General features: G+C 73.1%; 38 protein-coding genes. 27 read left to right on the top strand and 11 right to left on the bottom strand.

What is annotated here, in order from left to right:
• Window positions 1–64: 64 nt before the first annotated feature.
• Together aceB and ORI94_RS13040 are read right to left on the bottom strand one after the other, a co-directional pair.
• Entirely contained in the window at window positions 65–1,690 is a 1,626-nt protein-coding gene (aceB, locus tag ORI94_RS13045; protein ID WP_266074702.1) for a malate synthase A, read from the bottom strand.
• A 190-nt stretch (window positions 1,691–1,880) separates the two neighbouring features.
• Entirely contained in the window at window positions 1,881–2,531 is a 651-nt protein-coding gene (locus tag ORI94_RS13040; RefSeq protein WP_266074701.1) for a nucleotidyltransferase family protein, read from the bottom strand.
• Between the two features lie 374 nt (window positions 2,532–2,905).
• Here ORI94_RS13040 and ORI94_RS13035 point away from each other — a divergent pair, with 374 nt between their 5' ends.
• Window positions 2,906–3,166 carry a DUF5955 family protein gene (locus ORI94_RS13035; RefSeq protein ID WP_266074700.1) on the top strand — a complete coding sequence of 87 codons (261 nt, stop codon included), beginning with the start codon at window positions 2,906–2,908 and terminating at the stop codon, window positions 3,164–3,166.
• A gap of 84 nt (window positions 3,167–3,250) precedes the next feature.
• On the opposite strand, the gene ORI94_RS13030 is transcribed toward ORI94_RS13035, so the two are convergent.
• Window positions 3,251–4,057: an IclR family transcriptional regulator gene (locus tag ORI94_RS13030; protein ID WP_266074699.1), complete on the bottom strand. Its 807-nt coding sequence runs from the start codon at window positions 4,055–4,057 to the stop codon at window positions 3,251–3,253.
• A gap of 267 nt (window positions 4,058–4,324) precedes the next feature.
• Here ORI94_RS13030 and allB point away from each other — a divergent pair, with 267 nt between their 5' ends.
• Entirely contained in the window at window positions 4,325–5,665 is a 1,341-nt protein-coding gene (allB, locus tag ORI94_RS13025; RefSeq protein ID WP_266074698.1) for an allantoinase AllB, read from the top strand.
• 76 nt (window positions 5,666–5,741) lie between these two features.
• Window positions 5,742–6,899, top strand: coding sequence for an allantoicase (gene alc / locus ORI94_RS13020; RefSeq protein ID WP_266074697.1), 1,158 nt, complete (start codon window positions 5,742–5,744; stop codon window positions 6,897–6,899).
• Between the two features lie 236 nt (window positions 6,900–7,135).
• Here alc and ORI94_RS13010 read toward each other — a convergent pair whose 3' ends face one another.
• Window positions 7,136–7,336 (bottom strand): hypothetical protein, encoded by a 201-nt coding sequence (locus ORI94_RS13010; RefSeq protein ID WP_266074696.1) that lies wholly within the window; start codon window positions 7,334–7,336, stop codon window positions 7,136–7,138.
• A 182-nt stretch (window positions 7,337–7,518) separates the two neighbouring features.
• On the opposite strand from ORI94_RS13010, the gene ORI94_RS13005 reads away from it, so the two are divergent.
• On the top strand, window positions 7,519–8,823 hold the full coding sequence (locus ORI94_RS13005) for a sensor histidine kinase (RefSeq protein ID WP_266075049.1): 1,305 nt from the start codon (window positions 7,519–7,521) through the stop codon (window positions 8,821–8,823).
• Between the two features lie 82 nt (window positions 8,824–8,905).
• Window positions 8,906–9,580, top strand: a complete 675-nt coding sequence (locus ORI94_RS13000; protein WP_266074695.1) for a response regulator transcription factor — start codon at window positions 8,906–8,908, stop codon at window positions 9,578–9,580.
• A gap of 310 nt (window positions 9,581–9,890) precedes the next feature.
• On the opposite strand, the gene ORI94_RS12995 is transcribed toward ORI94_RS13000, so the two are convergent.
• Window positions 9,891–10,913 (bottom strand): Gfo/Idh/MocA family oxidoreductase, encoded by a 1,023-nt coding sequence (locus ORI94_RS12995; protein ID WP_266074694.1) that lies wholly within the window; start codon window positions 10,911–10,913, stop codon window positions 9,891–9,893.
• A 128-nt stretch (window positions 10,914–11,041) separates the two neighbouring features.
• Between ORI94_RS12995 and ORI94_RS12990 the strand changes: the two genes are divergently transcribed.
• The 16 genes from ORI94_RS12990 (at window position 11,042) to ORI94_RS12915 (ending at window position 31,980) form a co-directional block, all read left to right on the top strand.
• Window positions 11,042–11,779 carry a GntR family transcriptional regulator gene (locus ORI94_RS12990; RefSeq protein WP_266075047.1) on the top strand — a complete coding sequence of 246 codons (738 nt, stop codon included), beginning with the start codon at window positions 11,042–11,044 and terminating at the stop codon, window positions 11,777–11,779.
• 325 nt (window positions 11,780–12,104) lie between these two features.
• Entirely contained in the window at window positions 12,105–13,283 is a 1,179-nt protein-coding gene (locus ORI94_RS12985) for an ROK family glucokinase (RefSeq protein ID WP_266074692.1), read from the top strand.
• Window positions 13,280–13,876: a sugar kinase gene (locus tag ORI94_RS12980; protein ID WP_266074691.1), complete on the top strand. Its 597-nt coding sequence runs from the start codon at window positions 13,280–13,282 to the stop codon at window positions 13,874–13,876. The genes ORI94_RS12985 and ORI94_RS12980 overlap by 4 nt, the downstream gene beginning before the upstream one ends.
• A gap of 162 nt (window positions 13,877–14,038) precedes the next feature.
• Complete coding sequence (locus tag ORI94_RS12975) at window positions 14,039–17,071, top strand: DEAD/DEAH box helicase (protein ID WP_266074690.1); 3,033 nt, start codon at window positions 14,039–14,041, stop codon at window positions 17,069–17,071.
• Between the two features lie 317 nt (window positions 17,072–17,388).
• The gene (locus ORI94_RS12970) at window positions 17,389–19,443 is read left to right on the top strand and encodes an SWIM zinc finger family protein (RefSeq protein WP_323056049.1); all 2,055 of its coding nucleotides are present in this window, start codon (window positions 17,389–17,391) and stop codon (window positions 19,441–19,443) included.
• A 352-nt stretch (window positions 19,444–19,795) separates the two neighbouring features.
• A complete protein-coding gene (locus ORI94_RS12965) occupies window positions 19,796–20,320 on the top strand; it encodes a hypothetical protein (RefSeq protein WP_042164419.1) in 525 nt (174 codons plus the stop codon).
• Between the two features lie 424 nt (window positions 20,321–20,744).
• A complete protein-coding gene (locus ORI94_RS12960; protein ID WP_266074688.1) occupies window positions 20,745–22,895 on the top strand; it encodes a hypothetical protein in 2,151 nt (716 codons plus the stop codon).
• Window positions 22,896–23,014: 119 nt separating this feature from the next.
• The gene (gene pelF, locus ORI94_RS12955; RefSeq protein ID WP_266074686.1) at window positions 23,015–24,610 is read left to right on the top strand and encodes a GT4 family glycosyltransferase PelF; all 1,596 of its coding nucleotides are present in this window, start codon (window positions 23,015–23,017) and stop codon (window positions 24,608–24,610) included.
• A complete protein-coding gene (locus ORI94_RS12950; RefSeq protein ID WP_266074685.1) occupies window positions 24,607–26,019 on the top strand; it encodes a hypothetical protein in 1,413 nt (470 codons plus the stop codon). The genes pelF and ORI94_RS12950 overlap by 4 nt, the downstream gene beginning before the upstream one ends.
• Window positions 26,020–26,108: 89 nt before the next feature.
• Complete coding sequence (locus ORI94_RS12945; protein WP_266074684.1) at window positions 26,109–27,110, top strand: GDP-mannose 4,6-dehydratase; 1,002 nt, start codon at window positions 26,109–26,111, stop codon at window positions 27,108–27,110.
• 127 nt (window positions 27,111–27,237) lie between these two features.
• Window positions 27,238–27,951 carry a nucleotidyltransferase family protein gene (locus ORI94_RS12940; protein WP_266074683.1) on the top strand — a complete coding sequence of 238 codons (714 nt, stop codon included), beginning with the start codon at window positions 27,238–27,240 and terminating at the stop codon, window positions 27,949–27,951.
• Between the two features lie 6 nt (window positions 27,952–27,957).
• A complete protein-coding gene (locus tag ORI94_RS12935) occupies window positions 27,958–28,971 on the top strand; it encodes an NAD-dependent epimerase/dehydratase family protein (RefSeq protein ID WP_266074682.1) in 1,014 nt (337 codons plus the stop codon).
• On the top strand, window positions 28,968–29,642 hold the full coding sequence (locus tag ORI94_RS12930) for a spherulation-specific family 4 protein (protein ID WP_266074681.1): 675 nt from the start codon (window positions 28,968–28,970) through the stop codon (window positions 29,640–29,642). The genes ORI94_RS12935 and ORI94_RS12930 overlap by 4 nt, the downstream gene beginning before the upstream one ends.
• Complete coding sequence (locus ORI94_RS12925; RefSeq protein WP_266074680.1) at window positions 29,639–30,520, top strand: endo alpha-1,4 polygalactosaminidase; 882 nt, start codon at window positions 29,639–29,641, stop codon at window positions 30,518–30,520. The genes ORI94_RS12930 and ORI94_RS12925 overlap by 4 nt, the downstream gene beginning before the upstream one ends.
• A gap of 487 nt (window positions 30,521–31,007) precedes the next feature.
• Window positions 31,008–31,646, top strand: coding sequence for a hypothetical protein (locus tag ORI94_RS12920; RefSeq protein ID WP_266074679.1), 639 nt, complete (start codon window positions 31,008–31,010; stop codon window positions 31,644–31,646).
• Window positions 31,647–31,674: 28 nt separating this feature from the next.
• Complete coding sequence (locus ORI94_RS12915) at window positions 31,675–31,980, top strand: hypothetical protein (RefSeq protein ID WP_266074678.1); 306 nt, start codon at window positions 31,675–31,677, stop codon at window positions 31,978–31,980.
• Window positions 31,981–32,492: 512 nt separating this feature from the next.
• Here ORI94_RS12915 and ORI94_RS12910 read toward each other — a convergent pair.
• Window positions 32,493–33,458, bottom strand: coding sequence for a glycoside hydrolase family 6 protein (locus ORI94_RS12910; protein WP_266074677.1), 966 nt, complete (start codon window positions 33,456–33,458; stop codon window positions 32,493–32,495).
• Between the two features lie 372 nt (window positions 33,459–33,830).
• Here ORI94_RS12910 and ORI94_RS12905 point away from each other — a divergent pair, with 372 nt between their 5' ends.
• The 4 genes from ORI94_RS12905 to ORI94_RS12890 all read left to right on the top strand — a co-directional run bounded on the left by ORI94_RS12905 (window position 33,831) and on the right by ORI94_RS12890 (window position 35,747).
• Window positions 33,831–34,844 carry a LacI family DNA-binding transcriptional regulator gene (locus ORI94_RS12905; protein ID WP_266074676.1) on the top strand — a complete coding sequence of 338 codons (1,014 nt, stop codon included), beginning with the start codon at window positions 33,831–33,833 and terminating at the stop codon, window positions 34,842–34,844.
• Window positions 34,845–35,000: 156 nt separating this feature from the next.
• Window positions 35,001–35,237, top strand: coding sequence for an IS3 family transposase (locus ORI94_RS12900; RefSeq protein ID WP_266074675.1), 237 nt, complete (start codon window positions 35,001–35,003; stop codon window positions 35,235–35,237).
• A 37-nt stretch (window positions 35,238–35,274) separates the two neighbouring features.
• Window positions 35,275–35,589, top strand: coding sequence for a hypothetical protein (locus ORI94_RS12895; protein ID WP_266074674.1), 315 nt, complete (start codon window positions 35,275–35,277; stop codon window positions 35,587–35,589).
• Window positions 35,586–35,747 carry a hypothetical protein gene (locus ORI94_RS12890; protein ID WP_266074673.1) on the top strand — a complete coding sequence of 54 codons (162 nt, stop codon included), beginning with the start codon at window positions 35,586–35,588 and terminating at the stop codon, window positions 35,745–35,747. Before ORI94_RS12895 ends, ORI94_RS12890 begins: the two co-directional genes overlap by 4 nt.
• Window positions 35,748–35,894: 147 nt before the next feature.
• Here ORI94_RS12890 and ORI94_RS12885 read toward each other — a convergent pair whose 3' ends face one another.
• The 5 genes from ORI94_RS12885 to ORI94_RS12865 form a co-directional block, all read right to left on the bottom strand.
• The gene (locus ORI94_RS12885; protein ID WP_266074672.1) at window positions 35,895–37,178 is read right to left on the bottom strand and encodes a cation:proton antiporter; all 1,284 of its coding nucleotides are present in this window, start codon (window positions 37,176–37,178) and stop codon (window positions 35,895–35,897) included.
• A gap of 706 nt (window positions 37,179–37,884) precedes the next feature.
• Window positions 37,885–38,421: a hypothetical protein gene (locus tag ORI94_RS12880; protein ID WP_416237812.1), complete on the bottom strand. Its 537-nt coding sequence runs from the start codon at window positions 38,419–38,421 to the stop codon at window positions 37,885–37,887.
• A gap of 162 nt (window positions 38,422–38,583) precedes the next feature.
• The gene (locus ORI94_RS35505) at window positions 38,584–38,784 is read right to left on the bottom strand and encodes a hypothetical protein (RefSeq protein ID WP_416237811.1); all 201 of its coding nucleotides are present in this window, start codon (window positions 38,782–38,784) and stop codon (window positions 38,584–38,586) included.
• A 74-nt stretch (window positions 38,785–38,858) separates the two neighbouring features.
• Window positions 38,859–39,128: a hypothetical protein gene (locus tag ORI94_RS12870; RefSeq protein ID WP_266074671.1), complete on the bottom strand. Its 270-nt coding sequence runs from the start codon at window positions 39,126–39,128 to the stop codon at window positions 38,859–38,861.
• Window positions 39,129–39,832: 704 nt separating this feature from the next.
• Window positions 39,833–41,677 (bottom strand): thiamine pyrophosphate-requiring protein, encoded by a 1,845-nt coding sequence (locus ORI94_RS12865; protein ID WP_266074670.1) that lies wholly within the window; start codon window positions 41,675–41,677, stop codon window positions 39,833–39,835.
• A 574-nt stretch (window positions 41,678–42,251) separates the two neighbouring features.
• Here ORI94_RS12865 and ORI94_RS12860 point away from each other — a divergent pair.
• Together ORI94_RS12860 and ORI94_RS12855 are read left to right on the top strand one after the other, a co-directional pair.
• Window positions 42,252–42,815 (top strand): hemerythrin domain-containing protein, encoded by a 564-nt coding sequence (locus ORI94_RS12860; protein WP_266074669.1) that lies wholly within the window; start codon window positions 42,252–42,254, stop codon window positions 42,813–42,815.
• A 441-nt stretch (window positions 42,816–43,256) separates the two neighbouring features.
• Window positions 43,257–43,667 carry a four-helix bundle copper-binding protein gene (locus ORI94_RS12855; protein WP_266074668.1) on the top strand — a complete coding sequence of 137 codons (411 nt, stop codon included), beginning with the start codon at window positions 43,257–43,259 and terminating at the stop codon, window positions 43,665–43,667.
• Window positions 43,668–43,759: the final 92 nt, after the last annotated feature.

Below are 43,759 nucleotides of genomic sequence, written 5' to 3'. Positions count from 1 at the left end.
GCCCGCCCCCCCCGGCGGGGCCGCCCCCCCCGGGCCGCCGGACTCCGGGCGAGTGCCGTACGTGTCAGCCCTTGAGGTGCTCGTAGGCCGGCAGGGTGAGGAAGTCGGCGTAGTCCTCGTCCAGGGCGACCGTCAGCAGCAGGTCGTGGGCCTGCTGCCAGCGGCCCGCCGCGTAGGCCTCCTCGCCCAGCTCTCCGCGGATGTCCGACAGCTCCCCGGCCGCGACCCTGCGGACCAGCTCCGCGGTGACCGGCTCGCCGTTGTCGAGGACGACACCGGCGTTGATCCACTGCCAGATCTGCGAACGGGAGATCTCGGCGGTGGCCGCGTCCTCCATCAGATTGAAGATGGCCACCGCGCCGAGGCCGCGCAGCCATGCCTCGATGTAACGGACGCCCACCTGCACGGCGTTGACCAGACCCGCGTACGTCGGCGCCGCCTCCAGGGAATCGATCGCGATCAGGTCGGCGGCCCTGACGTCGACGTCCTCGCGCAGCCGGTCCTTCTGGTTCGGCCGGTCGCCGAGCACCCGGTCGAAGGACTCCAGGGCGATCGGGACCAGGTCCGGGTGGGCGACCCAGGAGCCGTCGAAGCCGTCGTTCGCCTCGCGGTCCTTGTCGGCGCGCACCTTCTCGAACGCGACCTTGTTGACCTCCGGGTTCCGGCGGGACGGGATGAAGGCCGCCATGCCGCCGATCGCGTGTGCGCCCCGCCTGTGGCAGGTGCGCACGAGGAGTTCGGTGTACGCCCGCATGAACGGGGCCGTCATGGTGACCGCGTTGCGGTCCGGCAGGACGAACCTCGCGCCGCCGTCCCGGAAGTTCTTGACGATGGAGAACAGGTAGTCCCAGCGCCCGGCGTTCAGCCCGGAGGCGTGGTCGCGCAGTTCGTAGAGGATCTCCTCCATCTCGTACGCGGCCGTGATCGTCTCGATGAGGACGGTGGCGCGCACGGTGCCCCGGGGGATGCCCGCACAGTCCTGTGCGAAGACGAACACGTCGTTCCACAGGCGGGCTTCGAGGTGGGACTCCGTCTTCGGGAGGTAGAAGTACGGGCCCTTGCCGAGGTCGATCAGACGCCGGGCGTTGTGGAAGAAGTACAGCCCGAAGTCGACCAGGGCACCGGGCACCCGGCCGCCGTCGATGTCGGTGAGGTGGCGCTCGTCCAGGTGCCAGCCGCGCGGGCGCATGACGACCGTCGCCAGTTCCCGGTCCGGGCGCAGGGCGTAGGACCTGCCGGACGACGCGTCGGTGAAGTCGATGGTCCGGGCGTAGGCGTCGATCAGGTTGAGCTGGCCGAGGACCACGTTCTCCCAAGTGGGAGCGGAGGCGTCCTCGAAGTCCGCGAGCCACACCTTCGCGCCCGAGTTGAGGGCGTTGACGGTCGTCCTGCGGTCGGTGGGGCCGGTGATCTCGACCCGGCGGTCGTTCAGGGCCTCGGGGGCCGGAGCCACCCTCCAGGAGTCGTCCGCGCGGACGGCGGCCGTCTCGGGGAGGAAGTCGAGCGTGCGCGTACGGGCGATCTCGGCACGGCGCTCCGCGCGGCGGGCGAGGAGTTCGTCCCGCCGGGGCGTGAACCGCCGGTGCAGCTCGGCCACGAAGGTGAGGGCCGCCTCGGTGAGGACCTCCTCCTGCCGGGGCAGGGGCTCGGCGTCGACGATGGCCAGCGGGGGCGGCGCTGGTGCGGACATCAGCTGTCACTTCCTTCGGCGGGCAGGCGCCGGGTGCCGGTCGGCCCGGGTACGGCGGGGGCGCCCGGGGGAGGGGCGGGGGGAGGGCGCTCCGGCGTGCGGACAGGTTTGTGGATAGTAGTTTCCTTATCGTGGAACTTCAATGGTTTGTTGATGTCGGGGCGTCTCGGACCGTGCGGGCGGCAGCCGCTCACTCGAGGTGACCCAGATCCTCCTCCGTGTCGATGTCGTAGGCCTCGGCCACGTCCCCGCACTCGACGAGGGAGATCGCGTCCGCGTGCTCCTTCAGGTAGGCGCGTGCCCCCCGGTCGCCGGTCGCGGCCGCGGCCACGCCGGTCCAGTGCGCGGCCCCGAACAGCACGGGGTGGCCGCGCACGCCGGCGTAGGCCGCCGAGAGCAGGGCGTCCTGGAGAGGGGCGTCCCGCGCCTCCCGTGCCGTGTGTGCGGCGAGTACCCGCGCGACCGCCTGCGGACCGATGCCGGGCTGGTCGACCAGCAGGACCACGGCGGCCCGCACCCGCGTACCGGCCAGCGAGGCGAGTCCGGCCCGCAGGGACGAGCCCATGCCCTGCTCCCAGTCCGGGTTGTCGACGAGCACGCAGTCCGCCAGCGCGGCGCGTGCGCGTACCTCGTCCGCCCGCGCGCCGAGCACCACGTGCACGCGCTCGCAGCCGCCCGCGCGCAACGCCCGTACCGCGTGTTCCACCAGCGGCCGTCCCCGGTGGGGCAGCAGCGCCTTGGGGCGGCCGCCCAGCCGCCGGCCGCCCCCCGCCGCGAGCAGCAGCCCCGCCACCTGTCCCGTGGCCCGTCCCGAGTCCGGGCTCGTCCGACCTGTCGTCATGGGTTCTGCATACCTCAACGCCCCGCGGACCGCCGCCGGATGCCGGGGGGACACGGCGGGTGGCGCGGGGTGGCGCGGCGAGTGCAGGGGAGAGGGCGGGGCGGGCGGCAGGGAGGAAGAGGGAGGAAGGGGGTGGAAACGGGACGGATGTGGGGAGCGGGGAGGGGCGCATCCGGCCGGCGGTGTCACGCTGTGGAGCAGGATGATGACGTAGCGGACTGGCGCGGAGGGGGTGGGGTGGCGTTTACTGGCGCGCACCGGGCGACGGGGCGGTGGGGCCGACGGGGGGCGCGCCACCGCGTGCGAGGGGGAGGACTGGAGTGCGGAGCGCAGAGCAGCGGCATGCGGCCGGCAGTCGAAAGGACGATCCGCGGGTGGCGGAGCTGCGCTCCGCCGTGGCCCGGCTGCGCCGTCAACTGGCAGCCCATCCCGCGGAGTTCCCCGACCGGACCATCGCGGAGGACGAACTCGCGGCACTGGACGCCCACGCGGCCGGCGGCCGTCCCGAGGTTCCCCGGTTACGCCGTTCCCTGCTGCTGATCGCCGGCGCGATCGGCTCGGTGAGCGCGCTGGGGCGGGGGCTCGGCGAAGTGCGGGACGCGGTGGATCTGTTCGGGCCGTCCCCCCGGGCTTGACGCACACCTGTGCGCACGCCTCCCGGAAGGGGGCGTGCGCGGGCGCTGTGGTCGCGGTGGGCGACCGGTTCGAGCCGGGCCGGGTCAGACCGCCGGGCCGCCGCCCGGGGCGGTGAGCACCTCGGAGAGTTCCGTCGCCACCTGCTGGAGCACCGGCACGATCCGTTCCGTCGCCGCCTTTGTGACCCGCCCCGCGGGACCGGAGATCGAGAGGGCGGCCGGGGTGGGGGAGCCGGGTACGGAGACGGCGAGGCAGCGCACGCCGATCTCCTGCTCGTTGTCGTCGACGGCGTAGCCCCGGCGGCGCACCTCCTCGAGCGCGGCCAGGAAACCCTCCGGTGTGGTGATGGTCCTGTCCGTCGCCGCGGGCATCCCGGTACGGGCGAGCAGTGCCCGTACCTCCTGGGGCGGAAAGCCGGCCAGCAGGGCCTTGCCCACGCCGGTGGAGTGCGGCAGGACGCGGCGGCCGACCTCGGTGAACATCCGCACGGAGTGCTTGGACGGCGCCTGCGCGACGTACACGACCTCGTCCCCGTCGAGCAGTGCCATGTTGGCCGTCTCGCCGGTCTCCTCCACCAGGCGGGCCAGGTGCGGGCGCGCCCAGGTGCCCAGCAGCCGGGAGGAGGACTCGCCGAGCCGGATCAGGCGCGGGCCGAGCGCGTACCGGCGGTTGGGCTGCTGGCGTACGTAACCGCACGTGACCAGGGTGCGCATCAGGCGGTGGATGGTCGGCAGGGGCAGCCCGCTGCTCGCCGACAGTTCGCTGAGGCCGACCTCGCCGCCCGCGTCCGCCATCCGCTCGAGAAGGTCGAAGGCGCGCTCGAGGGACTGCACGCCGCCGCCCGGGGCGGACCGGGCGGAGTCGTGGGTGCGGGCGCTGGACGTCGGCACGACGCGTTCCTTTCGGGCTGGCGGGAAGGGCAGAAGCCTACCCGGCGGTCGACCGACTGCCTGTCTGCGCGTTCACACATCCCTGCGTTCACGCATTCCGTTTGACGGAATGCTAATTCCGCTTCATGGAGCAGTCCAGAGGACGGCCGTCGGTACCCGTGCGCGCGGCGTGCCCTTGACGGCATCGAAGCGGGAGTGAACACTCCTTCAACAGAACGTTGAAACAATGGCCACGTGGCTCAGCCGCGGAGGCTCGGGAGGGTGCGGGTGTCCGACGTCGAACTGGTGCTGCGCTCGACGCGCGTCATCACTCCCGAGGGGACGCGCGCCGCGTCGGTCGCCGTGGCCGGCGGCACGATCACGGCCGTCCTGCCGTACGGGGCACCCGTCCCCGGGGCGGCCCGCCTGACGGACCTCGGCGACGACATCCTGCTGCCCGGCCTGGTCGACACCCACGTGCACGTCAACGACCCGGGCCGCAGCGAGTGGGAGGGATTCTGGACCGCCACCCGCGCGGCGGCGGCCGGGGGCGTGACCACGCTCGTCGACATGCCGCTCAACTCCCTCCCGCCGACGACGACAACCGGCCATCTGCGTACCAAGCGGCAGGCCGCCGCCGGCCGGACCCATGTCGACGTCGGCTTCTGGGGCGGCGCCCTGCCCGGCAACGTCGAGGACCTGCGCCCGCTGCACGAGGCCGGCGTCCTCGGCTTCAAGGCGTTCCTGTCGCCGTCCGGCGTCGACGAGTTCCCGCACCTCGGACAGGACCAGCTGGCCCGCACCCTGGCGGAGACCGCCGCCTTCGACGGGCTGCTGATCGTGCACGCCGAGGACCCCGGCCGCCTCGACGCGGCCCCCCGGCCCGGCGGCCCGAAGTACGCCGACTTCCTCGCCTCCCGCCCGCCCCAGGCCGAGAGCACCGCCATCGCCCGGCTCCTGGCGCAGGCGAAACGCCTCGACGCGCGCGTGCACATCCTGCACCTGTCCTCCGGCGACGCGCTGCCGCTGATCGCGCAGGCCAAGTCCGACGGGGTGCGCGTCACCGTCGAGACCTGCCCCCACTACCTGACCCTCACCGCCGAGGAGGTCCCGGACGGCGCCAGCGAGTTCAAGTGCTGCCCGCCCATCCGCGAAGCCGCCAACCGGGGCCCGCTCTGGCAGGCGCTGGCGGACGGCGTCATCGACTGCGTGGTCACCGACCACTCCCCGTCCACCGCCGACCTCAAGACGGCCGACTTCGCCACCGCCTGGGGCGGCATCTCCGGCCTCCAGCTCAGCCTGCCCGCCGTCTGGACCGAGGCCCGCGAACGGGGACACGGCCTGGAGGACGTCGTGCGCTGGATGTCGACGCGCACGGCGGGACTCGCCGGCCTCGACGACCGCAAGGGCGCCATCGCGCCCGGCCGCGACGCCGACTTCGCCGTCCTGGCCCCCGACGACACCTTCACCGTCGACCCGGCGGGGCTCCAGCACCGCAACCGCGTGACGGCGTACGCGGGCAGGACCCTGCACGGCGTCGTGAAGTCCACCTGGCTGCGCGGCCGGCGCATCATGGCCGACGGCGAGTTCACCGCACCGCAGGGCCGGCTGCTGACCCGCGCCTCCTGACCCGGGTATCCCCCGGTCTCCGGTCCCCGGCCCTCGACTACCGACCCCGCTCCCCGAAAGGAAGGACCGGATCATCGTGACCGCGCAGCACGCATCCCCCGCACCCCGCTTCACCGGCGACGCGCGTCCCTACGTCGGCGGTGACCCGTACGCGGACTACCGCACCGCCGACTTCCCCTTCACGCAGCTCACCGACCTCGCCGACCGCCGGCTCGGCGCCGGTGTCGTCGCCGCCAGCGACGAGTTCTTCGCCGAGCGCGAGAACCTGCTGCTGCCCGGTCGTGCCGTGTTCGACCCCGAACTCTTCGGACACAAGGGCAAGATCATGGACGGCTGGGAGACCCGGCGCCGCCGCGGCTCCCGTGCCGGGCACCCCTGGCCGGCGGCGGAGGACCACGACTGGGCGCTGATCCGCCTCGGCGTGCCCGGAGTCGTCCACGGCATCGTCGTCGACACCGCACACTTCCGCGGCAACCACCCCCGGGCCGTGTCGGTCGAGGGTGCCTCGGTGCCCGGCTCCCCGGCACCGGAAGAACTGCTGTCGGGCGAGGTGACGTGGACGACGCTGCTGCCGCGCACCCCGGTGGGCGGCCACGCGGCCAACGGCTTCGCCGTACCGGCCGGCCCGCGCTTCACCCACCTGCGCCTGTCCCAGCACCCCGACGGAGGCATCGCGCGCCTGCGCGTGTACGGCGAGGCCGCCCCGGACCCGGTGTGGCTGGAGGCCCTGGGCACCTTCGACGTCGTCGCCCTGGAGAACGGCGGCCGGGTCGAGGACGCGTCCGACCGCTTCTACTCACCGCCCGCGAACACCATCGGGCCCGGCCGCTCCCACCGGATGGACCACGGCTGGGAGACCCGGCGCCGCCGCGACCAGGGACACGACTGGATCCGCTACCGGCTCGCGGGCCAGGCGCAGATCCGCGCCCTCGGGATCGACACCGCGTACCTGAAGGGCAACAGCGCCGGCTGGGCGGCGGTCTCGGTACGGGACACGGAGCACGGCAGAGCCGAAGGGCAGGGCGGGGGCGGCGGCTGGCGGGAGATCCTGCCCCGGACCCGTTTGCAGCCCGACACCAACCACCGCTTCGTCCTCCCCGCCCCGGCGATCGGCACGCACGCGCGGGTGGACGTCTTCCCCGACGGGGGCATCTCCCGGCTGCGCCTGTTCGGATCACTGACCGAGCAGGGCTCGGCCGCCCTGGCCGCCCGCCACCGGGAACTGGGCGGCTGACCCGCCGGGGCCGCCCGGCAGCGGTCAGGCGGCGGGTCACGCCGGTCAGGCCACGTGGCCGCCGTCCACCGCGAACTCCGCGCCGGTGACGTACGCGGCACCGCCCAGGTGGACGATCGCGGCGGCCACCTCGCCGGCCGTGCCGAAGCGGCCGACGGCGGTCATCGCGGCCCGAGCGGGGGCGTGGGGACCGTCCGCCGGGTTCGTGCCGGTACCGGAACGTTCACGGGTCGTCCTCAGCCGGATTTCCCGCTCTCCGCCGCGGCGAGCAGGGCGATGCCCAGGACCAGGAGGGCGACGCCGGCGTAGAGCTCGAAACCCTCCAGGAAGTCCAGCCGCCTCACCACACCCAGGTTCCAGTCGGTGAACCCGTTCACCAGGCTCGCGGCGCCCTGCAGCAGGGCGATGAACCCAAGAATCCCCAGCAGTTTCTTCATGGGCCCGACGATCGCCGAGCACCGCACGCGTGTGCATCGGCCGCCGGGCGCGAGCCCGGCGGCGAAGGTCTGTGTTTTCGTACGCGGAACACGCCGAAGGTCTGCGGCCGTACGACTTCGGTAGCCGATCCGGACCGGAGCAGGACGGACCGGGCGGCCTCTGCATAGGTTTGACGACCGTGATCAGAGCTGACAAGACGGTGCGGACGGCCTCGGTGTTCACGGGAGCACGATGGCTCCATCCGTCAGCCCTCCTCCACGAACTCGACCGGGACCCCGGCGCAGACCGCGTCCCCGACCTCGACGCCGCTTCCGAGCCCGCCCGTTCCGCGCGGCGCCCCCGACGTCCCCGGCGCACCGCGCGGGACTGGGTGGTCGACTTCGCCTGCTTCCTGCTGGCCGTGCTCGTGGGCCTGGCGGGCCTCGAGTTCCTGGTGGCGAATCCCGACGTTCCGCGCGCGCTGGTTCGCGGGGACCAGGTGCTCGGCGCGCTGTCCTGCGCCGCGCTCTGGCTGCGCCGCCGCTGGCCGGTCGGCCTGGCCGCGGTGATGGTGCCGGTCAGCCAGATCTCGGAGACGTCCGGCGGCGTGGCCCTGATCGCCCTGTTCGGCCTCGCGGTGCATCGTCCCCTCAGGTACATGATCTGGGTCGCCTGCGCCCATCTCGTGGCGGCCCCGCTCTACTACTGGTGGCGCCCCGACCCCGAACTGCCCTATGTCGCGGCGGTTGCCCTCACCGTGCTGCTGACGGGCGTGTGCGTCGGCTGGGGCATGTTCGTCCGGTCCAAGCGGCAGTTGCTGCTGAGCCTGAGGGACCGGGCCCGCCGGGCCGAGACGGAGGCACGGCTGCGGGCCGAGCAGGCGCAGCGGCTCGCCCGCGAGGCCATCGCACGGGAGATGCACGACGTACTGGCGCACCGGCTGACGCTGCTCAGCGTGCACGCGGGCGCACTGGAGTTCCGCCCCGACGCGCCCCGCGAGGAGATCACGCGGGCAGCCGGGGTGATCAGGGAGAGCGCGCACGAGGCGCTGCAGGACCTGCGGGAGATCATCGGCGTGCTGCGGACCGGCGAGTCCGACGACGCGGGCCGGCCGCAGCCGACGCTCGCGGCGCTGGGCCGGCTGGTCGCCGAGTCGAGGGAGGCCGGGACGAAGGTCGCCCTCGACCACCGGGTCACCGACTCCGGCGCCGCCGTCCCCGCCTCCGTGGGCCGCGCCGCCTACCGGATCGTCCAGGAGGCGCTCACGAACGCCCGCAAACACGCCCCCGGAGCCGAGGCCGCCGTCGCCGTCACGGGCGGCCCGGGGGAGGGCCTCGCCGTGTCCGTACGCAACCCCGCTCCGGCCGGGGAGGCACGGTCCGTACCCGGTGCCGGACAAGGACTGATCGGCCTGACCGAACGGGCTACCCTGGCGGGCGGCACCCTGGAGTACGGCCCCACGTCCGACGGCGGGTTCGAGGTCCGGGCCCGGTTGCCATGGGGCTGAACGGAGACCGGCGAAGCCTCATCACGACCGCCGTCCCGTCGTCGTCATCACCGTCCCCGCCCGCCCCGACGCCCGAAGGCCCATGACTGCGATCAGACTGCTTCTCGTCGACGACGATCCGCTGGTGCGGGCCGGACTGTCCCTGATGCTGGGCGGCGCCGACGATATCGAGATCGTCGGCGAGGCCGCCGACGGCGACGAGGTCGAGGAACTCGTCGACCGCACGCGCCCGGACGTCGTCCTCATGGACATCCGGATGCCGTCGGTGGACGGCCTCGCCGCCACCGAACTGCTGCGCCGGCGCGACCACGCTCCGCACATCGTGCTGCTCACTACCTTCCACGCCGACGAGCAGGTGCTGCGGGCCCTGCGCGCGGGCGCCGCGGGCTTCGTCCTCAAGGACACCGCGCCCGCCGAGATCGTCGACGCGGTACGCCGGGTCGCGGCCGGCGACCCCGTCCTGTCGCCGACGGTCACCAGGCAGCTCATGACGCATGCGGTCGGCAGCACTGCCCGCACCCGGCACGCACGCGCGCGTGCACGGCTCGCCGCCCTCAACGACCGCGAGCGCGAGGTCGCCGTCGAGGTCGGCCGGGGGCACGCCAACGCAGCGATCGCCGCCGAGCTTTACATGAGCGTGGCCACCGTCAAGACCCATGTCTCCCGTGTCCTGGCCAAACTGGACCTCGACAACCGCGTGCAGATCGCCCTGCTCGTCCACGACGCAGGCCTCCTGGAGGACACCCAGGAGGCCTGACCCGCACAGGGCCGGCAGCGGGCATCCCGACGCGTCCCAACATCCCGGTGCCCCGGTACTGCGCCATCCCGATACCCCGAACATGGTGGCACCCACCCCACGACCACCACCTGGCGCTCACTCGCACGCGCCCCGACACGCTCGTGCTCGGCCCAGCCCGAGCAGTTGCCAACCCTCGACGACGGCACCGCGACCCTGTGCGCCGTCGCCCGGGGCGCGGTCCTGCCGGTCTTTGCGCCCTGAGTCACCGCCGCCCGTCGCCCGAGCGGCCTCGACGTCCGAGCGGTCCCCGTCCTCCGCAGGGCGCCGCTCAGGCGTAGGCCGAGGCCGCCCCGCCCGCGATCTCCATCAGCCGCACCGGTCTGCGCTCCCGCCGGGACAGCTCGCACGCCTCCGCGACGCGCAGTGCCTGGAGGGCCTCGCGTCCGTCGCAGGGATTGGGCCGCTTGCCCCGCACCACCTCGACGAACCCGTTCAGTTCCGCCTCGTACGCGGGCCCGAACCGCTCCAGGAAGCCCGTCCACGGCTTGTCCGCGGCCGGCGGCCCGGTCGGCTCGGTGGACGCGATCGGCGTACGGTCGTCCAGGCCGACCACGATCTGGTCCCGTTCCCCGGCGAGCTCCATACGCACGTCGTAGCCCGCGCCGTTCATCCGCGTCGCGGTGAGGACGGCGAGCGTGCCGCCCTCGAGGGTGAGGAGCGCCGCGCCGGTGTCCACGTCGTCCGCCTCCCGGAACATCGAGGGGCCCGCGTCGGACCCGGCGGCGTAGACGTCCACGATCTCCCGGCCGGTCACCCAGCGCACGATGTCGAAGTCGTGGATCAGCGTGTCCCGGTACAGCCCACCGGACTGCGGCAGGTACCCGGCCGGCGGCGGCTTCGGGTCACTGCTCATCGCCCGTACGGTGTGCAGCCGGCCGAGCCGGCCCGAACGCACCGCCTCACGCGCGCCCGTGTAGCCGGGGTCGAACCGGCGCTGGAAGCCCATCTGCAGGACCGTTCCGGCCGCCTCGACCTCCGCGACCGCCTGTAACGTGCCCGCGAGGTCGAGGGCGATGGGCTTCTCGCAGAACACCGGCAGCCCCGAGCGGGCTGCCCGGCCGATGAGTTCGGCGTGGGCGGACGTGGCCGTGGTGATCACCAGGGCGTCCACCCCCCAGGTGTAGATCTCGTCCACCCCGGGTGCCGCCGTCTCACCGAGCCGGTGTGCGAGAGCCTGTGCCCGAGCCGGGTCGGCGTCCGTGAGGATCAGGGATCCCACGTCGCGATGCCTGCTGAGTGTGTGGGCGTGAATGGTGCCGATACGGCCCGTACCGATGACCCCGATGCGCATGGGAACAACCTGCGGCCCGCGTCCCTCCCTGTCAATCCGTATGTCCGGACAATCGAACTACGCCACTTCCCGTCCACCACGCACGGGACTACGCTCGGGCCGTGCCCAAACCAGGAGTGGACCCGACCGTGCAGCTGGAACTGAGCGTGGACCGCGGCTCCCCCGTGCCGCTGTACTTCCAGCTGTCCCAGCAACTGGAGGCCGCCATCGAGCACGGCAGGCTGACCCCCGGGAGCCTGCTGGGCAATGAGATCGAGCTGGCCGGGCGCCTCGGCCTGTCCCGGCCGACCGTCCGCCAGGCCATCCAGTCCCTCGTCGACAAGGGCCTGCTCGTACGGCGGCGCGGAGTCGGCACCCAGGTGGTGCACAGCCAGGTCAAGCGGCCCCTGGAGCTCAGCAGCCTCTACGACGACCTCGAGGCGGCAGGCCATCGGCCCGCCACGAAAGTCCTGGTCAACACGGTCGTCCCGGCACCTCCCGAGGTCGCCGCGGCCCTCGGGGTGGCCGAGGCGGGCGAGGTGCACCGCATCGAGCGGCTGCGGCTCGCGCACGGGGAACCGATGGCGTACCTGTGCAACTACCTGCCCCCCGGGCTGCTCGACCTGGACACCCGGCAGATGGAGGCCACCGGTCTGTACCGGCTGATGCGGGCGGCCGGGATCACCCTGCACAGCGCCCGCCAGACCATCGGAGCCCGAGCCGCCGGGGCCACCGAGGCCGAGCGGCTCGGTGAGGAGCTGGGCGCCCCGCTCCTCACCATGCAGCGCGTGACCTTCGACGACACCGGCCGCGCCGTGGAGTTCGGCACCCACACCTACCGGCCCGACCGCTACTCGTTCGAGTTCCAGCTGCTCGTACGGTCGTGACGCTCCCGGGCCCGGAGCCCGTGCACGGGTCCTGAAGTCCCGGTGAAGTCCAGGTGGCGCGGGCGACTTGGGCCGATCTTCGTCGCATTGTCCGGACAATGTGACCGGATCGTGGAGTGAGGTGTCGAAATGCGAGGGCCGTCCCGGCGGGCGTGGTCGCCGGAACGCACCGGGAAGCCGCCGGGAAGCCGCCGGGAAGCTCTCGGGAGGCCGTTCGAGGTCCGCCGGAAAACCGCAGGGAGCGTCCCGCGGGCGGCGCGCGTCACGCGGTCCCTCTGCTCCCGGGTACGCCACCCGGGGGCACCGTGAGGCAGAATCGGCGACGATGAGCACCTACCGCGACCTCACACTCCCCAGGGCGCTGAGTTCCGCCCGGGCGGGCGCCGCCCCGATCGGCTCCCGCCGTGCTCCCGCCGTGCTCCGCACGGTCGGCACCCGGGAACGCCGCTCGCACCTGACGGCACCGCGCGTGCCGACCGTCGGCATCGACATCGGCGGCACGAAGGTGATGGCGGGCGTCGTCGACGCCGACGGCAACATCCTGGAGCGGCTCCGCACGGAGACCCCGGACAAGTCCAAGAGCCCGAAAGTCGTCGAGGACACCATCGTCGAACTGGTACTTGACCTGTCCGACCGGCACGACGTGCACGCGGTCGGCATCGGCGCGGCCGGCTGGGTCGACGCCGACCGCAACCGCGTGCTGTTCGCCCCCCACCTCTCGTGGCGCAACGAGCCGCTGCGCGACCGGCTCGCCGGCCGCCTCGCCGTCCCCGTCCTGGTCGACAACGACGCCAACTCCGCCGCCTGGGCCGAGTGGCGCTTCGGCGCCGGACGCGGCGAGGACCACCTCGTCATGATCACGCTGGGCACCGGCATCGGCGGCGCGATCCTCCAGGACGGCCAGGTCCAGCGCGGCAAGTACGGCGTCGCCGGCGAGTTCGGCCACATGCAGGTCGTCCCCGGCGGCCACCGCTGCCCCTGCGGCAACCGCGGCTGCTGGGAGCAGTACAGCTCCGGCAACGCACTGGTCCGCGAGGCGCGCGAGCTGGCCGCCGCCGACTCGCCGGTCGCCTACGGGATCATCGAGCACGTCAAGGGCAACATCGCCGAGATCAGCGGACCGATGATCACCGAGCTGGCCCGCGAGGGCGACGCCATGTGCGTCGAACTCCTCCAGGACATCGGCCAGTGGCTCGGCGTCGGCATCGCCAACCTCGCCGCCGCCCTCGACCCCTCCTGCTTCGTCATCGGCGGCGGGGTCTCGGCCGCAGACGACCTGCTGATCGGGCCCGCGCGGGACGCGTTCAAGCGGCAGCTCACCGGCCGCGGCTACCGCCCCGAGGCCCGCATCGTCCGCGCCCAGCTCGGCCCCGAGGCCGGCATGGTCGGCGCCGCCGACCTCGCCCGCCTGGTCGCCCGCCGCTTCCGCCGCGCCAAGCGCCGCAGGGTCGAGCGGTACGAGCGGTACGCGGAGGTCGGCCGAGCCGCCCAGGAGACGCCGTGACGAGCGAGGCTCCCCACCGGTCCGCCCAGTCCGCCCGGCCCGCCCGGTCCGGCGGGCCCCGCCCGCCCGAGGGCCGCGGGCACATGGTCCGGCGCAGGGCGCTCACCCTCCTGATCATCGTGCTGCTCATCGGCGTCCCCGCCGGATACCTGATGATCTCCGCGAACCAGAGCCGGGCCAGCGGCAAGGACAAGGAGGCCAGGTACTCGGCGAACGGCCTGACCCAGGGCTGGCCGTCGAAGGTGCAGCGCCGCCTCTACCAGGTGCCGGTCCCGCACCCCGCCTGGTGGGTGGCCACCTACGAGACGAACAACTGGAAGACCAGCCGTCTGTACGTCGAGTTCGAGACCACCGACGCCGGCCTGAGCGCCTTCCTCACCGGCATGGGCGTCCAGCGGGACGACCTGGAACCGGACAGCATCACCATCGGCGAACGCGACCGGGAGGTCACCGGCTGGAAGTTCGACCGCCCCGGCATCTGGTCCGGTCTCGTCAACGAGCAGAGGAATCCCGCGCCCACGCACGAGGTCGTCGTCAACGAGGGCAAGCCGGGCTTCCCCAGGGTGTACGTCGTCTCCCGGACGGTTCCCTGATCCGCGCCGCCGCTCCCGTCCCGTGACCGGGGGTGTCCGCTCCGGCCGGGCCCGGCCGCCGTCACCGATTGTCAGTGCCCGCCCGTAGAGTCGAGGACGAAGAGGCGGACGACACGGGTGGGCATGGACGGCGACGGGGACGGGCGGGCGGTGACAGGGCGCATGAGCGAGGCGACCGCGACGGCCGACCGGTACACGGCAGGAGCGCGCACGGGCGCGGGGGGCGCCGCGCCCGCGGCCGCCACCGCCGGAGAGACCTCCGGGATCTCCGGGATCCCCGAGTTCTCCGTCGGGCTCGCCGCCGTCTTCCTGCCGTCGGACCTGCCGCGCGACGGACGCGTCGCCTTCTACGACCCGGGGAGCGGCCCCGCCGAAGCCGCGCCCGAACCCGCGGGGCCGGAACCCGCCGGGCCGGTCGTGGACGGCGCCGGTGGCCCGCGGTCCGCCGACTCCGTACCCGCGCCGTCGGCGCATGCTCCGGGTACGCGGCTCACCGTCATCCGCCCGCACGGCGACGGGATCCGGCGGCGGACGGTCGGCGCGCTCTCCCTCCCTCTCGACGAGGCCCTGCCCCTGCTGGTCCGCGCCCGGCACGCCCCCGCGGCGCACCCCGCCACCGCCTGCTGGGGCGCCGCCGCCCTGCACGCCCTGCGGCTCACGGCGCGCGGCCGGCTGCTGCCCGGCCTGACGGCCACCGGCCACGACGCCTGGCGGGCCGGCCCTCTCGACCCGGACGACGTGGCACACCTGCGCGCGGTGGCCGCGGCCCTGCCCTTCGAGGGCCACGCCGTCGCGCTGCCCGGCCCCGGCCCGCTCCGGCTGCCGCAGCCGGAAGCCCTGGTCCGCGCCTTCCTGGACGCGGTCGCGGACACCCTTCCCCGCACCCCGGCCGCGCCGTACGCCTCGGGGCTGCCGTTCGCCGCCCGCAAGGCCCAGCGGCTGCCCGGCGCCCACGACTGGGCAGCCGAGGTTGCCGCCGGCATGGACGCCGGTGTGCGCGTCTCGCTCCGCCTCGACCTCTGTGCGTACGACCTGTTCGACGGCTCCGAAGAAGGCGCGGGGGGCACCGGCGCGCGCGGTGCGGGCGCGGCGGTCGTCCAGGTGCACAGCCTCGCCGACCCCACCCTCGTCGCCGACGCGGCAGCCCTGTGGGCGGGGACGGCGGACAGCGCGTTCGGCCCCCGCGCGCGCGTGGACGCCGCCCTCGCCGTCCGCCGGGCCGCCCGCGTCTGGCCCCCGCTGGACCGACTCTCCGTCCAGGACGTCCCCGACGTCCTGCCCCTGTCCGAGGACGAGCTGAACGACCTGCTCGGCGTCGCCGCCACCCGCCTCGCCGCGGCCGGCGTCGCCGTGCACTGGCCGCGGGACCTGGCCCAGGACCTGACCGCGACGGCGGTGGTCCGGCCGGCCCCCGGATCGGCGACCGACGGGAGCGGCTTCTTCGAGAGCGAGGACCTGCTGCGGTTCGGCTGGCAGATCGCGCTCGGCGGCGACCCGCTCACCGAGACCGAGATGGACGCCCTGGCCGAGGCCCACCGCCCCGTCGTCCGGCTGCGCGACCAGTGGGTGCTGGTCGACCCCGCCCTCGTCCGCAAGGCCCGCAAACGCGAGCTGGGCCTGCTCGATCCCGTCGACGCGCTGTCCGTCGCCCTCACCGGCACCGCGGAGGCCGACGGCGAGACCGTCGAGGCCGTCCCCGTCGGCGCCCTCGCCGTCCTCCGCGACCGCCTCACCACCGGCGTCCGGCCGGCCGACCCGCCTCCCGGACTCGACGCCACCCTGCGCGACTACCAACTGCGGGGCCTGGCCTGGCTCGACCTGATGACCTCCCTCGGCCTGGGCGGCTGCCTCGCCGACGACATGGGCCTCGGCAAGACGATCACCCTCATCGCGCTGCATCTGAAACGGGACCGCGCCGAACCGACCCTGGTCGTCTGCCCCGCCTCGCTGCTCGGCAACTGGCAGCGGGAGATCGCCCGGTTCGCCCCCGGCGTTCCCGTGCGCCGCTTCCACGGCCCGGACCGGACCCTGGACGGCCTGGCCGGCGGCTTCGTCCTCACCACCTACGGCACCATGCGCTCGGCCGCCCCGACACTGGCCGCCCAGCGGTGGGGCATGGTCGTCGCCGACGAGGCGCAGCACGTCAAGAACCCGCATTCGGCCACGGCGAAGGCTCTGCGCACCATCCCGACGCCCGCGCGCGTGGCCCTCACCGGCACCCCCGTCGAGAACAACCTCTCCGAGCTGTGGGCCCTCCTCGACTGGACGACCCCCGGACTCCTCGGCCCTCTCACGTCCTTCCGAGCCCGGCACGCCCGCGCGGTGGAGGCCGGCGAGGACGACGGGGCCGTCGAGCGCCTCTCCCGCCTGGTGCGGCCCTTCCTCCTGCGGCGCAAGAAGTCCGACCCCGGCATCGTCCCGGAGCTGCCGCCCAAGACGGAGACGGACCACCCCGTCCCGCTCACCCGCGAACAGGCCGCGCTCTACGAGGCGGTGGTGCGCGAGTCGATGCTCGCCATCGAGACCGCCCAGGGCATGGGCCGCCGGGGCCTGGTGCTGAAACTGCTGACCGCGCTCAAACAGATCTGTGACCACCCGGCGCTCTACCTCAAGGACGAGCCCGCCCGGTCCGGGCACGCACGGGCCGGCGGCGACCGCCTGGCGGCCCGCTCCGGCAAGCTCGCCCTGCTGGACGAACTCCTCGACACCGTGCTCGCCGAGGACGGATCGGCCCTGGTCTTCACGCAGTACGTCGGCATGGCCCGGCTGATCACCGCACACCTGACCGAGCGCGCGGTGCCGGTCGACCTCCTGCACGGCGGTACGCCGGTCCCGGAGCGGGAGCGCATGGTGGACCGCTTCCAGAGCGGCGCGACGCCCGTCCTGGTCCTGTCCCTCAAGGCGGCCGGCACCGGCCTGAACCTCACCCGCGCGGGGCATGTCGTCCACTTCGACCGCTGGTGGAACCCGGCGGTCGAGGAACAGGCCACCGACCGCGCCTACCGCATCGGCCAGACCCAGCCGGTCCAGGTCCACCGCCTGATCACCGAGGGCACGATCGAGGACCGCATCGCCGAGATGCTCGAGGCCAAGCGGGCCCTCGCCGACGCGATCCTCGGCTCCGGCGAGTCCGCCCTCACGGAACTGACCGACCGCGAGCTGTCCGACCTGGTCTCCCTGCGGAGGACGTCATGACACCCGGTCCGTCCGACGAGGCCCGGGAGGCTCTCAGGGAGGCCCGCAGGCGCGCGGACGCCGATCCGGCGCCGGGCGCGGGGGAGCCCGGGAATCCCGCGGACGCCCCGGGCCGACGTCCCGGTGACGTGGCCCGTGAGGCCCTCCGCAGGGCGGTACGGGCTCGCCGCGCGGCGGACGCGGGAAGCCCGGAGACGACGGCGGACGGAAACGGATACGGGGACGGGGACGGGGACGGATACAAGGCCGGCGATGCGAAGGGCGCCCCGGGCGCGGAAGCGGAAGCGGAGGCAGAGAAGGGAGACGGGGGGCCGGGGGTGAGCGGGGACGCCGCCACCGACACCGACGCGCAGGGGGAGGGGCGCGCAGGGGAGCCGGGTGCCGTTGCCCTGCCGTCCGTCGCCGACGGCGTCCGGAGCCGTCCGGACCGTCTGGATCATCCGGCGCCGCGGTCCGACCGGCGCCCCGGTGACATCGCGCGGGAGGCACTGCGTGCGGCCCGCGAGGAAGCACTGCGCGCGCGAACGGAGACCGGCGACCGGACCACCGGCGACCGTGCGACCGACGACCGGACCTCTGACGGCAGGTCCTCCAAGGACCGGTCCTCCGGCGACCGGTCTTCCGGCGGCAGGTCCTCCAAGGACCGGACCTCCAACGACCGGACCTCCAACGACCGTGCGACCGACGACCGGTCCTCCAACGACCGGACCTCCGGCGACCGTGCGACCGACGCCCTTGCGACCGGCGACCGGGGGAGCGACGGGCAGGCGACCGTCACCGGCCTCCACACCGGCCGAGCTCCGTCGGGCACCGCTCCCCGCGTTCCGCGCGTCCCCCGTACCACCCGAGGCGACCGCGCCGCCGGTGTCCGGGCGGCCGGGACGCCGGCCGAGGAGACGGGAGTACCCACGGTACGGGCCCTGCTCACCGACGCCGTCCCCTCGTTCCCGCTCCCGCCCCCCGGCGAGGCCGAGCCGCCCCCGGAACCCGACGGCCGGCCTCACAGGCCGCCGAGCGCGCACGAACCGCCGACCACGCGCGAACCGTCGGCACCCCCGGTAGACCCGACCCCCCATCCGTCCCCCGCCACCCCCCGAACGCCCCGCTCCATGGCCGCCCCCACCCGGGACGGCGAGTTGCGCCGCACCTTCCCCGCGTTCCCGTCCCGCACCCCGGACGGCACGGGGTTCGCCGACACCTGGTGGGGTGACGCATGGGTCACGGCGCTGGAGGAGGGCGCGCTCGATGCCGCGCGGCTGGTCCGTGGACGCCGGTACGCCGAGCGGGGGCGCGTCGACGCCATCACCGTCACCCCCGGACTCGTCCTCGCGTACGTCCAGGGAAGCCGTCCCCGCCCGTACCGCGTGCAGGTACGGCTGCGCACCTTCGAGGATGCCGAATGGGAGCGGTTCCTGGAGGCGGCCGCCGACCGGCCCGGCCACATCGCGGCCCTGCTGGACAAGGAGATGCCCCAGTCCCTCGCCGACTGCGGGGTCCCGCTGCTGCCCCGCCCCGGTGACCTCGACCCGCGGTGCAGCTGCCCCGATTCCGGTCACCCCTGCAAGCACGCCGCGGCCCTCTGCTACCAGACCGCCCGGCTGCTCGACGCCGACCCGTTCGTGCTGCTCCTGCTGCGCGGCCGGGGCGAGCGCGACGTGATCGACAACCTGTCCCGGCTCAGCGCCGCCCGCACGGCCCGCGCCACCCGGGACAGGGAGCCGGAACCCCTCCCCGGGGTGCGGGCACGTGAGGCCATCGCTCCGCGCGCCCTCCCGCCCCTTCCGGCACCGCTGCCACCACCCCCGCACCCGGAGCAGCCGCCCGTCTACCCGGCGGCTGCGGGCGGCCCGGACCCGTTCGCGCTCGACCAGCTCGCCACCGACGCCGCAGCCCGCGCCCACGCCCTGCTCACCACCGGCCGCGACCCCGTCGGCCGGCTCACACTGTGGCAGGACGCCGTGCGGCTCGCCGCCGCCCGCCCCGGCTCCGGACTCACCGCCGCCACCCGCGCGCTGTACTCCTCCCTCGCCCGCGCGGCCGGGCGCACCCCGGCCGAGCTGGCTCGCGCGGTCGCCGCCTGGCGCCAGGGAGGCCCGGCCGGGCTCGCGGTCCTGGAGGATCCCTGGGACCCGCCGGCCGGCCGCTTCGACCGCGCCCGCCCCCTCCTCCTCGCCGCCGACCTGCCCGCCTTCCGCCCCTGGCACAACCACCTCACCCACCCCCGGGGACACCTCCAGCTCCGCCTCGGCCGCGACCACCTCTGGTACGCGTACGAGTCCGAGCCCGGCCACGACGACTGGTGGCCCCGGGGCACCCCCGACCCGGACCCGGTAGGCGCCCTCACCGGCCTGGACGCCCCGGGCACTCGCTGACGCGAGGTGCCGGGGCGGTTCCCGGCCGGCGGCCGCCGGGCGCGCCCGACCCGGCGCAGCGGAACGAGGGCGCCCGCGCCGGCCACCACCGGTCGTCACCGTGGGCCACCGGTTTGTCACCCGAACGGTACGCGCCAATGCTCCCGGGCGCGGCAGTGCCGACGCTGCGTCCCGTCCGTCGCCCCGGCCGCTCCGTCGGGACCGCCCGTGGGGTGCGGCGATGCCGCCGACCACCCGGCGCCACGAAGCGCGCACAACGCCTTCACGGCAGGTGCACTTTCGGTCCAGGGGCGGGCGCAAGGCCGTTCGCGGGGGAGACGGTCGCCGGGGTGCGTGCCTAGCCTCCCGGCCCATGAGATCACCACTGAGACGCCTCGGACCCGCCGCCGTCCTCGCCTTCGTCCTCGCCCTGTTCGGTATGGCCCCCCAGGCCGCCGCGGCCGAACCCGGCCCCGCCGAGCTGACGTTCACCACCGACACCGCCACCACCACGCCCGGCGGCACGGTCCAGCTGTCGATGACCCTCACCAACAACAGGACGTACGACATCTGGTTCGTGTACCAGACGATCGACCCCACGTGGCTCACCACCCAGCGCCCCGACCTGAAGTACAGCTTCACCGGGTGCGCCCTGGCCACCGCGGCCGGCAGCACCCCCTGCGCGGGGACCGGGCCCGCCGATCTCGGCGCCAACTACGGCACCACCGTCCCGCCCGGGCAGAGCCGGACCGTCACGCTGACCCTGCAGGTCGCGCCCGACTCCGGCTGCAACGGCGACATCGGCTTCTACTCGTACTACTACGCCGAGTTCAGCGACACCCAGAACGCCGGCGGCGGTCCGGTGTACACGCCCGAGACGCGGGTGCTCTGCGCCTGACGGACTCCGCGGACCTGTCGGGTCCCCGACGGTCCGGCCGGTCCCCGGCGTCGTTGACCGAATCCGGTCCGGCGCCGCACCGGCCGAGAGGTCCGGACCTCCGGCAGTCCCACCGGCGGGCCGCTCCGGCCCGCCGGTGCTCCGTTCATCCTTTGACCTGCTCAGGTGCTTCACGCGCCCGCTGGCCTCCCGCGTGCCGGGGTGCCGCACCCGTCGCTTCGGGCCGCGGGTGCCCTGATGGCCACCCGCGCTTTTCCGTCAGGTTTCACGACCGGCCCACGGGAACCACACAAAGGCATCACCATGTGACAGGACGGATGCGTCGACGACTGGCCTCTGAGGGGGATGCCGGCGTCACGCAAGGGGGTGCGTCGGCTCCGGCGGAGCGGTGTCCACTCCTGCCCGTGGGAGGGGACTGCACCGCATGAAGCGGATCACACGCACCGCCGTGCTCACGGTGGGCGCACTCATCGCTGCCCTCGGCGTGCCGAGCGCGACCGCACACGCCGCCGACGACCCGCCCCGCGTCGACCTGCGCGTCCTGGTCGTCAGCGACGGAGGTCCGGCCGTGGACGCGATCGCGGCCGAACTGGAGACCGCCGGCACGCCGTACACCGAAGTGGACCTCACCCGGTCCGACCGCCCCGCCATCGACGCGGGCTTCCTCGCCGACACCGTGGACGGGCGACCGCGCGCCAAGTACCAGGCGGTGGTCCTGCCCGACGACAACCCGTTCCCCGCGAACTCGCCCGAAATGGCGGCACTCGCCGACTACGAGCGGACCTACGACATCCCGCAGGTCGACGCCTACACCTACGCGCGTCCGGAGGCGGGCCTGGAGTACCCGCTCGACGGCGGCTACGCCGGCAGCATCGACGGGGTGCGGGCCGAGGTGACCGCCGCGGGCCGGGCGGGCCCCTTCGGCTACCTGGACGGCCAGGTCCCCTTCGAGGACAACTCGCCCACTGTGGGCGAGAGCTACGCCTATCTGTCGGCACCCGTGGCCGGCGCGGACTTCACCCCGTACGTCGAGGCCGCGATCCCGGGCCGGGCCGGGCGGGGCTCGCTGGTGGGGGAGTACCGGCACGACGGGCGGCGGCAACTCGTCGTCACCTTCGTCTACAACCAGTACCAGCAGCAGTTCAGACTCCTGGCCCGCGGCATCGTGGACTGGATGACCGGCGGCGTGCACCTGGGCGCCTCCAGGAACTACTTCGCCGTGCACGTCGACGACGTCCTCGCCGCCGACGACCGCTGGGACACGGAGCTGAACTGCACCCCCGGCGACGTCGACTGCCCCGAGGGCGAAGGCACCCCCGACCCGATCCGCATGCTCCCCGCCGACGTGGACCACGCCACCTCCTGGCAGAGCGGGCAGGACTTCACCCTCGACTTCGCCTACAACGCCGCCGGCAGCGTCGATCACCGCGAGGACAACGGCGGAGCCGACGCGCTGGCGGACAGGCTGATCGCCGAGCGCGACCGGTTCCGCTGGATCAACCACACCTACACGCACGCCTTCCTCGGCTGCGAGCAGGACACCACGGCGGTTCCCTGGCGGTGCGCCACCCACGCCGACGGCAGCACCAGGTGGGTCGAACGCGACACCATCTCCGACGAGATCGCCACCAACCGCGTCTGGGGACGGACCGCCGGACTCCCCCTGCACGACGACGAGCTGGTGACCGGCGAGCACTCCGGACTCAAGGTGCTGCCGCAGCAGCCCGACGACAACCCGAACCTCGCCCCCGCCCTCGCCGACAACGACATCACCTGGCTCGCCTCGGACAACTCCCGTGACCCCGCGCAGCGCCGGGTCGGCCCGGCCACGACCGTGTCCCGTTACCCGATGAACGTCTTCTACAACGCAGGGCGGGCCGCCGAGCAGGTCGACGAGTACAACTGGATCTACACCAGCCGTGCCCAGGGCGGAAGCGGCATCTGCGAGGACAACCCGGCCACCACGACGTGCCTGCCGGCTCCGCTGGACACCGCGACGGGATACACCGGCCACATCGTCCCCCTGGAGACCCGGATCGCGCTCGGCCACGTCCTCGCCAACGATCCCAAGCCGCACTTCATCCACCAGTCCAACCTGGCCGAGGACCGCATCGCCTACCCGGTCCTGGACGGCGTACTCGACGGCTACGACGCCCTGTTCGCCGACAACACCCCCGTGGTGAACCTGCGGATGAAGGACATCGGCGCCGAACTCCGGCGCCGCGCCGCCTGGGCCGACGCCCTGCGGGACGGCCAGGTCACCGCCCACCGCACCGGCGGCACGGTGACCGTCGAGGCACCGGACGGCACGGCCGCCACCGTCACCGTGCCCACCGGAACCACCCTCGCGGGCGATGCGTTCGGCGAAGGCTACGCGGGCCGGGTGTCCGGCTGGACGCAGACGGCGGGCCAGAGCGCCCTCTCCTTCACCCTGCCGGCGTCCGCCACGGACGCTGCCGCCACCGACGGCAACGGGCCGGCCCCGGACGCGAAGGCCCCGGCCGCCGGGCCGGCCCCGGAGACCCGGATCCCCGCCGGCGTGCGGGACCACGTCCCGTACACCCCGCGGAGCTGAACGGCGCACCGACCGACCCGAGGTACCGGACCCGGTCACCGACGCGTGACCGGGTGCCGGGGCCCGGTCCCGCACGCCCCTCCCCGCACCCCACCCCGCACCCGGCCGGGAGCCCACCGATGTACGTTCACCACGGCGCGCGCCGCCCCCGCGCGACGCGCGTCACCCTGCTCACCGAAGGCACCTATCCGCACAGTCACGGCGGTGTGAGCGTCTGGTGCGACCAACTCGTCCGCGGCATGCCCGACATCGACTTCGACGTCCTCGCCGTCACCGGCACCGGCCGTGAACCCGTCGTGTGGGACCTGCCCGCGCACGTCTCGAACGTCCTGACCGTCCCGATGTGGGGGGCCCCTCCCGAGGGCCGCCCGCCCGGGCGGCGTCCGCGCGAAGTCCTGACCGGTGCCTACGAGCAGTTCCTGACCGCGCTGCTCGACCCGTGCGCGGAGAGCGGGTTCGCCCCGGCCCTGCACACCATGGCGCGGGCCGCCGCCGACGGAACACTCGGCCCGTTCCTGCGCGGCGACCGGGCGATCGCCGTACTGACCGCCGTGTGGAACCGCCGGGGCCTGGTGGTCCGTGAGGCCCGCCCCACCCTGCACGACGCGGTCACCGCCACCGGACTGCTCGAGCACGCCCTGCGCCCGCTGGCCGCGCCGCTGCCCAGGGACGGGGTCGCCCACGCGGTCAGCGGGGGTGTCGCCGTCCTGCCCGGACTGGCCGCCCTGGAGCAGCACGGTGTCCCCCTGCTCCTCACCGAGCACGGCGTCTACCTCCGCGAGCGCTACCTCGGCTACCGCACCGGCCCCTACCGCTGGCCGGTCAAGGCGCTCGTCCTGGGCTTCTTCCGGCTGCTGGCCGAGGAGAGCTACCGCAGGGCCGCCCTGATCACGCCGGGCAACCGCTACAACCGGCTGTGGGAGGAGGAGGGCGGGGCCGACCCGGCGTCGATCCGCACGGTCTACAACGGGGTGGACCCGGAAGCCTTCCCGCCGGCCGGACCCGAACCGGACACGCCGACGCTCAGCTGGGCCGGCCGCGTCGACCCGATCAAGGACCTGGAGACCCTCATCCGGGCCGCCGCCCTGGTCAGGGCGGAACGTCCCGACGTCCGGCTGCGGCTGTTCGGCGGGACACCCCGGGGCGGGGAGGCCTACCGGGAACGGTGCGAGGCCCTCGCCGCCGAACTCGGTCACGGCGACGCCGTCACCTTCGAGGGCCGCGTCGACGACATCAAGGACGCGTACGCCGCCGGCAACGTCGTGATGCTCTCCAGCATCAGCGAGGGCTTCCCCTTCACGCTGATCGAGGCCATGTCCTGCGGGCGGGCGACGGTGTCCACCGATGTCGGCGGAGTCCGCGAGGCCGTGGGGGACACGGGGCTCGTCGTACCGCCCCGGGACCCGGCAGCGATGGCCGCCGCCGCGCTGGAACTGCTCGGCGATCCCGCGCGGCGCGCGGCCATGGGGGAGGCGGCCCGGCTCCGGGTGATCGAACAGTTCACCCTGCGCCGGACCGTCGACACCTTCCGCGCCATCTACCTGGAGCTGTCCGGCACCCGGCGGCAGCCGGCCGAGGCGGGAACACGGGACGGCGCGCAGACAGGGGACGGCACGGGGACGTACGCACAGCGGCCGGCCGGCCCTGCCGCACCGCCCCCGGGCGCGCGCACACAGGTCCCCTCACCCATGGCGACAAGGAGCGTGGCCGTATGAGCGGCCCCATGGCACTGGAGCCGGGCGGAGGCGAACAGGAGACCCTCGCCCTTTGGCCGGTCACAGCCGCCTCACGGCTGCCGCGGCCCCTCCCGGCCGACGAGCCCACCCTCGTCGTGCGATTACCGCGGCCCGTTCCGGACCAGGAGGAGGTGGACCGGCTGGCCGCCGGCCTGGCCGACCGCATCGGCCCCGCCGTCCACCCCTACGAGGTGGCCGCGCTGCTGGAGGCGGAAGGCCTGTCCGTGGACGCCGTCCGGCAGCAGTACGGCCATCCGAACCTGTTCTCCCTGGCTTCCGCGCTGTACGAGCGCGTCCCCAGAACGTTCCCCGACCTCCCGCCCGCCCCCGACCCCTGGCGTCCCGACACCGCGCGCTGCCTGCTGCGCGGCGTGCTGTTCGCCCTGCCGGGCCTCGCCTACCTGCTGGCCGCACCGCTGGGGCAGTCCGCGCGGTACGCCCCCGCCCTCATCGCGGCCGGTGTCGTCTCCTGGGCCTGGGGCCAGGCACTGGGGCACCGCGCCCACCTGCGCCTGGCGACGGGGCGCCACGAGGCGGGCCGCACCCTGCTGACCGGGGCCGCCCTCGGCGCGGCCCTGGCCACGGCCACCGCGGCCGCGGCGGCCGGCGGCGGACCGGTCACCCTGGCCGCCGCCGCACAGTCGCTGTACCTGGCCGCCGCCTCGACGCTGCTGGTCCTCGCCCGGGAACGGCTGCTGCTGGCAGCCCTGACCCCCCTGGCCGCCGGCGCCGTACTGCTGCCGTGGTGGGAGCCCGGCCCCGTCCTCAGGCTCGGCCTGCCCCTGCTGGCGCTGGCGGCCACGCTCGCCGCCGCCGGCTGGACGCTGCGCGGCGTGCTCGGCACCCCACCCGTCCCCGGCGCGTGCCGGCCACCGCTGCCGGTCTCCCTGCCCTACGGACTCTTCGGCCTCGCCGCGGCGTCACTGGTCCTGCTGGAGGGCCGACAGCATCCGTACGCCATGATCGTGCTGACCGTGAGCATGGGACCGGCCGAGTGGCTGCTGTACCGCTACCGCGGCTGGTCGGTCGCGGCGCTGCGGGCGACCGCCACGCCCACCGCCTTCCTCCTGAGGTCGGCCGGCCTCCTCGGCCTCTGCCTGCTGGCCTATCTCCTCCCGCTGACGCCCGCGGCACTCCTGACCGGAGCCGACCCGGCCGCCCTGCTGCTCCTCGCCGCGACGCTGTGGACGGCCCTGCTGCTCCAGGCGTTCGGCGTCGCCTGGCCCTCCGCCCTGATCTGCCTGACCGCCGCGGGCTGCGCCGCCGCGGTCACCCTGCTGCGCCTGCCACCGGGGCCGGCCGTCCTGCCGCTGTGCTGCGGCGCCGCGGCCCTGTGCCTGTCGGCGTGCGTGCTGCGGCTGCTCGGCCGGCCGGCGGTGCACGCCTGACCCCCGTGCGCGCACGTCACCACCACCCGCGCCCCCTACGGCGCCACCGCCGCACCTCGCCCGTTCACACCACTGGAAGGACAACCGAGTTGACCTCCGCACCGCTCGCCGCCGTCACCGGGGCCGAAGGCTTCATCGGCTCGCACCTCACCGAAGCGCTCGTCGCTGCCGGCCATCGCGTCCGGGCCATGGCCCAGTACAACTCCTTCTCCTCCTACGGATGGCTGGAGACCCTGTCCCCGGACGTCCTGGACCAGGTGGAGATCGTCCTCGGCGACGTCCGGGACCCCGGATCGGTACGCGGCCTGCTCGAAGGGGCCGACCGCGCCTACCACCTGGCCGCGCTCATCGCGATCCCGTACTCGTACCGGGCACCGCACAGCTACGTGGACACCAACGTCACCGGTACCCTCAACGTGCTCGAAGCCGTGCGCCAGTTGGGTACGCCGAGACTGGTGCACACCTCCACGAGCGAGACCTACGGCACCGCGCGGACCGTGCCGATCACCGAGGACCACCCCATCAACACCCAGTCTCCGTACGCCGCTTCGAAGGCGGGCGGGGACCGGCTGGCCGACAGCTACCACGCGAGTTTCGACACGCCGGTGGTGACCCTGCGGCCGTTCAACACCTTCGGACCGCGCCAGTCGATGCGCGCGGTGATCCCCACCGTCATCGGCCAGGTCGCGGCGGGGGAACGCACCATCACCCTCGGCGACCTGCGGCCCACGCGGGACTTCACCTACGTCGAGGACACGGCGCAGGCCTTCCTCGCCGTCGGCACCGCACCCGCCGAGCAGGTCGTGGGCCGCACCTTCAACGCCGGCACCGGCGGCGAGATCTCGGTCGGCGACCTCGTCGCGCTGATCGGCAAGGTCATGGACAGCGCCCTCGACGTACGGGAGGACACGGCACGGCTGCGGCCCGCCAACTCGGAGGTGATGCGGCTGGTCGCCGACGCCACCCGGCTCGCCGACGCCACCGGCTGGAAGCCCGCCCACACGCTGGAGGAAGGACTCGCCCGGACCGTGGAGTTCTTCCGCGACCCGGCCAACCTGGCCCGCTACAAGACCGGCATCTACAACGTCTGACCCGCCCCGCCTCGTCCAACCCGCCCCGTCCGGCCCGCACCACCCGACTCGCACCATCCGATCCGCACCACCCGATCTGCGTCCGGCACGTCCCCGGGGAACACGAAGAATCCGAAGGAGAAGCCCCATGCACGCAGTGATACTGGCAGGAGGCAAGGGCGTCCGGCTGCGGCCCTACACCACAGCCCTCCCCAAGCCGCTCGTTCCCATCGGCGACCAGCACGCCATCCTGGAGATCGTGCTGCGCCAGCTCGCCACGTCCGGCTTCACCCACTGCACCATCGCCATCGGCCACCTCGGCGGGATCATCCGCGCCTACGTCGGCGACGGCTCCCAGTGGGGCATGGACATCGACTACGCCACCGAGGAGAGCCCGCTGGGCACCATGGGCCCCCTGCTCACGCTGCGCGAGCGGCTGCCCGAGACCTTCCTGGTGATGAACGGCGACGTCCTGACCGACCTCGACTACGCCGACGTCCTGAACCGGCACCGGGAGTCCGGTGCCCCGCTGACCATCGCGACCTACGCCCGCAAGGTCCACATCGACTTCGGCGTGCTGACCACACAGGCGAGCCGGGTCGTCGCCTTCACCGAGAAACCCAGCATGGACTACCGCGTCTCCATGGGTGTCTACGGGCTGTCCCGCTCGACGCTCGAGGACTACACGCCCGGCCTCCCGCTGGGCTTCGACGAACTCGTCCTGGACCTCCTCGCCGCCCAGCGCCCGCCGCACGCCTACGAGTTCGACGGATACTGGCTGGACATCGGACGCCCGGACGACTACGACCGGGCCAACGCGGAGTTCACCACCCGCAAGTCCCTGCTGCTCAAGGGAGCCTGAGCACCCATGCGCGTTCTCGTCCTGGGCCGCACCGGCTACCTGGGCCGTCATGTCGTCGCCCACCTGCGCGGTCTGCCGGACACCCAGCTGTCCGAGGCCGGCCGCTCGTCCGCGGGGGCCGGCGCAGGCCTGCGCGTCGACCTGGCCGCCGACTCCCCGGACCGGCTCGCCAAGACCCTGGCGGAGGCGGCACCCGACGCCGTGATCAACTGCGCGGGCGCGACCGGCGGCGACCCGGTCACCCTGGCCGAGGTCAACGCCCGCGGCCCCGCCGCCCTGTGCGCCGCGCTGGGGCAGGCCGCCCCCCGGGCACGCCTGGTCCACCTGGGGTCGGCCGCCGAATACGGCCCGGGGGAACCCGGCACCAAGGTGGCGGAGACGGCGGCGACCCGCCCGCTCGGACCGTACGGCGCGACCAAACTCGCGGGCACGGCGGCGGTGACGGCCTCCGGCCTGGACGCGGTGGTGCTGCGGGTGGGCAATCCGGTGGGACCGGGTGCCCCGCCCACCGGACTGCCCGGCAGGGTCGCCGCCCTTCTGCGCGAGGCCGGCGGGCCGACGGGAACGGAGGCGGGGACAGGGGCCGGGGCGGAGGCAGGGGCCGGGGCGGTGCTGCGGCTCGGTGACCTGTCCGCGTACCGCGACTTCGTCGACGTACGCGACGTCGCGCGCGCGGCGGTGCTCGCCGTCACGGCGGCCGGGCCGCTCCCGCCCGTCCTCAACATCGGCGGCGGCGAGGCGGTCCGGGTGCGCGACCTGGTGCACCTGCTGGCCCGCCGGGCCGGTTTCGGGGGACGGATCGAGGAGGACACGAGGGCCGCGGGAGGCTCGGCCCGCTCGGCGGCGGTGTCGTGGCAGTGCTCCGACATCACGGCGGCGGGCGGGGCACTCGGCTGGCGTCCCTCGTACACCCTCGAGGAGTCACTGGCCGCGCTGTGGGCGGACGGCGGCACGGACTCCGACGACGCGGGCGCCGACGACACGGGGGCCACCGGTACGGAAGGCGGCCGCGCGCCGTGAGCCTGCTGATCCCCCTGTACGTCCACCCGGCCGAGGACCCGGGCGCCTGGCACCGGCTGATCACGGCCGCCGACCGTACCTACGCCGTCGTGCTCAACCCCGCGAACGGCCCCGGGGCCGGACCGGACCAGGCGTTCACGGCGGTCGCGGACGCGCTGCGGGCGGCCGGTGCCCGGCTGCTCGGCTACGTCGACACCGACTACGGCGCACGGGACCCGTCCGCGGTCACCGCCGACGCGCGCCGGCACCGGGAGTGGTACGCGGTCGACGGCTGCTTCCTGGACCGGGTGACCGCAGGGCCGGACGGCCTGCCGGGCTGCCGCAGGCTGGTCCGGTCCCTGCGCCGGACCGGCGCGCGGACCGTCGTGCTCAACCCCGGCGCGGACCCGGCGCCCGGTTACGTCCGCCTCGCCGACCTGACCGTCACCTTCGAGGGGCACTGGTCCACCTACGTCGCCGCGTTCAGCCGCTCCGCCCGGGCGAAGCCGTACCCGCCGGAACGGCTCTGCCACCTCGTCTACGGTGTGCCCGAAGCGCTCGTGCCCCTGGCCGTACGCACCGCGCAGGACCGCGGCGCCGGGGTCTGCGGCCCTGTGACGGGTGAACTGCCGAACCCCTGGGCCACGTTGACCCCTGCCCTGACCGTGACCGAAACCGAGGGGCGGACATGAGCAGGAAGCCTCCGTTCTTCGCGCCCGCGCTGACGGTGCCGGCCGTGCTGGCCCTGCTGGCCGCCGCGGCCCTGACCGGGTGCTCCGGCCCGGACGGCGCCGGGGACGCGGACACCCGGTCCGCACCGCCGTCCCGCACCTCACCGGCCCCGCCCGGCCCCTCCCGCGCCCCCGACCGGGCACCCTGGCGCCCACGCCCCGGGCTCGCCTGGCAGTGGCAGCTCGACGGCAGGGCCGACCCGTCGGCCGAGGTGCCCGTCTACGACATCGACGGCTTCGAGAACACCGCCGCGGACGTGGCCCGCCTCCACCGCGACGGCCGCAAGGTGATCTGCTACGTCAACGTCGGCGCCTGGGAGGACTTCCGGCCCGACCGGGACGCCTTCCCGCGCTCCGTCCTCGGCAGCACCAACGGCTGGCGGGGCGAACGCTGGCTGGACATCCGCCGGATCACCGTACTGGAGCCGATCATGGAGCGGCGGTTCGACATGTGCCGGGACAAGGGCTTCGACGCGGTGGAACCGGACCTGGTGGAGGGCTACGACCACGACACCGGGTTCCCGCTCACCGCCGCCGACCAGCTCCGCTACAACCGCATGATCGCGGACATCGCACACGAACGCGGCCTGTCGGTGGGCCTCAAGAACGACCTGCCGCAGGTCCCGCAGCTCGTGGACGACTTCGACTTCGCCGTCAACGAGGAGTGCGCGCAGTACGGCGAATGCGCCGAGCTCACTCCGTTCATCGAGGCGGGCAAGGCGGTCTTCCACGTGGAGTACGCAGAGCCGACCGGTGAGTTCTGCGCCGAGTCCCGCGAGCTGAAGCTGTCGTCCATGCGCAAGAAGCCGGACCTGGGGGTGTGGCGGGACCCGTGCTGACCCGCGGGACGACCTGTACGGGGGGTGGTGACCCGGGGACGCGAACAAGCGTGAGACGCGCGGTGCGCCGCCACGACGATCGGGTCGGCTTCCTGCACGCCGAGCTGCTCCTCGGACCGGCCGGTACGGCCGCCCGTCTCCGGCCTCTTCCCGTCGCACTCCGCCCGAGCGGGCTTCGTGCCCTGGCCGGGGCCGGCGAACGGCCCTCCCGCCTTGACCTTCTCGGGGGCCTTCGGCGGGTCGGGCCCGGTGTCGCCGGTCAGCACCTCGACCTCGACACCGGACAGATCACGCACGGGCCGCCCGCCCCGGGCACGCTGCGCGCCCAGCCGGATCTCGACCACCAAAGGTCGGCTCCGGTGCCGGATCGATCGAGATCGACAACCCCATCGTCTCCGGACGCGACTACGGCCAGAGCGACTTCAACGCCGGCGCCGACCTCGGTGGACTGGACACGCGACGGGACGAGACCGCGTACCGGAGCCTGATGCTCCAGGACGTGAAGACCTACCTGGAGTCGATCGGCGTCCCCGAGACCGGCGGTGACGGCTGGACCGACAAGGACTGGGCCAGCCTCGGGGGCATCTCCAGCACGGAGGCGTTCGACGCGGTGGTGGACGCGGACTGGCTCTTCACCTCACTGGCCCGAACGCTGCGGATGCGCAAGGCTCTCATCCAGGCACCGGTCCTGTGGGAGCTGCGTAAGCTCAACCCTTTCGACTTCGCCTCCGACGCAGCGGTCAAGGCGGGTCAGATGGACGACTGCGGCACCGGGTGGGGACAGATCTTCGCCGAGACCGCCCTCAAGGCCCGCAACTACCGCATCGGCGAAGGGATCATCAACGGCGAGCCACTGGACTACGATTCCACGACCGACCTCCGGGACGTCTGGGACCAGTTCCACCACGACGAGGAGTACAACGTCCGCACCGTCGCGTACGTGCTGCTCTGGAACTCGGAGCCGCTCGGTGTCGACCGGCCGGACCTGAGCGGCGACGTCCATGTCACGGAGGCGGTCCTCGGCCGGTACAACGGCACCGACTCGGACGCCGAGCAGTACGGACGAGAGCTGATGGGCCTGTACAGCGTCCTGGAGCAGTACAACGCGTTGTCGCGCGCCCAGTGACACCTGCGAACGAAGGAAGACGGGACCAATGACCGGACGGTGGCAGACGGCCCCGGGGGCGAACGTGCTTCTCGGTGTCCCGGGCGTGACACCGATCTGGATCCTGTGGTTCCTCGCAGCGAGCTGGACCAGCGGCCCCGAGCCGACGGACAACGACCCCATGGTGCTCTGGCTGCCGATCGCGGCCATTGTCGTCGTCCCCTACGTCATGCTCTGGCTGTCCGTGAACCGCTCCCTCGCGCGCCGGAGTTCGCTCACCCCGCGCACCTACTGGTGGCTCAGCGCCCTGGCCACCTTCCTGCCGACCACGGCGCTGATCATCCACTCACCCTAAGAAGGGAACCAAGACGTGCACACCGACAGGCGCGGCAGCGTGACCGGGATATCGAGACGAACCCCGGTGAGGGCGCCGGCGTGACGGTGGACGTCCTGGCCCCGTCCCGTCGCGACCGCGCGAAGCGGCTGGTGAAGGAGCAGCGCGCGAGCTGAGGCCCGTAGAACACACGCCCGGGGGCGGATCGTTCGGTCCGCCCCCGAAGGACGGCGTCTCCCGGTGGAGCGCTGTCCGGCCTCCCCGGCCACCACGTCGCGGACCGGACCCCCGACGAGGACGCGCTCCGCGCTCCCGGCCGCCCTGCTGACCGCCGAGCTGCGGCCCGGCACCACCGCACGCGCTCCGCGCCCGCCGCCGCCCTGCCGCCGGAGTGCATGCGGCCCGCCGTTCTCGTGCACCGGGCCGAACTGCCGCTGACCCGCAGCCGAAAGCTCGACGCCGAGGCACTGCCCGCCACCGCCCGCCACCCCGGCGGACCGCCGATCGCAGGGGCAGGCGGCGGGAGCCCTCGATCAGTAGCCGTAGATCATCTTGTAGGCGACCTCGGGGAGGAACTGTCCGGCCGCGGAGCCGGCTCCGACGCCGCAGTTGCCGTCCGACTCGCCCGGGGTTTTGATCCACAGGAGCATCTCGGCTCCCCCGCCCGTCCGGGTGGGCGTGCCGATGCGGCGGCCCGAGGGGTTGCACCACTGTCCGTCGGAGCCGTTGCCGTTGCGGCTGGTGTCCACGACGAACGGCTTGGTGTAGCCGAAGCGGGCACTGAGTTCGCTGTTGACGGCGTTGCCGTAGGCGGTGTTCTCCGCGGTGGTGATGTAGTTGGAGACGTTGAGCGAGAAGCCGTGGGCCTGGCGGAGGCCGGCTTCGTGGAGGCGCCGGGCCATGGTCGCCGCGTCGGCCCAGCGCGGATTGCCGGCGTCCATGTAGACCCAGGTGTTGGGGGCCTGGCGGTTGAACTGGGCGAGGGCGCCTGTGAGCATGCCCTCGCGTTCGTCGATCTGAGCCTGGGACATGCAGCCGTAGTCCCCGAGGGAATCCGGTTCGAGGACGACGAGGGCCGGGCGGTTGCCGATCCCGCCGGCGAACTGGGCGATCCAGTCGGCGTAGGCGGACGGCGAAGCGGCTCCGCCGGCGGAGTGCCCGCCGCAGTAGTCGCGGTTGTAGATGTTGTACGCGACGAGGACGGGCAGCTTGTCCTGGTGGTCCGCCGCTCCGACGTAGGCACCCGTGACGGTGCCGATGGCGCCGCTCCAGGGGCCGAACCAACGGGCCATCGGCGTGTTGGCGATGGACGCGTTGATCGCGGCGGCCCGGCCGTCGCCGGGGTGGGCGGCCGCCCACCTCTTCGCACTGGAGTCGGGGTCCACGTAGAACCCACTGGTCATGGTGGTCGGGTCGGCCGCGTGGGCGGACGGTGCGGCGGTGAACGCCAGCGGCAGAGCGAAGAGCGCTGCGGCCAAGGCGCGGAGTCTACGGCGCATGACTGAACCTCGTTCTCCTGGCAGGGATGCGTCGCACGCTCTCGTCCCGAGCCTGCGACGCGCTGAGGAAGTGCGGTGGCACGATCATTTCTGGGAGCGCTCCCACTGGAAGCGCTCCCAATGGCGCGGCGAAACCGTTGGGGTGTGGTCGGTATGGTGGGACGGGGCAGTTGAGCTGTCAAGGGTCAACGCGCAAGCATCTTCACCGGCTTGCACGCCCGAAGGTCTGACGGGGCCGAAACTGGAAGCGCTTCCAGTTGGCCGGCCGCTGAGGACCCTCGCCGGCCCCCTGTCGCCCACCGGGCGGGTGGCAGCGGCATGGACCGAGGTGAGACGCTGCCCGTCCGGTCGAGGGGGAAGGGCTCATGCTTCATGGCAGAGGATGCGCCGCGTCGGCAGCCGACGCTCGACGAGGTGGCCGAACGCGCCGGTGTCTCCCGCTCCGCGGCCTCCCGCGCCCTCAACAACGCTCCGCACGTCAGCCGCGCCAAGCGCGAGGCGGTGGAACGGGCCGCCCGGCAACTCGGGTACGTCCCCAATCCGACCGCCCGTGCTCTGGCCACGCGCCGGACCGGAGCGGCCGCCCTGGTCGTCTCGGGAGAGGATCCGTCGATCTTCGCCGATCCGTTCTTCGCCCAGGTGATCGTGGGGGCGTCGGCCGCCCTGGAGGAGGCCGACCTGCATCTGATGCTCTGTCTGGCCGCCTCCGACCGGGGCCGCAAACGGGTCGAGGAGCTCCTTCGGTCCAGGGGCGCGGACGGGGTCATGCTGATGGCGCTGCGCGAGGACGATCCGCTGGCCCGTATGGCCGACGAGGCGCAGTTGCCCGTCGTGTTCGGTGGTTGCCCGGTCGGTTCGACTCCCCGGTGGTACGTGGACGTCGACAACGTCGGCGGAGCGCGCGAGGCGACCGAGCACCTGGTCTCGCGCGGCCGCAGGCGCGTGGCCGCGATCTGCGGGCGTCTGGACACCGAGGCCGGGCGCGCCCGGTACCGCGGCTACCGGGACGCCATGCTGGGCGCCGGCCTCGATCCGTTCCCTCCGCGGGAGGGCGACTTCACCGAACCCAGCGGAGCCGCCGCCATGGCCGCACTGCTGGCGAGCCGTCCCGAGGTGGACGGGGTGTTCGCCGCCAACGACAACATGGCGGCGGGAGCGCTGCGCACGTTGCGGGAGGCCGGCCGACGGGTCCCCGCCGACGTCGCCGTGGTCGGCTTCGACGACCTGACGGTCGCCCGGATCGCCGATCCGCCGCTCACCACCGTCCACCAGCCCATAGAGGCCTTCGGACGGGAGATGGCGCGCATGCTCGTCGCGCTCGTCAACGGGCGGGACCCCACCCCGCTGATCCTTCCGACCCGCCTGGTCGTCCGCTCCAGCGCCTGACGGCCGTGACCCGGACTCGGCTGCCGACGCGGGGGCCGGCGTGCCGTCCGGGAGGGACAGGACCGGGCCACGCCGACGGTGGTCTTCCCGTGCGCCACGTACTGCACATCCGAAGAACTACGGGGAGAGATAAGCAGGTTGGGGCCGCGGCAGAACATGGGAAGAACAGGGCCCTGTTTCGACAACGCCGCCGCCGAGTCCTTCTTCACGGTCCTGAAGGAGGAGATCGGCACCCGCCGCCGGCCCGACCGGGCCGCCGCCCGCGCCGAGATTTTCGCCTTCATCGAGACCTTCCGCAACCGCAGACGGCTGCGGAAACACCCGCACCGGGGCTGCCTGACCCCGCCGGAGATCAGGCGGCGACACGAGCAAGGACACGCCCTCGCGGCGTAAGTGCGGAGTGCCCAGCATCACGGGGAGAGTTCGGTTCATGAAGAACCTCACGCTCAAGGTGGGCAACTGCAACCACCGCCGCTACGTGCCCGACCTGGTGTCCATGGTCGCCGCAGGCCGTCTCGACCCCGTGCCGCTGATCACCCGCTGGGCCGGAACCGAGGGCGCGCTCGATGCCTACCGGGCTTTCGATCGGCGCGAGTCCGGCTGGACAAAGGTGGCCCTCGGCGTCGCGGGCGACGGTTCCGTCGCACCCGGCCTCGGTGAAGCGGCGGGAACGGGAGCGGCAACCACAGCGGGCACGCAGGGCCGGGCGGCGACGGACCACGAGGGCGGAGGTGACCGGTCATGACGGCAGAAGCGGACGAGAAGGCACAGAAGACGGACGACTTCTGCTGCGCCAGTTGCAGCGAGAAGGTCCATGTCGAGGAAGAGGACAAGACCCCCTCCTGCCCGAACGGGCACAAGGAGTTCGAGACCCGCCGCAACGGACCGGGCAACAAGTCCTGACCGGGCGGGGCGCTGCCGGCGGCCGAGCCACGTCAAGGGCTCCCGTCCGACGAGGAGCCCCGGCCCGCCGAGCGCCCCGGAGTGCTACGCCACCGGCGCCGCCATGACCTGGGCGCTTGACCGGTCGGATCCTCGCGGGCAGGCCGCTCAGTGCGCACGGGGCCGGTCGTCGTGGCTGCCGGTTCCCGTGTCGCTGTGCCCCTGCGGCATGCCGGGGTCCGACCGATGCTGTGGTGTCCCGTCGTCGTCGGGGAGGCCGATCAGTTTCTCGACGTCGAAGATCCGTGCAATGGGTACGTCCGTGCTGCTGTGGGCGACGATCGAGAAGGCGATGGTGACGGCGATCAGGGTGAACGCGTCCTCGCCCTGAGGGATGCCTGCCTGGAGCACCAGCAGTCCGTAGACCACCGAGGCGAAGCCCTTGGGGCCGAACCACGCCGCGGTGAGCTTCTCCTTGCGGTTGAAGTCGGTGCCCACCAGGGACAGCAGCAGTGAGGCCGGGCGGATGAGGAAGATGCACAAGACCGCCACCGCGTAGCCGCCGATCGAGAGCTCGCCGAAGAGGTGCGGGGTGAGCAGGGCGCCGAAGACGAGCAGCGCTGCGAACTTGGCCAGCTCCGCCAGAGCTCCCCCCAGCGGCTCGAAGGCGCCCTTGGCCTGCGGCGCGAGCGCGGCGATCACCGCGCCCGCGGAGAAGGCGGCCAGGTAGGGGTTGGCGTGGGTGAGGTGGCAGGCCGCGTACAGGATGACTCCGACCGCCAGCGGCAGCAGGGGCTGAAGCGAGGGTTCGGCGCCCAGCATCCGGAACCGTACCAGCCAGTGCACCAACAGCGGCAGGGTCACGCCGAAGAGGAGCCCGAGGAGGAGTTCACCGGCGATCGAGGCGACACCGACGTTCTCGGCGTGGCCGGCGGGTGCGGCGGCCGCGATGAAGACGAGGACGAACGGCAGCGCGAGGCCGTCGTTGACGCCGCTTTCGATGTTGAGCAGTTGCCGCAGTCGGGCGGGCACCTCCTCGCGGCCCACGATGGCCGAGGCGAACACCGGGTCGGTGGGTGCCAGTACGGCGCCGATTAGGAAGGACGTCGTCCAGTCCAGGCCGACGAGGAAGTGAGTGAGCAGGGCGACCCCGAGGAAGGCCAGCGGCATGCCCAGGACGAGCGCGCGGGCCGGGTTGCGCCAGGACCGGCGCAGGGCCGGGAAGGAAACGTGCATCCCGTCGGTGAACAGCACCGCGAAGAGCGCCAGGTCCGCGGTGACCCGGACGATGTCGCTGTCCGGAGTGATGTGGATCAGGCCGAGGAAGCCGTCACTGACGATCGCGCCGCCCACCAGGAACAGCAGCGAGGTGGACAGCACCGAGCGGGCGGCCAGCCCGGACAGCAGCACGGCCACCAACAGCGCCGCCCCGAAGACGATGACGAGTACCACCTGAAACGCTCCCCGCTGTCGGCCAGGCCCGGCGGCGCCGACCCGGAACGGCAGGCGCCTCTGCCCTGTCCTCTGCCACAGCCCGGGCCTGGTATGCGTACCTGCCGAGGATCTGTTCATCGCGCACTGCCGTCCGGAACCGCTGCGCCCGGAACCCCGAGAACACACGAGTGCCGTCGCTCCGGCCCATGGAGGTCCGTGCCATGATCCGTCGGCCGGGACTCTGACCGGACCGGACGCGGCTGCGAATTCCGGCCGCGCAAGAGGTTCCGGAAGAACCGGATGCCTCTGAAGCAGAGGAGGAGCACTGCGAACTGGACGACAGAGCCGGCCCGGCACCCGCCTGAAGGAGGAGAGGCTGACGAGCCCTCGCTTCCTCGGCGGTCCGCGCACAGCGCTCCCTGTCGACATGCTCAACCGCACATCCTGCCGACTGGATGCGTCCTTGCCTCCGCGGACTCCGTCCAGTACGGCGGGCGCTTCAGCGCGCGCAGGACCGGCAGCGGCGTGAAACCAATGCCTCCACCGCACCCCGCGCCGTGGTGGACGCGTTCACCACGACCCTCTCGGACTGATCGGCTGAGGTGACGAGGGGAGGGGGGCGGCCCTCAGCAGTAGGACGCTCAGGAGAGGAACGCCGAGGCCGGCTCGGTTCTGATCGGCTGCACGCGCGCTGTTCGTGTACCGACGTGCGGCTGCCCTGCGGTCAACTGACGAGGACCTGGGCGGAGGACTCCTGCGGCTTCGCGTTCGCCCACCGCATCCGGCGCAGGGCGTCGGGGTGGCAGGACTGGACGGTTGTGAGCAGTTCGGTGTCCTTCAGCCCTTGTGCGGCCTGGGCGAGCATCTCCCCGTCCACCGGGAGTCCGGCTGCTTTGACGTAGATTTCCCGGAGGTCCCTCAGCAGGAGCAGGGCCACCTGGGGTTTCCGGCCGACGAGCTCACTGGCCTCGTCCCGCAGGCGTTCGGCTGTCTTCGGTTCGTCCACGGGGTCGGGACCGAGCCGGGTACCGAACCGTTCGCCGATGTCCGCGATGGTGCGGACGTGCCGCTGCGACCAGCGGGCCAGACCCCGGGCGACGTGGTGGATCTCATGGCCGACCTTGTGACGTTCGGAGACGCGCAGCAGCTCATGTGCGAGGTCGTTCTCGTTCTGGTGCAGTTCGGGCAGCAGCAGGCCGTTCAGCAGGGCCACGTCCGTCCCCGGCCGGGGCGCCAGGCGCACGGTGGCCGCCCGTGCCACCGGTGCCGTCCGGGGTCGACACAGACCAGGGCGGACGGGTTGGGCCCGGCCGGCCGGCCCGGCACCCGCGTCCACCGCACGCTCTGCGTCCCGGCCATGCTGCGGCCGAACAGGGCGATGACGTCCGCGTGGTCGATGCCGGCGTAGGAGGCGGGCTGCCCGTCACAGCCGAACGGACTTCTTCAACGCCGCCGCCGCGGTCGCCGTGCACAGCCGGGTGTTGCCCTCCACGTGGTTGGTGCCCAGCCCGCCGCGGGCGATCACCCCCAGCGTGCAGGACCCCTCGGCGAAGAGCTGCCCGGTGGTGCAGAAGCCGATCGCGCCCGGGCCCTGCTCCTCGAGGAGTTCCCGGGTCCGTGCCACGACACGGTCCATCCTTCTTGGCCATTGATGTGCTGACTGGTCCGTGAGTGTCCTGGAGTGGGTCCGAGCCCGTCTCACCGGCCGGGGCCATCAGGGGGAGTCGCGTACGTGCGGTGACGCCCCCGGCGGCGATGGGCCGCTGTGCTCACCACCGCGCTCAGGGCCGCGCAGAAGATGAGTGCGAGGGCCAGACCGGAGCAAAAGACGGCCAGCGTGTTCATGGTGGCGATGTCCTGGCCGAGTACGGACACGGTGTACTCGGGGCCACCGGAGAGGTTGTCGGCGATCACCAGGCCGGTGAAGGTTCCCACGGCCGCGAGGAGGAGCAGTCCGAGTATGAGCATGCGGGTCATCCCCTCGAACAGAGTGTTCCACTGGTACGGGATGCAGTCCCACCTGAGTACCCGTGGTGCTGCGCGGGACACGCGGCAGGCGCGTGGGAAGGCACGGAGCGTCGTGCCTTCCGTGCCGACTCCGAGCCTGCGGGCCTGCGGATATGTACGTGTTGCTCGGTGTTCGAGTGGTCGACCGTCCGGCGGAACGGGAGCCGGGGACAGCTTCAGGACCGGCGCGGCACCACAGGCGCCGGTGGCAGGCCGCCCGGGCGCACGGTACCCGTAAGGCCCTTGTCGCCGCGGTAGCGGTTCACCGCCGCAGCCGACGGGAAGTCTCCGCCCCGCCGGAGACGGGGGCGTGTGAGGCCCCCGCGGAAGGGAACGCGGTGGCCGTCCCCGTCCCCGTCCCCGTGTCCGCCACGGCCCTGAGGAAGGACCCGCTCATGCAGTGGTCCGGCTCCTCCCACCGCACCCCCCGCTTACGCCCAGGCCCCCGGCGGCGCCGTCGGCCTCGTCACGCTCGCCGCTCTGACGGCCTGCGGCGACAAAGGCGTCACTCCTTCGGCGTCCTCTCCGCCGGACACATCCACCGGCACGGCGACCACGGTGACTTCCTCCGCTCCCGCCGACGCCACTCCGGGACCGGCCGGACCCTCCTCCACCCGCAACGCGTCGCAGGTGTCGCCGGCCCCACCCCGTAACAGCCGGGTGGGTCACTTGTTCCCTTCGGTGCTGTCGTGCGGTCCGGCGCCGGGGCGTTCGTCGCGGTGGCGGCTGCCCGGCAGCATCTCCTGGACCTTGGCCTTGAGGCCCTGCTTCACCATGGAGCCGCGGTCGCTGTCGCCCTTGAGGATCGCGGTGGCCGCGGCTTCGATCTGGTCCAGCTCCGCGTGCGGCGGGACGGGCGGGACGGCCGGGTCGGTGCGGAAGTCGATGACGAAGGGCCGGTCGGCGGCGAGGGCCCGGTCCCAGGCGGACTCGACGTGCTTGGGCTTCTCCACCCGGACGCCGTCCAGGCCGATGCGCTGCGCGATGTCCGCGTACGGCAGGTCGGGGATGTGCTGGGATTCCTCGAACTGCGGGGCGCCGGACATGGCCCGCATCTCCCAGGTGACCTGGTTGAGGTCGCCGTTGTTCAGCACGGCCACGATCAGCCGAGGGTCGGACCACTCGCGGTAGTACTTCGCGGCGGTGACCAGCTCCATCATGCCGTTCATCTGCATGGCGCCGTCGCCGACCAGGGCGATGGCGGGCCGGTCGGGGTGGGCGAACTTCGCCCCGATGGCGTACGGCACGCCGGGGCCCATGGTGGCCAGGGTGCCGGACAGGGAGCCGCGCATCCGTCCGCGCAGCCGCAGGTGGCGGGCGTACCAGTTGGCGGCCGAGCCGGAGTCGGCGGCGAGGATCGCGTCGTCGGGCAGCTTGCCGTCCAGGGCGTGGACGACGTACTCGGGGTTGACGGGATCGGCGTCCACTGCGGCGCGGCGCTGCATGACCTCCCACCAGCGGGCGACGTCCTTCTCGATCTTCTCCTGCCAGGTCCGGTCCGTCTTGCGGTGCAGGCGCGGCAGGAGCCGTCGCAACGTCTCACGGGCGTCGCCGACGAGGTTGACCTCGTTGGGGTAGCGCAGGCCGATCATGTGCGGGTCGATGTCGATCTGCACGGCCCGCGCCTGGTCCAGCTCCGGCATGAACTGCGTGTACGGGAAGCTGGAGCCGATCATCAGCAGGGTGTCGCAGTCCCGCATGAGCTCGTAGGAGGGGCGGGTGCCCAGCAGCCCGATGGAGCCGGTGACGTAGGGCAGGTCGTCGGGCAGGGCGTCCTTGCCGAGCAGGGCCTTGGCCACGCCGGCGCCGAGCACGTCCGCCAGCCGTTCGACCTCCTCGCGTGCGCCGCGGGCCCCCTGTCCGATCAGTACGGCGACCTTCTCGCCGGCGTTCAGCACGTCGGCGGCCCGCTGGAGGTCCTCGTCGGCCGGGACCGGCGCGTACCGGCCCAATCCCAGACTGGAGGGCACCATCTTGAAGGCGTGCGTGGGCGGGCTGTAGTCCAGTTCCTGCACGTCGCCGGGGAGGATGATCGCGGTGACGGTGCGCTTGGCGTACGCGGTGCGGAAGGCCCGGTCGATCAGGTTCGGCAGCTGCTCGGGAACCGTCGCCGTCTCGCAGAAGTCCGAGGCCACGTCCTTGTACAGGCCGGCCAGGTCCACTTCCTGCTGGTAGGAGCCGCCCATGGCGCTGCGGTTGGTCTGTCCGACCAGCGCCACCACGGGCACGTGGTCCAGTTTGGCGTCGTACAGCCCGTTCAGCAGGTGGATCGCGCCGGGACCCGAGGTGGCGGCACAGACACCCACCTTGCCGGAGAACTTGGCGTACCCGACGGCCTGGAAGGCCGCCATCTCCTCGTGCCGGGCCTGCACGAACTTCGGCTTGTTGTCCGCCCGCCCCCAGGCAGCCAGCAGACCGTTGATGCCGTCACCCGCGTAGGCGAAGACATGATCGACGTCCCACTCGCGCAGCCGCTGGAGGATGTAGTCGGACACCTTCGTGCTGGCCATGGATGGACACTCCGTTTCCGATCCCGTCAGTGAGTGACTGTCCCGGTGCCCCCGGTCCGGGGTGCGCACAGGGGCGCGCGGGGCACGTCCTTCGATGGATAACCGTGCGGACACGAGGGAAACGTCGCCCTCGCGAAGCCGACCCGGTGACGCGGACGTCAGCCGAGGAGGCCGGTCCGGCACGTCGCAGTGGGACCGCGCGCTGCCTCACGGACTTCGACTCCTCTGCCGGCATGGTCCGCGCGCTGGAGACCTCCTCCAACAGATCACGCGCCGTTACGGACCCGAGTGGTCGCGACCACGCACATCTTCGGCTCCGGCCATGGACCGTGGCTTTGGTATCGGCCGCCGGAGTGAAATGGCGGGTTGTGCGACGTCACCGGCGTGTCGCGTGGCACCCATCCCCTGCCGGGCGCCGAAGAAGCACCTTCCCGCCTGTTCTGCCCGGTGGCGGTGTGCGGAGGGCGGTGACGCCGCGGTGGCCGGACGTCGCACGAGACGCGGACGGCTTCGCCACAAGGCGACGGAGCCAGGAATCCACGCCGCGCCGGGGACCGAGAAGGAGAAGCCGATCATGGGACATGGCGGAAACATCATTCAGGAACTGACCACGGACCACCGCGAGGTGGACTCGCTCTTCGAACAGATCGAGGCGCTCCCCGCAGGTGAGCAGCGACGGCGCGAACTGGCGGACGAATTGACGAGGGAGCTGGTGCGCCACTCGGTGGCGGAAGAGGAACACCTGTACCCGACGGTGCGCCGTTACGTCGACGGGGGCGACGACCTGGCCGACGAGGAGATCGCCGACCACAGCGAAGTCGAGCGCATGCTCAAGGAACTCGAAGGCTGTGAGCCCGGTGACGGCCGGTTCGACACCTTGATCACGCAGCTGAAGACGTCCGTCACCGAACACGTCGCCGACGAGGAGAACCGGCTGTTCCCCCTGCTGGCCGACGCCTGTTCCGCCGACGCCCTGCAGGAACTGGGCGAGAAGGTGCGGATGGCCAAGGAGACCGCGCCCACCCGCCCGCACCCTGCCGCGCCCGACACGCCGCCCGCCAACAAACTCCTCGCCCCGGGCACCGGCATGGTCGACCGGCTGCGCGACGCGCTCACCGGCCGCGGCCGACAGGGCTGAAGGCTCACCGGACCGTGTCCGCCGTACCTGTCGCATGAGGGGAATGCGGCATGCCGGGAACGCGCTCGGCCCCTGGCCAGCAACACGGAGCAGCACACGGGGTGCCTGGGCGTCGGCTTGCGCAGGTGGGACGTCCTTGGCCTGCGGCCCCTTCGTGCTCGCCCGGCGCGGACGGTCTCGTCGGAGTCGCCGAGCCGCTGCCCCTCTCGGCGAACAGATTCAGCTCCGCGTCGGCTCCACGGCCGCCTCGCCGCCGTCCAGCCCCGCCCCTCATCTGCGGCCGCCGCCATTGCCTCCACTCGCGCCAGGTCCGACGCACCGCGACCGCGATCAGGGCCGGGCGGTGCTGACGGAGCACTCGGCGGTTTGCGGCGTCGGGCGTGGTGTTACCCGTAAGCGAACGGCATCAGCCGTCGCTGAGCACCATTGGAGGTTTCCGTCGTGACCACTGCAGTCAAGGACATGCTCGCTACGTATCCTGCCGATCTGGGCGGGGTGGACCGGGAGAAGCTCGCCCGGTGTATCGAGGAATGCATCGCCTGTGCACAGGCGTGTACCGCGTGCGCGGACGCGTGCCTGTCGGAGGAGATGGTCAGTGAACTGACCAAGTGTATCCGTACGAACACCGACTGTGCCGACATCTGCAACACCACCGCCGCGGTGCTGTCCCGCCACACCGGCTACGACGCCAACATCACCCGCGCGATTCTCCAGGCGTGCGCGACCGTCTGCAAAGCCTGTGCCGACGAGTGCGAGCGCCACGCCGATCAGCACGAGCACTGCCGCGTGTGCGCCGAGGCGTGCCGCCGCTGCGAGCAGGCGTGCAACGACCTCGTCGGTTCCCTGGGCTGACATACTCCCCGTCCACTCCGCTGCACCGGGTGGACGGGGCCCGACTTCGGAGGGCGGCAGCCTGCTGGTCCCCAGCACCGCCCGGTCGCGGG

This window comes from Streptomyces sp. NEAU-W12, assembly GCF_026242095.1.
In the GTDB taxonomy this organism is placed as follows: domain Bacteria; phylum Actinomycetota; class Actinomycetes; order Streptomycetales; family Streptomycetaceae; genus Streptomyces.
Note: the sequence above shows the minus strand (reverse complement) of the source record. Positions and strands in the feature narration are given on the sequence as shown.

What these genes read in the sequence shown, in the direction of transcription:
- aceB (WP_266074702.1), bottom strand. Translation starts at nt 1,690, where the DNA reads ATGTCCGCACCAGCGCCGCCCCCGCTGGCCATCGTCGACGCCGAGCCC.
- ORI94_RS13040 (WP_266074701.1), bottom strand. Translation starts at nt 2,531, where the DNA reads ATGACGACAGGTCGGACGAGCCCGGACTCGGGACGGGCCACGGGACAG.
- ORI94_RS13010 (WP_266074696.1), bottom strand. Translation starts at nt 7,336, where the DNA reads ATGAAGAAACTGCTGGGGATTCTTGGGTTCATCGCCCTGCTGCAGGGC.
- ORI94_RS13000 (WP_266074695.1), top strand. Translation starts at nt 8,906, where the DNA reads ATGACTGCGATCAGACTGCTTCTCGTCGACGACGATCCGCTGGTGCGG.
- ORI94_RS12995 (WP_266074694.1), bottom strand. Translation starts at nt 10,913, where the DNA reads ATGCGCATCGGGGTCATCGGTACGGGCCGTATCGGCACCATTCACGCC.
- ORI94_RS12985 (WP_266074692.1), top strand. Translation starts at nt 12,105, where the DNA reads ATGAGCACCTACCGCGACCTCACACTCCCCAGGGCGCTGAGTTCCGCC.
- ORI94_RS12975 (WP_266074690.1), top strand. Translation starts at nt 14,039, where the DNA reads ATGAGCGAGGCGACCGCGACGGCCGACCGGTACACGGCAGGAGCGCGC.
- ORI94_RS12965 (WP_042164419.1), top strand. Translation starts at nt 19,796, where the DNA reads ATGAGATCACCACTGAGACGCCTCGGACCCGCCGCCGTCCTCGCCTTC.
- ORI94_RS12960 (WP_266074688.1), top strand. Translation starts at nt 20,745, where the DNA reads ATGAAGCGGATCACACGCACCGCCGTGCTCACGGTGGGCGCACTCATC.
- pelF (WP_266074686.1), top strand. Translation starts at nt 23,015, where the DNA reads ATGTACGTTCACCACGGCGCGCGCCGCCCCCGCGCGACGCGCGTCACC.
- ORI94_RS12950 (WP_266074685.1), top strand. Translation starts at nt 24,607, where the DNA reads ATGAGCGGCCCCATGGCACTGGAGCCGGGCGGAGGCGAACAGGAGACC.
- ORI94_RS12940 (WP_266074683.1), top strand. Translation starts at nt 27,238, where the DNA reads ATGCACGCAGTGATACTGGCAGGAGGCAAGGGCGTCCGGCTGCGGCCC.
- ORI94_RS12935 (WP_266074682.1), top strand. Translation starts at nt 27,958, where the DNA reads ATGCGCGTTCTCGTCCTGGGCCGCACCGGCTACCTGGGCCGTCATGTC.
- ORI94_RS12925 (WP_266074680.1), top strand. Translation starts at nt 29,639, where the DNA reads ATGAGCAGGAAGCCTCCGTTCTTCGCGCCCGCGCTGACGGTGCCGGCC.
- ORI94_RS12920 (WP_266074679.1), top strand. Translation starts at nt 31,008, where the DNA reads ATGCTCCAGGACGTGAAGACCTACCTGGAGTCGATCGGCGTCCCCGAG.
- ORI94_RS12915 (WP_266074678.1), top strand. Translation starts at nt 31,675, where the DNA reads ATGACCGGACGGTGGCAGACGGCCCCGGGGGCGAACGTGCTTCTCGGT.
- ORI94_RS12910 (WP_266074677.1), bottom strand. Translation starts at nt 33,458, where the DNA reads ATGCGCCGTAGACTCCGCGCCTTGGCCGCAGCGCTCTTCGCTCTGCCG.
- ORI94_RS12905 (WP_266074676.1), top strand. Translation starts at nt 33,831, where the DNA reads ATGGCAGAGGATGCGCCGCGTCGGCAGCCGACGCTCGACGAGGTGGCC.
- ORI94_RS12900 (WP_266074675.1), top strand. Translation starts at nt 35,001, where the DNA reads ATGGGAAGAACAGGGCCCTGTTTCGACAACGCCGCCGCCGAGTCCTTC.
- ORI94_RS12895 (WP_266074674.1), top strand. Translation starts at nt 35,275, where the DNA reads ATGAAGAACCTCACGCTCAAGGTGGGCAACTGCAACCACCGCCGCTAC.
- ORI94_RS12890 (WP_266074673.1), top strand. Translation starts at nt 35,586, where the DNA reads ATGACGGCAGAAGCGGACGAGAAGGCACAGAAGACGGACGACTTCTGC.
- ORI94_RS12870 (WP_266074671.1), bottom strand. Translation starts at nt 39,128, where the DNA reads ATGCTCATACTCGGACTGCTCCTCCTCGCGGCCGTGGGAACCTTCACC.
- ORI94_RS12865 (WP_266074670.1), bottom strand. Translation starts at nt 41,677, where the DNA reads ATGGCCAGCACGAAGGTGTCCGACTACATCCTCCAGCGGCTGCGCGAG.
- ORI94_RS12860 (WP_266074669.1), top strand. Translation starts at nt 42,252, where the DNA reads ATGGGACATGGCGGAAACATCATTCAGGAACTGACCACGGACCACCGC.